Origin of the sequence: Saccharopolyspora erythraea, assembly GCF_018141105.1 — a bacterium.
In the GTDB taxonomy this organism is placed as follows: Bacteria; Actinomycetota; Actinomycetes; order Mycobacteriales; family Pseudonocardiaceae; genus Saccharopolyspora_D; species Saccharopolyspora_D erythraea_A.
The window spans coordinates 1,713,258-1,770,928 of sequence record NZ_CP054839.1 but is presented as its reverse complement, the minus strand read 5'-3'; the positions used below and the strand labels follow the sequence as shown (position 1 = coordinate 1,770,928).

The 57,671-nt window shown below is 71.0% G+C and carries 50 protein-coding genes and 2 riboswitches (2 of these 52 cut by a window edge); of the genes, 21 read left to right on the top strand and 29 right to left on the bottom strand.

Features of this window, described 5'->3' with window-relative positions; translation table 11 throughout:
• Positions 1-28, bottom strand: partial view of a DUF397 domain-containing protein gene (locus HUO13_RS08165; RefSeq protein WP_211900824.1) — the 5' portion only. The gene continues 191 nt to the left of window position 1, outside the view; only the first 28 of its 219 coding nucleotides appear in the window; the start codon lies at positions 26-28; its stop codon lies off the left edge, out of view.
• Positions 29-48: 20 nt separating this feature from the next.
• Positions 49-924 carry a helix-turn-helix domain-containing protein gene (locus tag HUO13_RS08160; protein ID WP_211900823.1) on the bottom strand — a complete coding sequence of 292 codons (876 nt, stop codon included), beginning with the start codon at positions 922-924 and terminating at the stop codon, positions 49-51.
• A 326-nt stretch (positions 925-1,250) separates the two neighbouring features.
• Here HUO13_RS08160 and HUO13_RS08155 point away from each other — a divergent pair, with 326 nt between their 5' ends.
• Positions 1,251-1,553, top strand: coding sequence for a hypothetical protein (locus tag HUO13_RS08155; protein ID WP_211900822.1), 303 nt, complete (start codon positions 1,251-1,253; stop codon positions 1,551-1,553).
• 217 nt (positions 1,554-1,770) lie between these two features.
• Here the strand turns inward: HUO13_RS08155 and HUO13_RS08150 are convergent, their stop codons facing one another.
• Positions 1,771-4,128, bottom strand: a complete 2,358-nt coding sequence (locus tag HUO13_RS08150; RefSeq protein ID WP_211900821.1) for a helicase C-terminal domain-containing protein — start codon at positions 4,126-4,128, stop codon at positions 1,771-1,773.
• 130 nt (positions 4,129-4,258) lie between these two features.
• Here HUO13_RS08150 and HUO13_RS08145 point away from each other — a divergent pair, with 130 nt between their 5' ends.
• The gene (locus HUO13_RS08145; protein ID WP_249124540.1) at positions 4,259-7,030 is read left to right on the top strand and encodes an arabinosyltransferase domain-containing protein; all 2,772 of its coding nucleotides are present in this window, start codon (positions 4,259-4,261) and stop codon (positions 7,028-7,030) included.
• Positions 7,031-7,042: 12 nt separating this feature from the next.
• Here the strand turns inward: HUO13_RS08145 and HUO13_RS08140 are convergent, their stop codons facing one another.
• The gene (locus HUO13_RS08140; RefSeq protein ID WP_211900820.1) at positions 7,043-7,951 is read right to left on the bottom strand and encodes a YceI family protein; all 909 of its coding nucleotides are present in this window, start codon (positions 7,949-7,951) and stop codon (positions 7,043-7,045) included.
• A gap of 159 nt (positions 7,952-8,110) precedes the next feature.
• On the opposite strand from HUO13_RS08140, the gene HUO13_RS08135 reads away from it, so the two are divergent.
• Entirely contained in the window at positions 8,111-9,277 is a 1,167-nt protein-coding gene (locus tag HUO13_RS08135; protein WP_211900819.1) for a glycosyltransferase, read from the top strand.
• Positions 9,278-9,327: 50 nt separating this feature from the next.
• Here HUO13_RS08135 and HUO13_RS08130 read toward each other — a convergent pair whose 3' ends face one another.
• From HUO13_RS08130 to HUO13_RS08110, 5 genes are all read right to left on the bottom strand, one after another.
• Positions 9,328-11,355 carry a glycosyltransferase gene (locus HUO13_RS08130; protein ID WP_249124539.1) on the bottom strand — a complete coding sequence of 676 codons (2,028 nt, stop codon included), beginning with the start codon at positions 11,353-11,355 and terminating at the stop codon, positions 9,328-9,330.
• Between the two features lie 51 nt (positions 11,356-11,406).
• On the bottom strand, positions 11,407-13,317 hold the full coding sequence (locus HUO13_RS08125) for a glycosyltransferase (RefSeq protein WP_249124538.1): 1,911 nt from the start codon (positions 13,315-13,317) through the stop codon (positions 11,407-11,409).
• Between the two features lie 352 nt (positions 13,318-13,669).
• The gene (locus tag HUO13_RS08120; RefSeq protein WP_211900817.1) at positions 13,670-14,443 is read right to left on the bottom strand and encodes an IclR family transcriptional regulator; all 774 of its coding nucleotides are present in this window, start codon (positions 14,441-14,443) and stop codon (positions 13,670-13,672) included.
• 36 nt (positions 14,444-14,479) lie between these two features.
• Positions 14,480-15,868 carry an IS607 family element RNA-guided endonuclease TnpB gene (gene tnpB / locus HUO13_RS08115; RefSeq protein ID WP_211900816.1) on the bottom strand — a complete coding sequence of 463 codons (1,389 nt, stop codon included), beginning with the start codon at positions 15,866-15,868 and terminating at the stop codon, positions 14,480-14,482.
• Complete coding sequence (locus tag HUO13_RS08110) at positions 15,865-16,440, bottom strand: IS607 family transposase (RefSeq protein ID WP_211900815.1); 576 nt, start codon at positions 16,438-16,440, stop codon at positions 15,865-15,867. Before HUO13_RS08110 ends, tnpB begins: the two co-directional genes overlap by 4 nt.
• A gap of 162 nt (positions 16,441-16,602) precedes the next feature.
• Between HUO13_RS08110 and HUO13_RS08105 the strand changes: the two genes are divergently transcribed.
• Positions 16,603-17,889 carry an MFS transporter gene (locus HUO13_RS08105; RefSeq protein ID WP_211900814.1) on the top strand — a complete coding sequence of 429 codons (1,287 nt, stop codon included), beginning with the start codon at positions 16,603-16,605 and terminating at the stop codon, positions 17,887-17,889.
• A 127-nt stretch (positions 17,890-18,016) separates the two neighbouring features.
• Here HUO13_RS08105 and HUO13_RS08100 read toward each other — a convergent pair whose 3' ends face one another.
• From HUO13_RS08100 to HUO13_RS08085, 4 genes are all read right to left on the bottom strand, one after another.
• Entirely contained in the window at positions 18,017-20,308 is a 2,292-nt protein-coding gene (locus HUO13_RS08100; RefSeq protein ID WP_211900813.1) for a HelD family protein, read from the bottom strand.
• 245 nt (positions 20,309-20,553) lie between these two features.
• Positions 20,554-21,270: a transglycosylase SLT domain-containing protein gene (locus HUO13_RS08095; protein WP_249124537.1), complete on the bottom strand. Its 717-nt coding sequence runs from the start codon at positions 21,268-21,270 to the stop codon at positions 20,554-20,556.
• Positions 21,271-21,508: 238 nt separating this feature from the next.
• A complete protein-coding gene (locus HUO13_RS08090; RefSeq protein WP_211900811.1) occupies positions 21,509-23,869 on the bottom strand; it encodes an ATP-binding protein in 2,361 nt (786 codons plus the stop codon).
• Between the two features lie 83 nt (positions 23,870-23,952).
• Positions 23,953-24,228: a hypothetical protein gene (locus HUO13_RS08085; protein ID WP_211900810.1), complete on the bottom strand. Its 276-nt coding sequence runs from the start codon at positions 24,226-24,228 to the stop codon at positions 23,953-23,955.
• A gap of 309 nt (positions 24,229-24,537) precedes the next feature.
• On the opposite strand from HUO13_RS08085, the gene HUO13_RS08080 reads away from it, so the two are divergent.
• On the top strand, positions 24,538-24,990 hold the full coding sequence (locus HUO13_RS08080; protein WP_211900809.1) for a L,D-transpeptidase: 453 nt from the start codon (positions 24,538-24,540) through the stop codon (positions 24,988-24,990).
• A gap of 33 nt (positions 24,991-25,023) precedes the next feature.
• Here the strand turns inward: HUO13_RS08080 and HUO13_RS08075 are convergent, their stop codons facing one another.
• On the bottom strand, positions 25,024-25,458 hold the full coding sequence (locus HUO13_RS08075) for a hypothetical protein (protein ID WP_211900808.1): 435 nt from the start codon (positions 25,456-25,458) through the stop codon (positions 25,024-25,026).
• A 187-nt stretch (positions 25,459-25,645) separates the two neighbouring features.
• On the opposite strand from HUO13_RS08075, the gene HUO13_RS08070 reads away from it, so the two are divergent.
• On the top strand, positions 25,646-26,305 hold the full coding sequence (locus tag HUO13_RS08070) for a DUF2461 domain-containing protein (RefSeq protein WP_211900807.1): 660 nt from the start codon (positions 25,646-25,648) through the stop codon (positions 26,303-26,305).
• A 442-nt stretch (positions 26,306-26,747) separates the two neighbouring features.
• Here HUO13_RS08070 and HUO13_RS08065 read toward each other — a convergent pair whose 3' ends face one another.
• The 3 genes from HUO13_RS08065 to HUO13_RS08055 are packed head-to-tail and all read right to left on the bottom strand — an operon-like array spanning position 26,748 to position 28,137.
• Entirely contained in the window at positions 26,748-27,170 is a 423-nt protein-coding gene (locus HUO13_RS08065) for an ester cyclase (protein WP_211900806.1), read from the bottom strand.
• Positions 27,171-27,212: 42 nt separating this feature from the next.
• Positions 27,213-27,833: a TetR/AcrR family transcriptional regulator gene (locus HUO13_RS08060; protein ID WP_211900805.1), complete on the bottom strand. Its 621-nt coding sequence runs from the start codon at positions 27,831-27,833 to the stop codon at positions 27,213-27,215.
• A 13-nt stretch (positions 27,834-27,846) separates the two neighbouring features.
• On the bottom strand, positions 27,847-28,137 hold the full coding sequence (locus HUO13_RS08055; protein WP_249124536.1) for a VanZ family protein: 291 nt from the start codon (positions 28,135-28,137) through the stop codon (positions 27,847-27,849).
• A gap of 126 nt (positions 28,138-28,263) precedes the next feature.
• On the opposite strand from HUO13_RS08055, the gene pyk reads away from it, so the two are divergent.
• Positions 28,264-29,685: a pyruvate kinase gene (gene pyk, locus HUO13_RS08050; protein ID WP_211900803.1), complete on the top strand. Its 1,422-nt coding sequence runs from the start codon at positions 28,264-28,266 to the stop codon at positions 29,683-29,685.
• Between the two features lie 88 nt (positions 29,686-29,773).
• Positions 29,774-30,709, top strand: coding sequence for an acyl-CoA thioesterase II (tesB, locus tag HUO13_RS08045; protein ID WP_249124535.1), 936 nt, complete (start codon positions 29,774-29,776; stop codon positions 30,707-30,709).
• A 167-nt stretch (positions 30,710-30,876) separates the two neighbouring features.
• On the opposite strand, the gene HUO13_RS08040 is transcribed toward tesB, so the two are convergent.
• A complete protein-coding gene (locus HUO13_RS08040; protein WP_211900802.1) occupies positions 30,877-31,197 on the bottom strand; it encodes a hypothetical protein in 321 nt (106 codons plus the stop codon).
• 300 nt (positions 31,198-31,497) lie between these two features.
• Positions 31,498-32,088 carry an isochorismatase family protein gene (locus tag HUO13_RS08035; protein WP_211900801.1) on the bottom strand — a complete coding sequence of 197 codons (591 nt, stop codon included), beginning with the start codon at positions 32,086-32,088 and terminating at the stop codon, positions 31,498-31,500.
• Between the two features lie 468 nt (positions 32,089-32,556).
• Here HUO13_RS08035 and HUO13_RS08030 point away from each other — a divergent pair, with 468 nt between their 5' ends.
• Entirely contained in the window at positions 32,557-34,368 is a 1,812-nt protein-coding gene (locus tag HUO13_RS08030) for an alpha-L-fucosidase (RefSeq protein WP_211900800.1), read from the top strand.
• A 54-nt stretch (positions 34,369-34,422) separates the two neighbouring features.
• Here HUO13_RS08030 and HUO13_RS08025 read toward each other — a convergent pair whose 3' ends face one another.
• Positions 34,423-34,923, bottom strand: a complete 501-nt coding sequence (locus HUO13_RS08025) for an Lrp/AsnC family transcriptional regulator (RefSeq protein ID WP_211900799.1) — start codon at positions 34,921-34,923, stop codon at positions 34,423-34,425.
• Positions 34,924-35,018: 95 nt separating this feature from the next.
• Between HUO13_RS08025 and HUO13_RS08020 the strand changes: the two genes are divergently transcribed.
• Positions 35,019-35,627, top strand: a complete 609-nt coding sequence (locus HUO13_RS08020; RefSeq protein ID WP_211900798.1) for a LysE family translocator — start codon at positions 35,019-35,021, stop codon at positions 35,625-35,627.
• Positions 35,628-35,734: 107 nt separating this feature from the next.
• On the opposite strand, the gene HUO13_RS08015 is transcribed toward HUO13_RS08020, so the two are convergent.
• Positions 35,735-35,929, bottom strand: a complete 195-nt coding sequence (locus HUO13_RS08015; RefSeq protein WP_211900797.1) for a hypothetical protein — start codon at positions 35,927-35,929, stop codon at positions 35,735-35,737.
• A 543-nt stretch (positions 35,930-36,472) separates the two neighbouring features.
• Between HUO13_RS08015 and dacB the strand changes: the two genes are divergently transcribed.
• From dacB to HUO13_RS08000, 3 genes are all read left to right on the top strand, one after another.
• Positions 36,473-38,011, top strand: coding sequence for a D-alanyl-D-alanine carboxypeptidase/D-alanyl-D-alanine endopeptidase (gene dacB / locus HUO13_RS08010; RefSeq protein ID WP_249124534.1), 1,539 nt, complete (start codon positions 36,473-36,475; stop codon positions 38,009-38,011).
• A 366-nt stretch (positions 38,012-38,377) separates the two neighbouring features.
• A complete protein-coding gene (locus tag HUO13_RS08005; protein ID WP_249124533.1) occupies positions 38,378-39,676 on the top strand; it encodes a reverse transcriptase family protein in 1,299 nt (432 codons plus the stop codon).
• Between the two features lie 202 nt (positions 39,677-39,878).
• A complete protein-coding gene (locus HUO13_RS08000) occupies positions 39,879-40,553 on the top strand; it encodes a DedA family protein (RefSeq protein WP_211900794.1) in 675 nt (224 codons plus the stop codon).
• Positions 40,554-40,603: 50 nt separating this feature from the next.
• Here the strand turns inward: HUO13_RS08000 and HUO13_RS07995 are convergent, their stop codons facing one another.
• Positions 40,604-41,494: a LysR family transcriptional regulator gene (locus tag HUO13_RS07995; RefSeq protein WP_211900793.1), complete on the bottom strand. Its 891-nt coding sequence runs from the start codon at positions 41,492-41,494 to the stop codon at positions 40,604-40,606.
• A gap of 180 nt (positions 41,495-41,674) precedes the next feature.
• Between HUO13_RS07995 and HUO13_RS07990 the strand changes: the two genes are divergently transcribed.
• Positions 41,675-42,808 carry an MFS transporter gene (locus HUO13_RS07990; RefSeq protein WP_211902736.1) on the top strand — a complete coding sequence of 378 codons (1,134 nt, stop codon included), beginning with the start codon at positions 41,675-41,677 and terminating at the stop codon, positions 42,806-42,808.
• A gap of 63 nt (positions 42,809-42,871) precedes the next feature.
• Here the strand turns inward: HUO13_RS07990 and HUO13_RS07985 are convergent, their stop codons facing one another.
• On the bottom strand, positions 42,872-43,558 hold the full coding sequence (locus HUO13_RS07985) for a FadR/GntR family transcriptional regulator (RefSeq protein ID WP_211900792.1): 687 nt from the start codon (positions 43,556-43,558) through the stop codon (positions 42,872-42,874).
• A 244-nt stretch (positions 43,559-43,802) separates the two neighbouring features.
• Between HUO13_RS07985 and HUO13_RS07980 the strand changes: the two genes are divergently transcribed.
• The gene (locus HUO13_RS07980; protein WP_249125059.1) at positions 43,803-45,479 is read left to right on the top strand and encodes a 2-isopropylmalate synthase; all 1,677 of its coding nucleotides are present in this window, start codon (positions 43,803-43,805) and stop codon (positions 45,477-45,479) included.
• A gap of 98 nt (positions 45,480-45,577) precedes the next feature.
• Here HUO13_RS07980 and HUO13_RS07975 read toward each other — a convergent pair whose 3' ends face one another.
• Positions 45,578-46,225: a DedA family protein gene (locus HUO13_RS07975; protein ID WP_211900790.1), complete on the bottom strand. Its 648-nt coding sequence runs from the start codon at positions 46,223-46,225 to the stop codon at positions 45,578-45,580.
• A 179-nt stretch (positions 46,226-46,404) separates the two neighbouring features.
• On the opposite strand from HUO13_RS07975, the gene HUO13_RS07970 reads away from it, so the two are divergent.
• The 5 genes from HUO13_RS07970 (at position 46,405) to HUO13_RS07950 (ending at position 50,355) form a co-directional block, all read left to right on the top strand.
• On the top strand, positions 46,405-47,562 hold the full coding sequence (locus HUO13_RS07970; RefSeq protein ID WP_249124531.1) for a sensor histidine kinase: 1,158 nt from the start codon (positions 46,405-46,407) through the stop codon (positions 47,560-47,562).
• Positions 47,553-48,197, top strand: coding sequence for a response regulator (locus HUO13_RS07965; RefSeq protein WP_211900789.1), 645 nt, complete (start codon positions 47,553-47,555; stop codon positions 48,195-48,197). Before HUO13_RS07970 ends, HUO13_RS07965 begins: the two co-directional genes overlap by 10 nt.
• 185 nt (positions 48,198-48,382) lie before the next feature.
• Positions 48,383-48,673 (top strand): WXG100 family type VII secretion target, encoded by a 291-nt coding sequence (locus HUO13_RS07960; RefSeq protein WP_249124530.1) that lies wholly within the window; start codon positions 48,383-48,385, stop codon positions 48,671-48,673.
• A 3-nt stretch (positions 48,674-48,676) separates the two neighbouring features.
• Positions 48,677-50,038, top strand: coding sequence for a colicin D domain-containing protein (locus HUO13_RS07955; RefSeq protein ID WP_211900787.1), 1,362 nt, complete (start codon positions 48,677-48,679; stop codon positions 50,036-50,038).
• Positions 50,039-50,079: 41 nt separating this feature from the next.
• Positions 50,080-50,355: a colicin immunity domain-containing protein gene (locus HUO13_RS07950; RefSeq protein WP_211900786.1), complete on the top strand. Its 276-nt coding sequence runs from the start codon at positions 50,080-50,082 to the stop codon at positions 50,353-50,355.
• Positions 50,356-50,363: 8 nt separating this feature from the next.
• On the opposite strand, the gene HUO13_RS07945 is transcribed toward HUO13_RS07950, so the two are convergent.
• From HUO13_RS07945 to HUO13_RS07925, 5 genes are all read right to left on the bottom strand, one after another.
• Positions 50,364-50,915 (bottom strand): PH domain-containing protein, encoded by a 552-nt coding sequence (locus tag HUO13_RS07945; protein ID WP_211900785.1) that lies wholly within the window; start codon positions 50,913-50,915, stop codon positions 50,364-50,366.
• 212 nt (positions 50,916-51,127) lie between these two features.
• Positions 51,128-52,519: an amino acid permease gene (locus tag HUO13_RS07940; protein ID WP_211900784.1), complete on the bottom strand. Its 1,392-nt coding sequence runs from the start codon at positions 52,517-52,519 to the stop codon at positions 51,128-51,130.
• A 278-nt stretch (positions 52,520-52,797) separates the two neighbouring features.
• On the bottom strand, positions 52,798-54,078 hold the full coding sequence (glyA, locus tag HUO13_RS07935; RefSeq protein WP_211900783.1) for a serine hydroxymethyltransferase: 1,281 nt from the start codon (positions 54,076-54,078) through the stop codon (positions 52,798-52,800).
• 37 nt (positions 54,079-54,115) lie between these two features.
• Positions 54,116-55,219, bottom strand: coding sequence for a glycine cleavage system aminomethyltransferase GcvT (gene gcvT, locus HUO13_RS07930; RefSeq protein ID WP_211900782.1), 1,104 nt, complete (start codon positions 55,217-55,219; stop codon positions 54,116-54,118).
• 118 nt (positions 55,220-55,337) lie between these two features.
• Positions 55,338-55,442: riboswitch (glycine riboswitch) on the bottom strand.
• A gap of 1 nt (position 55,443) precedes the next feature.
• A riboswitch (glycine riboswitch) is annotated at positions 55,444-55,536 on the bottom strand.
• Positions 55,537-55,747: 211 nt separating this feature from the next.
• Positions 55,748-56,410: a TetR/AcrR family transcriptional regulator gene (locus HUO13_RS07925; protein WP_211900781.1), complete on the bottom strand. Its 663-nt coding sequence runs from the start codon at positions 56,408-56,410 to the stop codon at positions 55,748-55,750.
• A 139-nt stretch (positions 56,411-56,549) separates the two neighbouring features.
• Between HUO13_RS07925 and HUO13_RS07920 the strand changes: the two genes are divergently transcribed.
• Positions 56,550-57,671: the 5' portion of an acyl-CoA dehydrogenase family protein gene (locus HUO13_RS07920; RefSeq protein WP_211900780.1), read on the top strand. It continues 57 nt past the right edge of the window; 1,122 of the gene's 1,179 nt are visible here — the first part of the coding sequence; its start codon is at positions 56,550-56,552; the stop codon falls past the right edge of the window.

Genomic DNA, 57,671 nt, shown 5'->3' with positions numbered 1-57,671 from the left:
CTGCCCAGTCGATGCCTGAGTTGGCCATACGGCTCAGTCCTTCCTCGCTCATCTCCCAGCGAACTGGCTTGCCAGCTCACGGATGAAGTTACGCGATTCGACCGGCCCCAAGGCAATGCCGTAAAGCCTGCTCAGCAGCTCGTTGTAGCGGCGCACCGCCGCCGCTGGCTTGTCGATGTAGATGGCATCGCCGTAGATCTCGATGTAGACGATGTCGGTGCTGGTGTCCTCGTCGAAGCGGAAGATCACGAAATCCGAGCCGACTGCGTCGTACGACAGCGTGTCGAACGGGATGACCTGGATGTTGATGTTGGTCAGCAGCGCGACCTCTGCGAGGTAGTCGAGCTGCTCGGCCATGGTCGCGGGGTCGCCGATCTGCCGCCGCAGCGCGGATTCGCTGAGCACGAACGAGAAGTGCGAGGCGTCCTCGCGAGTCAGCAGCTCCTGCCGCTCCTTGCGAATCCGGACGTGGTCCTCGACGTCCTTGCCGTTCGGGTCGTCGCCGCGACCGGCGAACATGCTGCGCGTGTACTCCTCGGTCTGCAGGATTCCGGGCAGCACTTCCGAGCCGACCATCATGACCTCGGTCGCGCTCTGCTCGAAGTCGCGGAACGCGCGGAACCACTTCGGCCCGGGGTAGAGCGTCGCCTCCTTCGGGCGACCACGCCGGCGGCGGGCGCCCTTGGCGAGTTCGCGGCACCACACCTTGTCCTTCGGACTGGCCTTGTACAGCGACAGCAGGGCTTCCAGCTCCAGGCCCGAGATGCCGACCTTGGCGGTCTCCACGCGGCTGATCTTGTTGTGCGCCTTGCCGAGGTGCTCGGAGGCCACCTCCTGGGTGATCCCGGCCGCTTCGCGGAGCTTGCGCAGCTCGTTGCCGAGCTGGCGTTGCTGCATGGTGATGGAGCTGGAGTGCGTTGACATCGTCGTCCTTCCGAACCAGAGCATCACCGGAAAGGTGTATGTACAGAATTGCCTTACGGTCTTAATCTTGGCCCTGCCGGTGAGCAAGGCCAAGAGATGCACTCGGTGTACATCCAAACCGTAGCGAATTTGGCTCTGTAAACCGGATATCCCCCGATCGGCTGGCTTCGCCGTTCTTCCTCCCCCGGCGGTGTGGCCATCCACCGGCGTGCGGTGACCCCGAGTGAGGCTCCAGCTCACTACCGCGCGCCGCGTGCCGCGCGGTCCGGTACCTCTCCCAGCGCCGGGCCGCGCGGCTCCCGTCCCCGAATCCCTGGCAGGTGTCCATGTTCCTGAAAGACCTCAACGAATCCGTGCGCCGCCGGCTCGACATGTTGGCGAGTATCGCCAGACACGGCGAGGAGCATGCGGTGTGCGAGATCGCCCGCTCGGAGATGCCGAACCTGGTCGCCGCCGTGCGGACGCTGATGGCGCAGCACGAACCGGGCGATCCCGGGGAGTGCCCGGCCTGTTCCCGGATTCTGTGGCGCTGGCAGCGGCCTTGGCGACGTCCCAAGTCGCCGTGCCGCGTCTACCTGGCCGCCCGCTGGGCGCTGCTGGACGAGCACGCCGCGTCGCCGAGGAGCTGACCCGTGGCGAACCGGCACTTCTGGCAGCCGATCCCGCACACCACCGCACCCGGCGGTGTGCGGCACGCCTTCCGGGGCTGCCGCTGGGAAGGCGAGTCGTCGGCGACGACCGTGTGCGGACAGCGGGTGCCACTGGCACGAACGTCCGAGATGGACTGGATCACTTCTCCGTCGTGCCCTGAGTGCTCCGAAATCCTGCGTCAGGAGTGCTGACTCGTCATCCGATGGCGGTCACCGACCGAATGCGCTCCAGGCGGAAGTTCCTCTCGTCGTCGCGCATGTGGCACCAGGCGACGAGCCAGCGCTGGTCGAGGTCGATCGGTGTGACCGGACGGCTGGTGCGCTTCCCGGTCTGGTCGACGTACTCGATGTGCACCGCGCTCTCGCGGGCGAGCGCGTCCGCGAGGACGTCTATCTCGCCCGGACCGAGCTGGGTCGCTTCGTGAGCCAACTCGTCGACCCTGGACGTCAGGCCGGTGATCGCGGGCTGTGGTGGCTCGGTGCCCTTCGCCAGCGCCTTGGCGATCAGGTCGAAGTCCGGCTCGGCGCGGTTCGCAACGACCGCTCGGCGCGGCCGGAGGTTTCGGCTGCCGCCGTCGCCACGCTTACCCGCGTGGCGTTCGAGCCGCACACTGCCGCTGGCGTCCTGCTGGACAGGTGAGTAGCCCGCCGCGCGAAGCTTGTCCAGTGTCTCGGACGCTGCCTTGCCCGAGGCGAGCACGGTGGGTGCGAGCACCCGAAGCTTCAGCGGCGCCAGTGCCTTGTGCCTGCTCACCTCGGCGAGCAGGGCCTCGTCCCCGACGACGCAGCACTTCACCGTGGTCACCTTCAGCTCGCCGAAGCGGCGGGCGACGTCGTCGATCAGGTAGCGCAACGGCTGCGGGAGCGTCGAGTCCGAGATCCTCTCCAGTTCGGCCACCACGTCCTCGGCCGTCCAGCCCTGGTCGAACGCCCGCCGGATCGAGGTCGGCGAGAAGCGCCAGGTGGACGCGGTGTCCCGGCGCTCCAGGTCGGCCATCAGATCGAGCGACCTGGTCAGCTTCGCGTTCGGAGTGCCGCGGACCACGGCGGTCAGATCCGCTTGCAACACGGCGGATTCCTGCGCCGTGGGAAGCATTCGTGCGGCCTCGGCACGAAGCCGGTCGCTGTCCTCGGCCAGCAGCGAGCTGCCCAACGACGACAGGGCGGCGGAGGCGGTGACGCCTGTGGCATCGCACTCCGCCCAGGTCAACTTCGCTGGGGCGCCGATGCTCTCGGCGTCGCCGTACAAGGCCGGTCGGAGCCAGGCCAGTAGCGGGTCGAGCTCATCGGTGGAGGCCACCGCGTGCCCGTCCGGAAGTTCGGCGAGCTGGCCCACCAGGTCGTGGCGGAGCATGCGGTCGATGTCGTTGGACAGGCCCGCGAGCGCCGGTCCGGGCTTTTCCTCCAGACACGTCATGGTCGGGGCGCCCGGCAGCCACCACCATGCCGAGACCAGCTCGACGTACTGGTCGGCGGGGTCGCTGGTCTGCCACTCCTCCGCGCTGTCGGCGGGCACGATGTCGCCGTCGCCGTCGATCGAGAGCAACTCGGCGCCCGCCGCCGCTTCCAGCCACAGCCTGACTTCGCGTTCGTCGGCGTGCAGGGCCTTGGCCAACTGGCTCAGGACACGAACGCCGACACCGCCGGATTTCAGCGGTGACACGGAAGCCTTCGCGCAGTGCTCCAGCAACCGCGCGGCACCCGCCACGAACCTGCCTGCCGCGACTGCGGCAGTCCTGTCCACCGCGCCGGTACCGGCTTCCGTGGTCTTCGGTGCGGCCGGTCGTTTGCGAAGTGGGGCGTGGTAGTCGGCCCCGCGCAATGCCAACGCCACCTCGCGGGGCATCTCGAAAGGACCGTTGACGTGGAACCTGTCCACCGGAACGAGCAACGCCCGCTCCAGCAGCCAGGACACCGGATCGATCGCCCGGTTCGTCGAGATCCCTTGGAAGGGATCGCAGATGGGACCTTGCCACGCCGTCTTCTCGACGATCTCGCGGCACTCGGCAGGTGCTTGCGCCAACAGGCCCGCGATCTCGGCTGGGTCGGAGAGGAATGCCTCGATCGCGTCGAGCGTTTGCTGCTTGCGCTTGCCCTTGCGGATTCCGATGCTCTCGGCGATCCAGCCGAGTTCGTCGACGGGAAACGGCTTGAGCAGAGCTTGCACGTTACGGCCGAGGCCAAGCGAGCTGCGGGCGGACCGAAGCGGACCGGCAAGGTGCAGAGTGCCGTCCGGGGCGGGCCATACCAGTGCGTTGCGCCGCAGGACCGCCAAGCCGCGATCGAGTTCCGCGGTGTTGTCGACCCCGTGCGCCCGCGCCAGCTCTTCGACCGTGCAGCCATCGCCGGACACCACCACCCCGGCGAGGACGTCGTGGCATTCTCGGTCCAGCTCGTCGAGCGCCCGCTGGATCGAGTGCGGGACGTTGAGCCGGTTGCCGAGTTCGTCCGCGGAACGTGGCGGCGGCGAGGCGCAGTCCGGCCGAGACCGCAGCAGTTCGGCGAGCTCGCCGACGTCCAGAGACCTCAGCCACTTGACGAAACCGGAAGTCATTCCGACATGTTGCCATCCCGCCTCACGAGACGGTCGCCCCACTCGTGTCGCCGCCTCCGACACGGTCGCGACGACCTCAGTCCGCGGGTTCGCACGATCGTGGATCAGGGGTGCTGGCTAGCCTGACCCGATGTCGATGCCCCCGGTTTCGTTGCCACAGCGGGAAAAGGCGCCGCCGGTGCCGCTCGGAGCGCGGCGAGAGCGGGTCCGCGGGCTCCTGTCCGGTGTGCTCGCGGGAGTCGCACTGCTGTGCGCGTTCGCCTTCCCGTTCGCGCCGGTGCACCAGCCCGTCGTCGGCTACCACTGGCCGGGTGAACCGGGCGCGTCGGCGGTCCCGCTGATGCCGTACCAGCCGGTGAGCCTGCGGGCGTCATGGTCGTGTGCGGCCATCGAGCGGCTCGGCGGCCACGGCACGGTGCTGGCGACCGCCCCGCCGTCCTCGGACGCGTTGCCCGCGCTACGCGTCGAGGTGACCGGGGGCGTCCTGCGCGCCACCAGCTACGGGACGGTCGTAGCCGAGGCACCGGTGCCCGCAGGGGAGTGCGGTTGGACGCTGACCTCCGACCCCGACCGCACCGAGCTGCGCCTCGACGGACGGCCGATGGCGGCGGTGCGGGGCGACGTGCGGCCCGCGGTTTCGGGGATCTTCACCCAGGCCCCGACGTCGGAAGGCATCAGCGTCGACCTCGTCGCCGACACCCGCTTCCAGACCACCGCGAGCGGCATCAAGATCGCGCTCGGCGCCGGATGCGTGCTCGCGCTCCTGGGCCTGCTCGTGGCGCTGCCCGGGGGCCGACGGGTGTGCAGGAGGGCGAAGTGGCGGCCGCGGTTGGTCGACTGCGTCGTGGCCGCCACGCTGGGCACGTGGGCGTTGATCGGCCCGGTCACCGTCGACGACGGCTACATCGCGGGCATCGCGCGCAGCCGGGGCGAGAACGGCTTCGTCGGCAACGCCTACCGCTGGCTCAACGCCCCGGAGGCCCCGTTCGGCTGGTTCTACGAGCTCTACCACCTGTGGGCGCAGGTCTCGGCCGCGCCGCTGTGGCTGCGGGTGCCGTCCACACTGCTCGGTCTGCTGTGCTGGATCTTGTTGTCCCGCTTGGTTATCCCACGCCTGGGGCGGTTCGCGCGGAGCCGGGTGGTGCCGTGGTCGGCCGCACTGCTGTTCTTGGCGTGGTGGCTCCCGTTCAACCTCGGGCTGCGGCCCGAACCGTGGGCCGCCGTCGGTTTGATCGCCGCCTGCTGCCTGGTGGACCGCGCCGTCGCGACGCGGGCCGCCCGGCCGTTCGCCGCCGCGCTCGTGGTCGCCGGGGCGACCACCGCGCTCACGCCCTACGGCGTGATGGCGTTCGCGCCGGTCGTGGTCGCCGCGCCCGCGCTGCTGCGCAACCTGCGCGCGGCGACGGGAGGTGCCGCGGTCGCGGTCATCGGTGCGGCGACCGCTTCCGCGCTGCTGCCGATGTTCGCCGACCAGAGCTTCGCGGCGGTGGTCGAGGCGACCCGGGTCCGCAAGCTGGTCGGCGGGGACCTGCCGTGGTTCCAGGAGTACGTTCGCTACGTCCGCCTGCTCGAACCCGGCACGTTCCAGGGCGCGCTGGCCCGCCGCGCGCCGGTGCTGCTGACCCTGCTCGGCCTGCTCGCCTGGGCGCTGCGCGGCCGTCCGCCCGGTGTCGCAGGCGCGGCGTCCGCCCGCATCACGGCGACGACCGCGCTGTGCTTCGGCGTGCTGATCTTCAGCCCCACCAAGTGGACCCAGCACTTCGGCGTCCTCGCCGGGGTCGGCACCGCCGTCCTGGTCCTGTCCGTGCACGCGTGGCGCCGGCGCGCCGGGCGCGACGTCCGGGAGCTGGTGCTGGGCCTCACCGCTGTCGCGCTCGCCGCGGGTGTGGTGCTGGCGGGGTGGAACAAGTGGCCCTGGGTCGGCGACCACGGGCTGACGTGGAACTCGATGGCGCCGGCGGTCGCGGGCGTGCACCTCGCCGACGTCGTCGTGGTCTGCGGGCTCGGACTCGCCGGCGTGCTGGCGCTGGCCGCGGCGTGGCGCTCGGGCGGCCGGGGCGGATGGCCCGGCTGGCCGCGCGGAGTACCGTCACCGGCGCTGGTGGCGGTGGTCCTGGTCGCGGCGACGGTGTCGCTGGCAGTGGGGTCGTTCGCGCGCGCGAGCCTGACCGGACGCGGCTACACGCTCGCCGCGGACAGCGCCGCCGCGCTGCGCGGCTCGACCTGCGGGCTGGCCGACGCGCTCGCGGTCGAGACCGACCCGTCGCAGGGGGTGCTTCCCGCGCTCGGCGACGGCTGGTACCGGCTGGCTGCCGAGCAGCGCGACGGCCGCCTGCCGGTGGTCTTCGGGACCACCGGCCAGGCCACGGCGGTGTTCGCGACCGCGGAACACACCGTCGTCGCCACCGAGCGCGTCGTGCCGTCGCGGAGCGCGGAGGTCCGGCTGCCGGTGCCGGCGGGCGCCGACGCCGTGCGGGTGCCGGGGGCGGTGAGCCCGCCACGTGCCCCCCGGCTCACCCCGATGACCGAGCTGCTGCCGACCGGCACCGCGGCGGTGCTCGACTGGCCGGTGGCGTTGCTGTTCCCCTGCCTGCGACCCGCGTCTTTCACCGACGGCACCGCCGAACTGCCAAGCTGGCGCGTCGCCCCACCGAGCACGGACGGCTCCGCCCACATCACCTACGACCTCGCCACAGGTGGCCCCTTCGCCACGGCGCGCACGCTCGTGCGCGAGCGGCAACTGCCGGTGTACCTCCGCGACGACCCGCTGCGGGACGTTGCCCGTCTGTACCGATGGGACGTGCTGGAACGCCCGCTGCACCCGACGGCGGAAACGCGCACCGTGATGGGCTGGCACCGCGACGGCCGCGCGAGCGTCCCCGGCCTCGATCCGGCCGGATAGGAGGTGTCCTCGTCACTGCTCCAGGACGGCCTGCACTCCGAGCTCGATCGTCACCGTCGGGCCCACCACGGCGATGCCCTTGGCCAGCGTGGCCTTCCAGTTGACCGCGTAGTCCTCCCGGCGCAGGACGGTGGTGGCCAGGCACGCGACGCGGTGGTCGCCGTCGAACCCGGGGCCCTGCCACTTGCGTTGCCCCAGGTAGGTCGTTTCGAGCTGGACCGGGCTGGTCGTGCCGCGCAGCGTCAGGCGGCCGTTGACCATCCAACGGTCGCCCCGCACGTGGGTCAGCCGGTCGCTGGTGAAGAACAGGCGGGGGAAGTTGGCGACGTCGAGGAAGTCCTCGGACCGCAGGTGGTCGTCACGCATCTTGACGCCGGTGTCGATGCTGGCCGCGTCGATCGCGATCTCGATGCGTGACCGCTCGAAGGGGCGGTCCACCCGGATCAGGCCCTCGAACTCCCGGAACTTCCCGTGGATCTTCGACATTCCGATGTGCTGGGCGATGAAGCGCACCTCGGTGTGGTACGGGTCGAACCGCCAGACGCCGGGACCAGGCAGCTCCAGTGACGCGTCCGGTTCGAGGTGCACGCTGCCCACCGAGGTCTGCCGGTTGACCTGCACCTCGACCTGCGTGCTGGCGCGCTTGTAGCCCCCGGCGGTGACCGAGACCCTGTACTTGCCTGGCGGCACGGCGGCCACGAAGTACCCGTACGCGTCCGTCTGTCCTTCAGCGATCCGCTGGTTGCGGGTCCCGTCCACGACCGCCACGGTCGCCCCGAGCAGAAGCCGTCCTTGCTCGCCCTGGACCTGGCAGCTCAGCACCCCGCTGTCCAGGGGAACCGGAGGCAGGACCGAGGCCGCGCGGTCGGGTCGCAGCGGTGCGTCTCCGGAGAAGCGGCGCCGTAGCTTGGACAAGATCATCTGATCCCTTCCCTACGTCCCCCCGACGGACGCGAATTGTTGCCGAGTCAAGTACTCCGGGGCCCATGGTAAATCGGGCAAGTCGAACTTCTTGACAGCCCTGGTCAGTCCCGGCTGGAAGCATTGCGGGGTTCGGCAACGGCAGAGGAGGACACAGCAGTGCGCATTCTCCACACCTTCACCGGCGGGAGCGGTCACCTGAACCCGCAGCTGCCACTGGCCCGCGCGGCCGAGGCGGCGGGCCACACCGTGGCTTTCGCGTGCCAGCAGGCGATGGTCGCGGCCGTGGCCGACGCGGGATTCACCGCCTTCGGCACCGGCGGCGACACGCTCGGCACCACGACGCTGGGCCCGCTGGTGGCGCTCGACTCCGAGCGGGAGGACCGCGGTCTGCGCGACGGCTTCGCCCGGCGCGTCGCGGGTGAACGCGTCCCGCGCCTGCTGGAGGTCTGCGCGGACTGGAAGCCCGACCTGATCGTCTGGGACGAGGTCGACTACGGCGCGGCGATCGCGGCCGAACGCCTGGGTCTGCCGCACGCGAGCGTCTTGGTCATCGCAGCCGGGTCGTTCAACCGCGCGGAGCTGGTCGCCGAACCGCTCGGCGAGCTGCGCGCCGAGCACTGCCTGCCGCCCGACCCCGGCATGAGCATGCTCAGCCGATACCTCGTGCTGTCGCCGGTCCCGCCGTCCTACCGCGATCCCGGCTTCCCGCTGCCCGGCACGGCGCACGCCTTCCGCCCGCCACGCGGTGACGAGAGCGCGACCGCACCTGCCTGGCTTGCCGCGCTGCCCTACCGGACGACCGCCTACGTCACCCTGGGCACGATCTTCAACGTCGAGTCCGGTGACCTGTTCCCGCGCGTTCTGGCGGGCCTGCGGGAGATGCCGGCCAACGTCGTGGTCACCGTCGGGCCACACGTCGACCCGGCGCGGTTCGGGCCACAACCCGGCAACGTCCACATCGAACAGCACATCCCGCAGTCGGTCGTGCTTCCCCGCTGCGACGTGGTGGTCTCGCACGGCGGATCCGGCAGCGTCATGGGCGCGCTGGCCCACGGGCTGCCCGCGGTGCTGGTGCCGCTCGGCGCCGACCAGCCGCACAACGCGCGGCGGTGCCGCGAGCTCGGCGTGGCGGAGGTCCTGGACGCCGTCACCGCCACCCCGCAGGACATTCGCGCCGCGGTGTCGACCGTGCTGGCGGACCCCGGCTACCGGCGGGCGGCGGAACGGCTGCGGGACGAGATCGCCGCACTCCCCGATCCGGCGCGGGCCGTTGCGCTCCTCGAACGCCTCGCGGCCGAGAAGTGCCCGATCGTGCGCTCCTGAACACGGCTGTGGCCGGGGTCCGCGGACCCCGGCCACAGCGGAAAGCGCTGCTACTGCTCGAAAACGCGCTTCCATCGCTCGACGGCGGTCAGCCGCTTGAACGACGCCAGGTAGCGGCGCTGCAACCCGGGAAAGCGCCTGGCCAGCGTGAAGTGCAGGCGCAGCGACGTCACCAGCAACTGCCAGAACTGCTCGCGGTCGCGCCGCAGCAGCCGCACGCCGCGACCGTCGGTGGACGACACCGTCACGGTGTCCAGGGCCGACAGCACCGTCCAACGGGCCTGCGCCGACGTCAGGTTGTGCTGCGGGCGCTTCTGGTTCTCCGGGTCCACGGGGAGCAGGTTGTGCACGATCCCGCGAACCAGGCCGCCGAGCTTCAGCGCAGGACTGGTGCGTCCCTGTTCCGATGACGCGGTCTGCCCCGGCTCCGCGAACCGCGCGGCCGCCGGCGGCAGGTCGCCGGCCGACCACAGCATGCGGGTGTCCTCGAACTCGCCGCCGCGCCCGCGGACCTCGGGCAGCGCGGTCTCCAGCTTGCCGAACAGCGCCTCGGGTCCGGCCAGGAAGTCGCGCACGGCCATCTCCCGCAGCGCGACGGTGGAGTACTCCATCGACAGCAGCCGGTGCAGGCTGATCCTGAGGCTCTCCAGCAGCAGCCCGGCCGGGCGCGGCGGGCCGTGCAGGGCGGCCACCACCAGCTGGTTGCGGGTGAGGAAGTACTCCTGCCAGTTCAGGCTGTCGTGCTTGTCGGCGAAGGACATGTGCCACACCGCGATGCCGGGCACCGTGACCGTCGGGAACCCGGCCGCACCCGCCCGCAGCCCGTACTCCACGTCGTCCCACTTGATGAACAGCGGCAGCGGCAGCCCGATCCCTTCGGCGACCGCCCGCGGGATCATGCACATCCACCAGGCGTTGTAGTCGACGTCGACGCGCTTGTGCAGCCACGGCGTGTGCCGCAGCGGCTGCTCGGCGAAGTCGTGGTCGGTCCTGGTGTCGGGGTGGTGCCGCCACGCGAACCCGCCGCGGTCGACGATCTCGCCCATCACGTGCAGCTGCGAGCGCGCGGGCAGGTTGAGCATCTGGCCGCCGACCAGCATCGGCTGCCGGGCGAACCGGGAGAACGCCAGCGCCCGCAGGATCGCGTCCGGTTCGAGCTGGACGTCGTCGTCCATGAACAGGATCTGCTCGCAGTCGGTCGCGGTCAGCGCCTCGTACATGATGCGCGCGTAGCCGCCGGAGCCGCCGAGGTTGGGCTGGTCGACGATCCGCAGGCGGTCGCCGAGCGCTTCCCGCACCTCGCCGAAGCCCTCCTGGTCGCAGACCTTGTCCGCACCCTGGTCCGGGATGATCAGCGCGGTCACGACCTCGCGCAGCATCTCGTCCCCGGCGATCGCGCGCAGCGTGGCGACGCAGTCGGCGGGGCGGTTGAACGTCGGCATGCCCAGTGCGATCGACGCCCGTCCGGGCGGCGGCACCAGCGCGTACCAGCCGCCGGAGTGCAGCACCACCGGGTCGTCCTCGGTGGTGATGTCGAACCAGTACCAGCCGCCGTCCTCGAACGGGCCCAGCTCCAGGATCAGGTTGAGCTCGTGCGCGCCGGGTGCGTCGAACGGCGCGCTGCGCACGTGCACCCGGCCGCCGTCGGCCCGCGACCGGTAGACGTCCACCCGGCCGGGGCCGTCCAGCATCAGGTTCAGCCGGATCGCGGTGATCGTGGTCCACCGGCGCCAGTAGCCGGCCGGGAACGCGTTGAAGTAGGCCGAGAACGACACCGTGCTGCGTTCCCGCACGCGGACCGAGCCGCGGGAGAGCGGGCGGGCGTTGCGCGCGGGCGCGCCGACCGGGCGCAGGTGCTTGCCGCGGCCACCGGGGGTCGGCGGCGGGGACTCGTCGAAGTAGAGCGCGCGGACGTCCATCGGGTCGGTGGTGCGCGGCATGACGATGCGCTGGAGCAGCGCGGGTGGCGAGATGACCGGGACCGGGTCCGGCTGGGCCCGGTGGTCGGCGAGGTTGGTGGGCATGGTCGTCGTCCAGTCCTTGGCGGGTGCGAGGAAATCAGGAGTCGGTGCGGACAACAGCGGCGGCGGAGCCGGCAGGCGGGTCGGCGTCCGCCGCGGGGACCCGGCTCAGCGAGCCGGGCCGCTGAACAGCCGCTCCCAGTTCTCGGGGCTGCTCAGCGTCGACGCGGTTTCGCGGTAGCGGCGGGCGGTCCTGGCGCCGTGGCGCAGGAACCGCCACAGCACCAGGGCGCTCCGCCTGCCCAGCCGCAGCATCAGCTCCCGGTCGAACCGGCGGACGCGGACGCCGCGCTGGGACGGGTCGGTGACGACCGCGGTGCGGAACCGCGAGACGTGCCACCACTTCTCGTCGGCGGCCTGGATCGCGGCGCTGTCGGCGGGCCGGTTGCACAGCTGCGCGACGAGGCGGGCCAGCATCGCCAGCCGCGGCCGGCGCGGGGCGGGACCGGCGGCGCACAGCGCCACCTCGCCCGGCACCTCCACGGCGGGCACGCAGTGCGTTTCCGGGAACTCGGCGCGGAGCTTGGCGACCAGCACGGCCGCCTCGATCCCGCCGTCGTCGAGACCTTCCGGCCCGCGCAGGAAGTCCTCGACCGCGCGGATGCGGGTCGCGGCCAGGCCGTAGCGCATCGACACCAGGTCCTCGACGAGCGCGCCCAGCATCCGGCGGGCCACCGTCGCCACCCCGAACCCGCCGTGCAGGCCCGCGGTGATCAGGCCGTTGCGCAGGTGGAAGTAGCCGGCGTGGTCGTCCTGGCTGCGCCAGCCGGAGTCGCCGTGCCAGACCCCGGCGCCGGGCAGCGCGATCGTGGGGTAGCCGGCGGCGCGGGCGCGCAGCCCGAACTCGACGTCGTCCCACTGCTGGAAGAACGGCAGCGGGTAGCCGATGCGGGCCGCCACCTCGGAGGGGACCAGGCAGCACCACCCGGCGTTGGACGCCGCGTCCTCCCTGCGGTCCAGCGTGCGGCGCAGCACGCTGGCCGGGGCGCCCGGTTCGTGGCCGTGCTGGGGCGGACCGCCGACCTGCGGGGCCGGGCCGCCGCCCGGTGCCGTGCCGAGACCGGTGAGGTCCGGGCCCGAGCCCGCCAGCACGGGGTCGAGCTGGTCGGGGTGCAGCTCGCACAGCAGCTGTCCGCCCACCAGCGAAGGTTCGGCGGTGCAGGCGGCGAAGGTCATCAGGCGCGACAGCGTCTCCGGTTCCAGCCGCACGTCGTCGTCGATGAGCAGGGTGCTGACCCGGCCCCGGCTGCGCACGCTCTCGGCCAGGCCGCGCGAGAAACCGCCCGCGATGCCGAGGTTCTGCTGGCGGAGGTAGTGCAGCTTCGGGCCGAGCACCCGGCTGACGAAGCCGAACCGCGGGTGGTCCTCGGCCCGGTCCTCGCCCTGGTCGACCACGTGTACCGAGTCGAGCCTGCCCAGCAGCTCGGTGTCGCGGACCAGCTCGACCAGCGCGTCGACGCAGTGGTCGGGGCGGTTGCGAGTGGAGATCACCAGCGCGGTCGGGCGCGGGGCGCGCGGGGCCTGCACCAGCCAGCGGACGTTCTCGACGGTCACCTGCTCGTCGTCGGTCTCCACGTCCAGCCACAGCGCGCCGCCGTCGACGAACCGGTCGATGCGCGCGGTCAGGCGCACCGCCTGCTCCTCCGGTCCGGCGACCACCGTGGTGGAGACGGTGCGCTGGTCGCCGGAGCTGTCGGAGGCCGCGACCGAGACCCGGCCCGCGCCGTGGACCAGCGCGGTGACCTCGACGACGCCGATCTCGGTCCAGCGCTGCCAGTGGCTGGCCGCGAACCGGCCGAAGTAGGTGTTGGTGGTGAGCCGGGTGTGCGGCTCCAGCGTGACCCGCTCGCGCTCCCGGAGCACCGCGCCGCGGCGGGCCCGCGAGTACAGCTCGTCGGGCGCCAGCGTCGACGGACCGGCGAAGAACGTGCGGTGGGCGAGCAGCACCCCACCGCTGCGAGGTCTCTGCGGCCGAAGCGGCGCAGGCGGTTCCGTCGTGGTCGGTGCGTCTTCGGCCATCTGCTGCAGCTCCTGGGGTGCGGACGGTCCCGTGCGGCTCGGCAGCGGTGGAGTCCGGAGGAACGAGGAGGCCTGCAAGCGGCGCGGGAACTGGTTTTGGCCTGGGGCGGCCGTCGCAACAGGCTGCAATGTAGGGGACGTGGTCGACGCGACCGCCGGGGAAAATCCGCTGATCACCTTGTCCGGTGAAGTATTCGCCCTGATCGGGTTCCCTGGATCGGGCGGCGGAAGTACACCGGTCCGGATGCGGCAGCGGCACAACGGTCCGGCTGCCGCCGGGCGCGCACCCGGCGGCAGCTCGTCGCGCTACCGAACGCTTTTCCGCCGCACCGCCGGAGTTTCGCCGCCGCGGCTACCGCGGCGGCAGGCCGACGGCCAGTTCCTTCGCGGCCTGGCGCAGATGCGGGAGGTACGAGCGGAGTTCCTCGACCGAGCTGCGGAAGGCGGGTGCGGCGCTGGACACGGCGGCCACCGCGATCCCGGCGGGGTCGAGCACCGGCACGCCGATGGCGAGGATTCCCTCCTCGTGCTCCTCGTCGGCGATCGCGTACCCGTCCCGGCGCACCCGCTCGACCTCCTCGCGGAAGCGCTGCCGGTCGGTGATGGTCCTGGGGCCGAGCGCGGGCAGCTCCACGGTTTCGAGCAGTTCCTCGCGGGCCTGCTCGGAGGCGAAGGCGATCAGGCACTTGCCCATCGAGGTGGCGTGCAGCGGGCCGCGCCGGCCGGGTTCGCCGGTGATCTGCACCTGCCGCGTGCCCTCGACGAAGTGGACGTAGAGCTGGCTGTGGCCGTCGAGGACGGCCATGAGCGTCGGCTCGCCGGTCTCCCGGGTGATCCGCCGCAGCACCGGGGTGGCCAGCTCGGTGAAGCCGCGCGCGTGCAGCACGCGCTGGCCCAGCTCGAACAGCCGGAGGCCGAGGTTCCAGCGGCGCTCCTCGTCGAGCACCGCGAACTCCTCGCGGGCGATCGAGGTGAGCAGCCGGTGCGTGGTGCTGACCGGGTAGCCGGCGCGTCTGGCCAGTTCGGACAGCGTCATCCCGCGCGGTGCCTCGCCGAGCAGGACCAGCAGGCGCAGCGCCTTGCTCACCATGTCGCCGCGCGGTGCGGTGTCGGGCGCTTCCGGCACGCTTCCCCAATCTGTCGTGGACCGGTGCCGCGGATGTTATCGCCGTTCAGGACAATGTGTGGAAGTGTTCCTGAGCCGTCGCCTTGCGGCGCGGCGTTGGCCTCGGCCGTCGGGCCGTGGTCTTCCCGTGGCCGTACCCACTGCGCCCGAACAGGGTGTCTGGTATGGGTTTCCATCGGGCTCGTTTTCCGTCGCCCACCAGCTGTGGGAGGACGTCTCAACCAGTGCCGCGAGGTTGCGGGCGGCGTTGAGGTCACGATCCATGCTCATTCCGCGCCGATCGCAGGTGAAGGTGCGTTCGGATAGGCGTAGTTTGGCTTTCACTCCGCCGCAGTCCGAACACGTTTTGGACGAGGGGTACCAGCGGTCGGCGATGTGGCAGTGCACCTTAGCCCACGCGGCTTTGTATTCGATCTGTCGCCGGATTTCGGCCATGCCGACACCTGCTACGTGCCGCGCGATTCGACGGTTCCGCATCATTCCGGAGACATTGAGGTCTTCGAGCACGATCGCGCCGTGGGTGCGGACTAGATGAGTGGTGAGCTTGTTCAGCTCGTCCCGCCGGGCGTTGGCAATCCGGGTGTGAAGTTTCTCGATGCGGGCTTGGGTTTTGCGCCATCGGTTCGACGGCTTCTGATTGGCGCGCCTGTCCGGGCCGACACGCCGCGACGCCTGCCGCTGCAACCTGCGCAGTTCACGCTGGGAGACTTCGAGATGCTTCGGATTCGGGACGATTTCGCCAGTAGAAAGCACCGCAAGCGACTTCACGCCGAGATCGACACCCACCGCCGTGTGTGGCTGGGCGGGTGCGGGGTCGGTGCGGGCGATCTCTACGGAAAACGACACGAACCAGCGGCCCGACTGATACGGCACGGTTGCCGAGCGGATGCGCGCGGTGCCTCGTCCGACGTGACGGGCGAGCTTCCGTGTCGATTCATGGGTGCGTACGGTGCCGATGCGGGGCAGCTTCACGTGGCGCCGGTCGCTTTCATCGAGGCCGAAGCTGCCGGTGGTGAACCGACATGACAATCCGCCGCGCTTGCCTCTGAACTTTGGGAATCCCACCTTCCGGTCCTGACGCTTACCAGACTTCGAGTCGGACCAGATCTTCAGCGCGCTCGCGAGGTTGGCCAACCCCGACGAACACGCCTCCTTGGAGTTCTCGGCCCACCACGGTGCAATCTGGTTCTTGGCCTGGTTCCAGTCCTTCCGAAGACTGTAAGCCGACCAGCCGACATGCGGTATCAACTCGTCGGCGGCAAGTCCGCAAGAAGCTTCGGCGTCCCGCTGACCAAGGTTCGACTTGACCCGGGCAAGACCCCAGTTGAACGCGAACCGCTGCGCGCCACAATGCGATCGCAACGCCGCATCTTGTGTGGTGTTCGGGTCGAGCGCGAACCGGTACGCCTGCAAAACCGTGCTCACCCGGGCACCTTGGCTGCGGTGGCGCAACGGACTCCAGCCTCGGCACGACGACGTGCCGAGCGGCGACCATAGAGCCGGGCACACATCGAGGCGAGGACTTCAACCATGTCCCGCTCAAGGTCGTCTTTCACCTCACCGGCGTTCAGCACGACGATAACGCGCCCGGTTGCGGCCAACGCGGCTTCAAGATCTTCGACACCGAACCGCGCGAGCCGATCGCGGTGCTCTACCACGATCCTCGCCACAGCTGGGTCGGAGAGCAGCTTCCGTAGCTTGGCACGGCTCCCGTCGAGCCCAGATCCGACCTCAGTCACCGTCCCGTCGAGCGCGATGCCCCGCTTGCCGCATTCCTCAGCGACACGACCGGCCTGCCGCTCCAGGTCGTCCCGCTGGTCAGCCGACGAAACCCGGCAGTACGCCACAGTCTTGCCGACATCCATGGTCGGAGTCTCCACCAGGATGGTTCCGGTCGGGAGCTGACGAGCAGGCACGGGCAGAGTTCCTGCGTGAAACCAGTTCAACGCGGTTCGATAGGAAACGCCCTGTTCACGTGCCCACTCCTTTAGTTTCATGAGTACAGTATGACACAGAATGTCACATTTTTGCTCAGATCGGTGTCCTCTGGAAGAGCTGTTGACCGACCTGGATCTTCGTCCTTAGGCTTCCACAACACAGTAAAGCTTCCCGCATCGCGGAAAACAATCGAAGCGCAAAGGCGTACAAGGGAGTCCGCCGTGACAGCACCTGCACCGACCGGCCCCGCCGAGCTGGGGCGGCAGCGGTGGTTCCGCCTGCTGCCGGTCGCGTTCGTGACCTACTCGCTGGCCTACCTCGACCGCTCCAACTTCTCGATCGGCGTCGCGGGCGGGATGAAGGAGGAGCTGGTCCTCACCGGCGCGATGTCCTCGCTGATCGGTGCGTCGTTCTTCCTCGGCTACTGCGTCTTCCAGATTCCCGGGACCCTCTACGCCGAGCGGCGCAGCGTGCGCGGGCTGATCTTCTGGTGCACCCTCGCGTGGGGGCTGCTGGCCGCCGTGCAGGGACTCCTGCACAGCGCGGTGCTGCTGATCGTGGTGCGCTTCCTGCTCGGAGCGGTCGAGGCGGCGGTGCTGCCCGCGATGGTGGTGTTCCTGGCCAGGTGGTTCACCAAGGGCGAGCGCGGTAGCGCGAACGCGATCCTGATCCTCGGCAACCCGATCACCGTGATGTGGCTCAACGCCGTCTCCGGCTACCTGGTCGAGCTCACGAGCTGGCGGGAGATGTTCATCATCGAGGGCCTGCCCGCGGTGGTGTGGGCGTTCGTGTTCCGCGCGCTGGTGTCGGACCACCCGGCCGAGGCGAAGTGGCTCGACGACGGCGAGAAGCAGCGCGTGATCGCCGCGCTGGACGCCGAGCGCGCGCAGGCCACACCCGCGAGCACCTTCGCGGCGGCCTTCCGCTCCCGGCCGGTCGTGCTGCTCAGCGTGCAGTACCTGCTGTGGAGCGTCGGCGTCTACGGCCTGGTGTTCTGGCTGCCCAGCATCGTGGCGGCGGGCACCGGCCAGGGCATCGGGATGAGCGGGCTGCTCGCGGCGATCCCGTTCGGCGTCGCCGCCCTGCTGATGGTGCTCAACTCCCGGCTCTCGGACCGCGCGGGCAGCCGCCCCCGGTTCGTGTGGCCGTGGCTGCTGTTCGGCGGCGTCGGCTTCTACCTGTCGTACCTGCTGGGACCCGACAACTTCTGGCCCGCGTTCGCGCTGCTCGTGGTGGCCGGCGGTGCGATGTACGCGCCGTACGGGCCCTACTTCGCCCACGTCGCCGAGATCCTGCCGAAGAACTTCGCCGGTGCCGGGATCGCGTGCGTGAACACGGCGGGCTCGGTCGGCGGGTTCTTCGGGACCTACCTGGTGGGCTGGCTCAACGACACCACCGGCGGCACCGCGGCGTCGTTCGTCATGATGGCCGCGACGATGGTGATGGCCGCGCTGATCATTCCGCTGGTGCGCGCGCAGCGCCCGGCGGAGGCCCCCGCGACGACCTGACACGGGCGCGACGCGGCAGTTCGCCAATCGCGACGATCCGCCTGACCCCGCCGATCGCGACAGCCTGACGACGAGGTCCGAGCACGGTGAGGCCCGGGCCGGCGAGCACGGCCCGGGCCCCGCGCGGTCAGCTCAGGGCGCCCAGCACGTCGGGCACCTCGCCGGTGTGCACGACGCCGAGCCGCTGCGTCGCGCGCGTCAGTGCGACGTAGAGGTCGTTGAGCCCCCGCTCGGACTCCTCCACGACCCCTTCTGGGTCCACGACCAGCACCGAGTCGAACTCCAGGCCCTTGGCCTGCTCCACGGTGAGCAGCACCGCGGGCGACTCCAGGCCGTCGGGGCGGGTGCCCACGGCGGTGCCCGGTACTTCGCCGGCCACCTTCTCGCCGAGCTCGGCCAGCCGCTCCGGGGGCAGCAGCACCGCGAGCCTGCCGTCGCCGACCGCGTGCAGCTCGTCGGCGACGACGCCCGGCAGCTCCGCCGCCAGCCGGTCGTCCGCGACGTGGCGCAGCCACGGCCGGTGACCGCTGCTGCGCACCGAGGTCGGCGCCTCCAGCTCGGTGTCCATCGCGTCGAGCACGTCGGCGGCGACGGCCATGATCTCGGCGGGGGTGCGGTAGTTGACCGTCAGCTCCGCGAGCTTCCACCGGTCGGCGACGTAGGGGCTGAGCACCTCGTGCCACGACCGGGCCCCGCCCGGCGCCCCGGTCTGGGCGATGTCGCCGACCAGCGTCATCGACCGGCTCGGGCAGCGGCGCATCAGCACCCGCCACGCCATCTCCGACAGCTCCTGCGCCTCGTCGACGATCACGTGGCCGAAGGTCCAGGTGCGGTCCTCGGCGGCGCGCTCGGCGGCCGTCAGGTCGCTGCGCGTCTGGTGGCGCTCGGCGAGCAGCTCGGCGTCCAGGACGTCGGAGACGCGCAGCCGCTCCTCGTCGGCGATCTCCTCGTCCTGCTCCATGATGTGCAGCACGCCCTGGGCGTAGGCCAGCTCCTCGCGGGCCTGCCTGGCCCGCTCCTCGCGCTCCTTGGCGTCGTCCACGCCGAGCAGCTCGGCCAGCTCGTCCAGCAGCGGCACGTCGGCCGGGGTCCACTCGGCACCGGGCTCGCGCAGCAGCTCCTCGCGCTCGCCGGGCTCGAGGTGCTTGCGCGCGGCGGTGGTCAGCCGCTCCGGCGAGGACAGCAGGTCGTCGAGCACTTCCTGCGGGGTCAGCTCCGGCCACAGCCCGTCCAGGGCCTCGACGACCGCCGGGTCGCCGCGCAGCTCGACGTTGATCTCGTCGAGGTCGCGGCGGTCCAGCAGGTCGCGGCCGAGCCGGTCGGCGACCTGCGTGGTCAGCGCCGAGAACATCTCCTGGAGGAAGACCCGCCGGGCCAGGTTGTGCGGCTTGCGCGAGCGGCGGGCGCGCGTGCGGGCGTGGGTGACGTCACGCCTGTGGATCCGCAGCGGCTCCCGGTCGAACTGCACCTCGATGTGGTCCTTGGGTGCCTGCTGCCGGTCGCGGACCGCGGCGGTGAGCACGTCGACCATGCTGGCCCGGCCCTTGATCTCCGCGGCGCGCACGGGCTCCGCGGCTGTGGCCGTGATGCCCGGGAACAGGCCGCCGACGGTCGAGAGCAGCACGCCGGTCTCACCGAGCGAGGGCAGCACCTGCCCGATGTAGCGCAGGAAGGTCGAGTTCGGGCCGACCACGAGCACACCGCGCTTGGTGAGCTGCTCGCGGAAGGTGTAGAGCAGGTAGGCGGCGCGGTGCAGCGCGACGGCGGTCTTGCCGGTGCCCGGCCCGCCCTGCACGACCAGCACGCCGTTCATGCCTGCGCGGATGATCTGGTCCTGCTCGGCCTGGATGGTGGCGACGATGTCGCCCATCTGCCCGGTGCGCCGGGCGTCCAGCGCGGCCAGCAGCGTGGCCTCACCGGCAAGGCCCAGGTCGCTGCCCTGCTCGGCGGCCTCGAGGTCGAGCACCTCGTCCTCGAAGTCGACCACCTCGCGCCAGCGCGTGCGCAGGTGCCTGCGGCGCCGAACGCCGTCGCGGGCGGCCGCGGTGGCCAGGTAGAACGGCCGCGCCGCCGGGGCCCGCCAGTCGATCAGCAGCGGCTCGTACTCGTCCTCCTCGTCGAACAGCCCGAGCCTGCCGACGTGGAAGACCTCGCCGCTGTCGAGGTCCAGGCGCCCGAAGCACAGCCCGTGCTCCACCGCGCTGAGCTGGGTCAGCTTGTCGGTGTACATCGTGGTGGAGATGTCGCGCTCGGTGCGCGCCTGCGGCGTCCCACCGGTCTGGCGCAGCGTCTCGGTCAGGCGCTTGGTGGTGTCGCGCCGCAGCTCGTCGAGCTTGGCGTACAGCATCGAGACGTACTGCTGTTCGGCGGTGATCTCGTCGGTCCGGTCGGCTTCCCGATCAGCTCGGGGGCTGGACAATGGCTCCACCTTCTGCGCTCACACGGCCAGGTTCCGCGGCCGCAGGCGGATGCGGCCCGACCCGCCAATATACCTGTCGCGCGGCGGCGGGCAGCCCGCTCGCGAGCGGCCGGGGCCTGCAACGCCGCGGCGGGCCGGTCGCATTCCGCACCCGGACAGAGGCAGGCGGCCGGTCCTCGGGGGAAGGGAACCGGCCGCCTGGGTTCGGGGAGCGGTATTCGGTTGTGCCGGGGGAGCGGGCTGGATCAGTAGCCGCGGTAGCTGCCGCCGGAGTCGACCTTTACCACGCCGGGCACGTCGGAGACCGAGCCGTAGCGGTCGACCGAGTACCGGACACCGGCGATGATGTTGTCCACCGGGTCCAGGATGTCGCCGTGGCCGGGCAGCGCGTAGGACTCGAAGGTCGGCTCGATGGTCTGCATCAGGCCCTTCGACGGGGTGCCCATCGCGGCGTTGGAGTCCCAGTTGTTGACGATGTCGGGGTCGCCACCGGACTCGTGCTCGATGATCGTGCGGATGTCCTCGACGTCGATCTTGTCCTTCGGGGTGCCGCTGGCCTCCAGCACGGCCACCGCCTCCTTGATCCAGCCGTCGAGCTGGTCCTTCGGCGGGTCGGCCGGCGCCGGGGCCGGGGCCGCGGGGGCGGAGCGCTGCTGCGGATCCGCCTCGGCGCCGCGCTCCTGGACGGGGGCGCGAGCGCCGGCTGGGGCGGCCTGCACCGCGGCGGCCGGAGCGGCCTCCACCGGAGCCGGGGCCGGGGCCTCGACCGGAGCCGGAGCCGGAGCCTGGAGCGGGGCGGTCTCGGCGGCCTGGGAGACGTGCGCCACGTGCTCGGGCTCGCCCGGCTGGCCGATGCCGCCGAGCACGCCGAGGACGCCCGCGGCCGCGACCACGGCGCCGACCTGCACCGAGCGCATCCGCGGGGACAGCCTGCCGTTGCCGGCGTCGTCGTGGTGCCTCAAGCCCGCTGCGGGCGCCACCCTCTCCCGGAGGCGCGCGAAGGGGCCGGCGGCGGTCGTCTGGGTTTCGGGGGTAGTCGGGGTTTCGGGGGTCTCGGGGGTTTCGGGGTTTCGGGAGGTCACGCATCCAAGAGTCCAGATACGGAGAGTGCTGCACACCGAGGTTTGCAACGGCCCGAGTACCTGGTTTACGCCCTTCGGGCGACGTCACGCCTTCACTTGGTGACAGTGCGTGAAAATATCAGGTCCCGGTGTCGGCTGGGCCACTCTGCTTCTGCCCGGCGATCCAGCCTGCGATCTGAGCCCGCGAGGTGAAGTCGAGCTTGGTCAGGATGTTCTGCACGTGGCCTTCGACGGTGCGCTGGGCGATCACCAGGCCCTCGGCGATCTCCTTGTTCGTCCGGCCCTGCGCGACCAGCTCGGCGATCTCGCGCTCCCGGCGGGTCAGCGGCATCGGGTGGACGTTGTCGCGGCGCGCGGTCGCGGCGCGGGCGTGCTTCTTGGACTCGAGGGCGAAGTCGTGCGCGGCGGCGGGCGGCATCTCGTAGCCGCGGTCGAACGCCTCCTGGAAGTCGCGGTCGCCCAGCGCCTCCCGCACCCGGGACACGTGCTCGTCGTGCCCGATCTCGAACGTCGAGTAGTAGGCGGGCGCGGCTCGCAGGGCCTCCCACATCGCGGACGCGGCGCCGAACAAGCGGGCCGCGCGCTCGTGGCGGCCCTGGATGCCCGCCGTCCACGCCAGCGTGTCCAGGGTGAAGGCCGTGGCCAGCCGGTTGGACAGCCTGCGCTGCAGCCGCAGCGCCTCCTTGGCCACCTCCTCGGCGTGGTTGACCTCGCCGCGCGAGACCTCCACGTGTGCCATCGCCCACAGCGCGTGCGAGCGCCAGAACAGCTCGCCGAGGTCGGTGCTGAGCCGCACGCAGCGCTCCAGCAGGTCCAGGCCGAGGGTGTGGTCGCCGCTGAGCCCGCGCGTCAGGCCCAGTCCGAACAGCGCGAACAGCTCGCCGCCGGGGACGTTGTGCTCCTGGAAGCCGTCCAGCGACTCGCGGAACAGCTCGCCCGCCCGGCCGAGCCTGCCGTCGAAGAACTCGGCCATCCCGCGCGTCTGCTGGAGGTAGGAGCGCTCGATCGGGCCCGCGTACTCCCCGGCCAGCGACAGCGCCTCCTCCAGCGGTGGCCGCGCCGCGTCGTGGTCGCCCTGCAGGAGGGCGAACCAGGCGGTGCTGCGCAGCGCCGACACCCGTTCGCGGCTCGGTTGCGGGGACGCCTTGAGCGCCTGGTCCAGCCAGTACCTGGCCTCCCCGGCCAGGCCCCGGATGCCCCAGAAGATCGCCATGTTCCGGGTCACGCGCAGGGCGGTGCCGTGCTCGGGCGGCTGGGCCAGCGCCGACTTCATCGCGGTGCGCAGGTTCGACTGCTCGCTGGTGAGCCGGTTCACCCACGCGACCTGCTCGGGGCCGACCCACTCCATGGCGAAGTGCTCGATCATCCGGTCGTACCAGCGCAGGTGCCGCCTGCGCACCTCCTCGAACTCGCCGGAGCCGGCCAGCTTCTCCTGCCCGTACTCGCGCAGCGCGTGCAGCAGGCGGAAGCGGACCTCGCCGCCGTCCTCCTCGCGGATCAGGATCGACTTGTCCACCAGCGAGTGCATGACCCCGACCACGTCCAGCCGGTCCAGCTCGGCGCCGCCCGCGACGAACTCGGCGGCGTCCAGGTCGAAGCTGCCGGAGAACGCCGACACCCGCGCCCAGGCGAGCTTGTCCTGGTCGGAGGCCAGCTCGTAGCTCCAGTCGATCAGCGCGCGCAGGCTCTGCTGGCGCGCCGGGGCGCCCCGCCTGCCCTCGCTCAGCAGGTCGTAGCGCTCGGCCAGCCGCTCCTCGAGCTGCTGCGGCGACAGCGAGCGCAGCCGCACCGCGGCCAGCTCGATCGCCAGCGGGTTGCCGTCGAGGTGGTAGCACAGCCGCATCAGGGAGGCGGCGTTGTGCTCGTCGACCTCGAACTCGGGCACGGCGGCCTTGGCTCGGTCGACGAACAGCCGCACCGAGGCGAACTGCTCGTAGGCGTCGGCGGGCGGCAGGTTGTCGATGTCGGGGACCTGCAACGGCGTCAGCGACAGCGTGCTCTCCCCGGCCACGCCCAGCGACTGCCTGCTGGTGGCCAGCACCCGCACCCCCGGGCACCAGCGGATCACGCTGTCGACGAGACCGGCGACGGCGTCCACGATCTGCTCGCAGTTGTCGAGCACGAGCAGCATCTCGCGGTTCTTGAGGTGCTCGACGACCGTGTCGATGTCATCGCCCGAGGACGGGCCGCCCAGTCCGAGCTGGTCGATGACGGCGTCGGTCAGCAGGCGGGGGTCGAGCACGTCCTCGAGCCCGACGCACCAGACCTTGTCGCGGAACGACCGCCGCATGTTGCCCGCCACGCGCAGCGCCAGCCGCGTCTTCCCGACGCCCCCGGGGCCGGTGATCGTCACGACCCTCGACTCGGCCAGCAGCCGCTTGGTGAGCGTGATCTCGCGCCTGCGGCCGACGAAGCTCGTGACGTCGACCGGGAGGTTGCCCGCAGGCTCGCGAACACGGGCCTGTGCAGTGGAGACCACATCCCGAGCGTAACCCGGCCGCGGCGGCGTGGCCTGCGAAGACGATCGCACCATCGATACTCGAACCCGCGTGCGCGCGGCCGCTAGCAGTGCTCGGCGGGCACGTACCCGCGCTGGCAGCCGTACTCGCGCTGCAGGTCGCCGGAGGACTTGCCGCCGCCGTAGACGTCGGCGTCGCGGGCACCGGGTCCGGTCACGGCGCCGTCGCCTTCCAGGACCGGGACGGGGCCGGTGCTCCGGCCGTTGTCGGCGGGTTCGGTGCCCTGGCCCGGCACGCTCAGCCAGGCGCACATGACGCCTGCGGTGACGAGGGTGAGGAAGAACGTGGACGCGGGGCGGTTACGTCGGGGGGAGCGCATGGGTTCCATTTCCTCCGAAGGCCGGCTCGGGGAACAGGGACTTTCGGCAGGTGTCCGGTCGCGGTGCACCTCGTTGGGTGAGGTGCCGGACACGTTGTGTCGGGTTGGTCCCTCGGCACCGTAGTGGCGTCCGCCACAGATCGCACGTCTTCGTTTCACCAGCGCAACGGCCTGATCCGGAACGAGTCCGTGCTGTTCCGGGATCGGCCCCAGGCACGGCCCGACCCGTGCGGACCTGCGGGTGTCCTCCGAACGTGTGGCACCGTCTAGGGGGGCACAGCGATGCGCACGGAGGATGTGAGGAGAGCGATGGGCACCAGGAAAGCTCCAGCGCTGACGGTCGCGGCACTGGTCGCGGGCGGCGTGCTCGCCGGTGGGGCGCTGAGCGCGCAGGCCACCGGCGGTAGCCCCAGCCCGTGCCAGGCCAGCGCGAAGGCGTGCGTGAGCCTGTCGACCAACCAGGCTTGGCTGCAGGACAACGGCAAGACCACCTACGGGCCCGTCCCCACCACCAGCGGCAAGCCCGGTTCGGAGACGCCGCAGGGCGTGCACAAGGTGCTCTGGAAGGACGCCGACCACGTCAGCACGGAGTTCAACAACGCGCCGATGCCGAACTCGGTGTTCTTCACCAAGACCGGTGTCGCCTTCCACGAGGGCAGCCTGGAGCAGCAGTCCAACGGCTGCATCCACCTGTCCACGACCGCGGCGAAGCGGTTCTTCGACACCCTCAACCCGGGTGACGAGGTCCAGGTCGTCAAGTGAGGTCCCGGCGCGTCGCCGACATCGGTGGCGCGATCAGCCGGCGATCCACATGAGCGTCGTCGCGCAGACCAGGCCGCCGCACACGGCGGTCAGCACGCCCAGCGCCCAGCGCTGACGTGCCAGGGGCTCGGCGGCGGTGCGCGCGACCGGTGCGGCGACCACCGCGGGCCACAGGAACAGCGGATCGCGTCCGAGCGCTGCCCAGAGGATCAGACCTGCCAGCGCGCCGAGCACGGCGAAAGCGGCTGCGGTGCGGCGCGGTCCCCATCCTCGGAGACGGCAGAACCGGTCCACCACGAGTGCGAGCGGCACGCCGAGAACGACCACGACGGCCGCGATGAACGGCATCGCCGCGAGCACCTGCCTCGCATGCTCCAGCGGCGAGAGGCCGGGAGCGGAGAAGGCGACCCAGGCGACGTAGAGGGTCCCGCTCGCGGCCCAGATCGAGGCCACGGCACCGCCGAACACGAGTAGCGGGTACGGAACCTCGTCCGCTCCCGCCGAGAGCCTTCTTGCCGACGGCCGTGTGTTCGCGATGTAGGCGATCCAATCGCCGTTCGGCTGCCTCGGGCAAGCATCCCGGCCACTCGTACCCGCTCGGCGTAGCCGGAGATCGGGCGGGCTGGAGCGATGGGCGCTGTTCTAGGGTTGGCCCGTGCGGTTCGAGGGTTTCGGCGATGGTGCGGTGGAGTTCTTCGAGCAACTGGAGGAGGACAACTCCAAGGCGTTCTGGACCGACAACCTGGAGCTCTACCGTGAGCACGTCCGCGGGCCGATGGAGGCGCTGATCTCCGAGCTGGAGCCGGAGTTCGGCCCGGGGTTCGGCGCGGGCAAGGTGTTCCGCCCGCACCGCGACGTGCGGTTCAGCCCCGACAAGTCGCCGTACAAGACCCACTGCGGCGGGGTGATCGAGCAGGGCCGCGGTGGCGGTGCCTACTACGTGGAGATCAGCGCGGCCGGGATGCTGGTCGCGGGCGGCTGCTACCACACCGAGTCCGACCAGCTCGCGCGGTTCCGCACCGCCGTCGACACCGAGATCCACGGCGAACGGCTGCGCGAGATCCTGGACGCGCTGCGGGGCTGGGAGATCGCGGGGGAGACGCTGAAGAGCCGTCCGCGCGGGGTGTCCGACGACCACCCGAGGCTCGACCTGCTGCGCCACCGCACCCTCTACGCCTTCCGGCGCTGGGAACCCGACGACGTCCTGCACGAGCGCAGCTGCCTGCAACGCGTGCGCCGGAGCTGGAAGCAGGTGCGCGAACTGAACCAGTGGTGCGCCGACCACATCGGACTGACGGAGAAGAAGCGCCGCTGAGGCGGAGCCGGCGGCGCTGACGCGTGGCGCGTTTCCGGGGCGGGGCCGCGAGGTCACGGGCCAGTGCGCCCGGCGAAACCCGCAGGTGGCGCAGGTCCTCGGCGGTGTCGTACATCAGCTGCGTGTGGAAGTAGTTGACGTGCTCCAGCACCGCGAACACCCCGAACCCGAGCCCCATCAGCGACCCGGATCCCGGGTTGGCCATTACCTGCCAGCCGATGAACGCCAGTCCAGCCGCGAGCACTGGGACCGAGCACTGGCACGTTGGCCGCGCGGAGGGCGGCGAAGACGTCGGCGGCGGGCAGTGGTGATCCGGGTGCGCCGAGCTGGTGGAGCTTGGCCGCCCAGTATCCGGCGCCTTCGAGCAGCAGCAACGAGAACACGCGAAGCCGACGACGTTGTCCGCCGTCGCGGGCAACCCAGCACGCCAGCCGCGTCGGCCTCAGACCAGGCCGAGCTGCTGCATCAGGGTCAGGTTGTCGCCCATCGGCCAGTACTCGGCGAAGCGGCCGTCGCGAACCCGCAACAGGTCCATGCCGTGGTAGCGGACCTCGGCGCCTGCCTTGCCGGGGAAGCCGGGCACGCCGCCGCGGAACCGCCCGGCGAAGGTCCACCGCGCCGCGACCAGGTCGCCGTCGACGATCGGCCCGTGCTCGAGCTCGACCACCACGTCGTCGAACATCTCGACGCCCTCGCGCACCTTGTCGGCGATGACCGCCGGGCCGCTGAAGTCCCTGCCCGGTCCCCAGTGCGCGACGGCGTCGGCGGTGAAGATCCCGGCCGCGATGCCGGCCATCTCCTCCGGCGGCGCGTTCCACAGCCCGGGCAGCCAGCGGCGGTACAGCTCGTGCGCGGTCGGTTCCATCCGGCGACACCCCCATGGTTTGCGTACGTGTACGCAAAAGTACTACCCGCGGGTCAGCCCGTCCAGCAACGCCTCCAGCCCGGGGCCGAAGGTCTCCGTCGACCTCGGGTGCCGCACCGCCGCCAACGCGGGGTAGCGCGCGGCGTCGACCTCGCCGAGGACCTGCCGGGACTGGGCGGGCCCGGTCCGCGCCGACTGCCGCACCACCAGCTCGCCCACGATGAACCGCCACACCACGCGGTAGGCGTCGTAGGCGGCGTCGGGATCGAGCCCGCACGCCGCGAAGCTCGCGGTGATGTCCTCGATCAGCCACAGCACCGACGGGCCGACGAGGTTGCCCGCCGCGAGCACCCGCACCGCCCAGGGGCGGGGCACCAGCTCGTCGTGCAGGAGCGTGCACAGCGCCGTCAGCCGCTCCCGCGGATCGGCGGGGAGGTCCGGCACCGCGATCTGCCGGGCGGCGCGGTCGAGCAGCAGGACCAGCAGCTCGTCCTTGCCTCCCACATGCCGGTACAGCGACATCGGCGAGGCTCCGAGCGCGACGGCCACGGAGCGCATCGTCAGCGCGTCGACCCCGTCGCGCCGGACGATCTCCTCGGCCGCCGCGACCACCGCGTCCCTCGTCAGCTTCGGCGGCCGTCCCGGCCTCCGGGTCTGGTGCATGCCGACCAGCAAATCAGCCCCGGCGCAGCACCGCGACCACCGTCCACCCGGCCACCGCGCCCAGGGTGTCGAAGCCGATGTCGATCGGGTCGAAGCTGCGCCCGATCGGCAGCAGGCCCTGCGCGACCTCGGACAACACCGCGTAGGCCAGCAGGCCCGGCAGCAGCGCGCGCCGCAGGCCCGCGATCCGGCCGGTGATCGCCAGCGCCGCGAACAGCAGCAGGTGCACGACCTTGTCGGTGCCCGGCGGCGCGACCGGGACGCCCGACTCCGGGGTGAACAGGACGACCAGACTGGCCGCCACCGCCAGACCGAACGGAAGCCTCGTGAGCTGCGCTCTGTAATGATCCAGCAACGATGTTCCCCGATTCGCCTCCGCAGCCGACGCTGCGTACTGCACGCGGCGGTCAACAGACTAGGCTGACCCAACGTGAGTCGACGAGCCAAGATCGTTTGTACCATGGGCCCCGCCACTGCCAATCCCGAGCGGATGGCGGAGCTCGTCAGCAGCGGAATGGACGTCGCCCGGCTGAACTTCAGCCACGGCAGCCACACCGATCACCAGCGGGTCTACGACATGGTCCGTGCCGCGGCCAAGGAGTCCGGCCGCGCCGTGGGCGTCCTGGGCGACCTGCAGGGACCGAAGATCCGACTCGGCAAGTTCGCCGCCGGGCCGGTCGAGTGGCGCACCGGCGACGTCGTACGAATCACGGTCGACGATGTGCAGGGCACCCACGACCGCGTGTCCACCACCTACAAGGGGCTGGCCTCCGACGCCAAGGCCGGTGACCGGCTCCTGGTCGACGACGGCAAGGTCGGCCTGGTCGTCACCGCGGTCGAGGACAACGACGTGGTGTGCGAGGTGACCGAGGGCGGTCCGGTCTCGGACAACAAGGGCCTGTCCATGCCCGGCATGGACATCTCGGTGCCCGCGCTGTCGGAGAAGGACGTCGAGGACCTGGAGTTCGCCCTCCAGCTCGGCGTGGACTTCATCGCGCTGTCGTTCGTGCGCAGCCCCGCCGACATCGACCTGGTGCACCAGGTGATGGACCGGGTCGGGCGCCGGGCGCCGGTGATCGCCAAGCTGGAGAAGCCAGAGGCGGTCGACAACCTCGAGGCCATCGTGCTGGCCTTCGACGGCATCATGGTCGCCCGCGGCGACCTGGGCGTCGAGGTCCCGCTCGAGCACGTGCCGCTGGTGCAGAAGAAGGCGATCCGCATCGCCAGGGAGAACGCCAAGCCGGTCATCGTGGCCACCCAGATGCTGGACTCGATGATCCAGAACTCGCGCCCGACCCGGGCCGAGACCTCCGACGTCGCCAACGCGGTGCTGGACGGCACCGACGCGGTGATGCTCTCCGGCGAGACCAGCGTCGGGCGCTACCCGGTGGAGACGGTGCAGACCATGGCCCGCATCGTCGAGGCGGTCGAGGCCGGTTCCACCGCGCCGCCGCCGCTGAGCCACGTCCCGCGCACCAAGCGCGGCGTGATCTCCTACGCCGCCCGCGACATCGGGGAGCGGCTCAACGCCAAGGCGCTGGTGGCGTTCACGCAGTCCGGCGACACCGTGCGCAGGCTGGCGCGGCTGCACACCCGGCTGCCGCTGCTGGCCTTCACCCCCGAGGAGTCGGTGCGCAGTCAGCTCGCTCTCACTTGGGGGACGGAGACGTTCCTCGTGCCTAAGGTGGACACGACCGACCAGATGGTACGGCAGGTGGACCAGGCGATGCTGTCGCTGGGACGCTCCCAGCGGGGCGACATGGTCGTCATCGTCGCGGGTTCGCCTCCGGGCACCGTCGGGTCGACCAACCTGATCCGTGTGCACCGGCTGGGCGAGGAAGACCACGTCTGATCCTGGCCGGGCCAGTGCCGCAGGTGGCAGTTTTCCGGCCCCGGCCCGGAAAACCGGCCACCGCGGCGCGCGACCCGAGGAGTCCGCAGTGACCGAAGCGGCCAGAGCTGCCGCCGCCGACCCGGCGGGCAGCCGCATCGACGGCTCAGTTCCGCTGGACCACGGCGTGCCGCACGGCCAGCCCGTGCTGGACAACCTGGTGGCGCTGCTGGACCTCGAGCGCATCGAGGAGAACATCTTCCGCGGTGTCAGCCCCGCGGAGTCCCCGGTGCGGGTCTTCGGAGGCCAGGTCGCGGGCCAGGCGCTGGTCGCCGCGGGCCGCACGGTGCCGGAGGACCGGTCGGTGCACTCGCTGCACGCGTACTTCATCCGGCCCGGGGACCCGAGCATCCCGATCGTCTACGAGGTGGACCGCACCCGGGACGGCCGGTCGTTCACAACCCGTCGAGTGGTCGCCGTGCAGCGTGGCAAGGCGATCTTCTCGCTCTCCGCCTCCTTCCAGCTGGAGGAGGACGGCATCGACCACCAGGAGCCGATGCCCGAGGTGCCCGACCCCGAGACGCTGCCGAGCTACGGCGAGCTCGCGGGGGAGATGCTCAAGAAGCTGGGGCGGGCGCAGCCCCGCCCGATCGACGTCCGCTACGTCACCGACCCGCCGTGGGAGCGCCGCGACAGCGACGACCGCCAGGCGCGCAGCCAGGTGTGGATGAAGGCCGACGGCTCGCTGCCCGACGACCCGCTGCTGCACGTCTGCATGGTCGCCTTCGCCTCCGACCTGACGCTGCTGGACGCCGTCCTCGCCCGGCACGGCGTGTACTGGGGTCTGGACAAGGTTTCCGGCGCGAGCCTGGACCACGCGATGTGGTTCCACCGGCGGTTCCGCGCCGACGAGTGGCTGCTCTACGACTGCGCGTCGCCGAGCGCCTCCGGCGCTCGCGGCCTGGCGACCGGGCGCTTCTTCTCCCGCGACGGCCGCCTCGTCGCGACCGTGGTGCAGGAAGGCCTGCTGCGCGTCAACCAGTGACGCCGCGCGAGCCGACGACGCCGGCGAAGCCCCGCCCGACCTTCCCGGTCCGGCGGGGTTTCCTGCTGTCGTGGCCGGTCCAGCGCCGATCTCGGGTTTCCTGCTGCGGCCGGGACCAGGCCGACGCGCCCGCCTGGCATCGGCCGGGCGGGCGCGAGGGGGTTCGGTCAGTTCGCGAAGACCACCGACCGGACGAGCACCCGCGCGGGCGCCTTGGTGTGCGGCGGAAGCACGTAATAGGTGTCGGAGGCGCAGTCGTCGTCCAGGTACACCACGGCCGTGCTGTCGGTCTGGTTGTCCACGTGGTGCGCCGGACTGCTCGGGTCGGGCAGCGGCAGCCGGACGCAGTCTCCGCCCCTCGGGTCGGCAAGCGTGTGGTTGCTGTCGTCGGACCGGTAGAGGAAGTCGCCCTGCGCCGCGGCGGCGGAACCGGCGAGGGTGAGCAGCAGTGCGGTGGTGACGGCAGGGACAGTTGCACGGAGACGCATCTTTGGCGACCTTTCCTTTGGTAGAGCGGGTAATTCGTCTCCATGATCGGGTGCAGCGCCGAATCCACCACCGGAGTCACCCGGCATTGTGGTGGCCTCCCTCCGCCAGGGGGCAGCGCGCGACCGCCAGTGACACGCCGAAGTCGCCGGCGTCGTCGGTCCACCACCGATGGAGTCCGAAGGCGGCGGTGTCGAGGTCGTCGCGGACCCGTTGGCGGCGGAACTTCGCCTTGACCTCAGCGCGGACGCCCCCGCCTTCGGCGAGCCTGGTGATGATGCCCGTGACGACCTGACGGCTGCTCAGTCGTCCACGAGCACCGGGCTGCCGGTGAGCTTCACGCCCGCCTTGCGCAGGTCCTCCAAGGCCGCGTCGGTGGTCTTCCCGGCGACGGCCGCGGTCAGGTCGAGCAGGACCTGCGTCGCGAAGCCCTCGCGGACCGCGTCCAGGGCCGTGGCCCGCACGCAGTGGTCGGTGGCGATGCCGACGACGTCCACCTGGCCGACGTCGTGCTCGCGCAGCCAGTCGGCCAGTGAGCTCCCGGCCTCGTTGATGCCGAGGAACCCGCTGTAGGCGGCTGCGTGGTGGCCCTTGTAGAAGACCTCGTCAACGGCACCCGATGCGACGACGGGCTCGAAGTTCGGGTGGAACTCGCCGCCTTCGCTCCCCTGTACGCAGTGGGAAGGCCAGGAGTGCACGTAGTCCGGGCGCTCCGAGAAGTGACCGCCCGGGTCGACGTGGTGGTCGCGCGTGGCGACGACGAAGCTGTAGTCCGTCTGCCGGTTCACGAAGTCGGCGATGGCAGCAGCCACGTCCGCGCCGCCGGACACGGGAACGCTGCCGCCCTCACAGAAGTCGATCTGCACGTCGATGATGATCAAAGCTCGGTTCAAGGGGTAACCGCCTTTTCGATGGAGGAATGGTCGGCACCGGGGCGCGGGTGAAGGGTCCGCCCACGATGCGAGGACGGGGCACGCTCGAGCCACGGCGAACGAACCCTACAACGACAACTACACAACGTACTGGGTTAGATACGGAAGGTAGCTACCTCGGCACTTGTTGGTTTCGGCGTTGGTCAGCACCGTCTCGCCGTTGACCTTGAACTCCCCGGCGGGGCGGCCGTACCGGTCGTCCCCATCCCCAGGGCCAGTCAGTACCGGCGGTGCGGTTCTCCTTCGGCCGTCTGGGATTTCTGAACCTCCGCGGGTCATCGGCCGATACATCCGATCTATTGGCCCATTCAAGCGATAAGAAGGGCGATATCGCGCCACGAGCTGGTCTCGACATCTGATGTTTCCTACGCTCGCTCCGCTTGGCCAAGCAGCACGACTCGACTTCGTCCGCTGTCCAACGGAGGACCAATGGCCATCGCAGCACGCCGCCTCTGGCGATTACTGCTCGCCGTCGGCGGCACCGTCGCCCTCACCGCGGGCGTCCCCGCCCAAGCCGAGACCGCGCCACCCGGCCCTGGCACGAACTTCGCCGTCGACGACGTCTTCACCTCGGCGCGCACCCAGTGGTGGCGCGACGCCCGGTTCGGCATGTTCATCCACCATGGCGCGTACTCCCAGCTCGAAGGCGAGTACACCCGGCCCGACGGGACGGTCTGCCGCAACGCCGAGTGGATCCAGCGCGAGTGCGCGATCCCGAAGGACGAGTACGAGCGCATCGCCGCGAAGTTCAACCCCGCCGAGTTCGACGCCGATGCCATTGCGGCGACGGCGAAAGCGGCCGGCCAGCAGTACGTGGTGATGACAGCCAAGCACCACGAGGGCTATGCGATGTGGCCGACCGAGGTCAACGACTACAACCTGCGCGACCACTCCGCCTTCGACCCCGAGCGCGACATCCTGGCCGAGCTCGAGGATGCCACCGAGCGGGAGGGCGTCAAGCTCGGCTTCTACTACTCGATCTGGGACTGGCACGACCCCGACGCGCACGACCCGGCGACCTTCCCCCGCTACAAGCAGCGGATGTTCGCCCAGCTCCGGGAGCTGGTGGAGAACTACCACCCGGCCGTGCTGTGGTTCGACGGCGAGTGGGACACCGACAACCCGTTCAACCCGTGGACCGCGCGCGACGGCGAGGAGCTCGAGGCGTTCGTCCGTGGCCTCGATCCCGACATCGTCATCAACAACCGGGTCGGCAAGCGGCGGGTGACCGACGGCGACACCGGTACGCCGGAGCAGGAGATCCCGGCCGAGGAGGTGCGCGGGCAGCTCTGGGAGTCGTGCATGACGCTCAACGACCACTGGGGTTTCGCGCGCTACGACCAGAACTGGAAGTCGCCCGCGGACCTGACCCGCAACCTCGCCGCCATCGCGGGGCGCGGCGGCAACTACCTGCTCAACGTCGGTCCGGACAGCGCGGGACGGGTGCCGCCGGAGTCGGTCGACCGGCTGCGCCAGGTCGGGGAGTGGTTGCGCACCAACGGTTCCGCGGTGCGCGGAGCGGGCGTGCCGGGCGTGGTGGCCGAACCCGCGTGGGGAGCGGTCAGCCGCACCGGGGACGAGCTGCACGCGTCGGTGTTCCAGTGGCCGGGGGCCGGGAACTCGCTGGAGCTCAAGGCGACCGCGCCGTTCGAGGTTACCGGTGCGCGCGTGCTCGGCAGCGACCAGCGCGTCGACGCGGTGCGCGACGGCGACACCGTGCGGATCACGCCGTCCGGCGACCCGGTCGGTGACGCCGCGACCGTGGTGGAGCTCGACATCCGTCCGCGGCAGCCGACGCCGGAGCCGCGCGGCACCGGGCTGACCGCGCGGTTCTGGGACAACCCGGACTTCGCCGGAGAGCCGGTCGTGACCAGGACCGATCCCGGGGTCGACTACAACTGGAAGTACTCCGGCTCGCCGGATGCGGCAGTCCCGTCCGAGGGCTTCTCGGCGCGCTGGACCGGGACGGTGGAGCCGCGCTTCAGCGAGGACTACGAGATCACGACGGTTTCCGACGACACCGTCCGGCTGTGGATCGACGACCGGCTCGTCATCGACGGCACCACCCCGCACGAAGGTGCGGTGGACTCGGCGAAGGTGCGGTTGGAGGCGGGCAGACGCCACGCCATCCGGCTGGAGCAGACCGAACGAGGTGGTGAGGCGGCGATGAAGCTGCTGTGGTCGAGCCCGAACACCTCGCAGCGGATCATCCCGGCCGGACAGCTCTTCCCGCCGGGCTGACCCCCGGCACGACGGACCTCCACCCGGCCCGACCGGGTGGGGGCCTTCGTGCGTTTATTTGCGCCGCCGCTTCGGCCGCAGGTGCGCGGGCGCCGTCAGCGCCCGGGTGTGCACCTGCTCCAGCACGATCGAGCTGGTGAAGTGCCGGACCTCCGGGCGCGACGCCAGCTTGTCGACCAGGAAGCCCTGCAGGTGCGCGGTGTCGGCCACCGCGACGTGCAGCAGGAAGTCGGCCTGCCCGCTGACGTGCAGCAGCGACCGCGTCTCGGGCTGCGCCAGCACGAACTTGCGGAACTGGTCGACGACCTCGCGGGTGTGCGGCCGGACGTTGATCGACACGATCGCCTCCAGAGCCAGCCCGGTGGCCGCCGGGTCGACGTCGATGTGCGACCCCCTGATCACGCCCTGTTCCCGCAGTCGGCGCACCCGTTGCAGGCAACTCGACGCGGCCAGCCCGACCCGCTCGGCGAGCGTGCGGTTGGGCAGGGTCGCGTCGTTCTGCAACTCCTCGAGGATCTGCCAGTCGACCGAATCGAGTTCTACGGATTCCCGCATAACCGAACATCCTACGGCGGAGGTGGCGCAACGACGAACGTACCACGCAGGATCGGCCTGCTTTTCAGACGCGTGCGTGAGGAGAAGGAGGAGTCGTGCACATCGCGTGGGGGCCGTACCTGCTCGCCCTGGTGGTGATCGTCCTGGTTCCGGGACCTGATTTCGTGATGGTGACCAGCAGCGCGGCGACCGGTGCGCGGAAGGGGTGGCTGGCCGCGGCGGGCGTCACCTGCGGGCTGCTGGTGCACGCCACCGCCGCCACGCTGGGGCTGTCGGCGCTTCTGATGACGGTCCCGGCGGCGCTGGTGGTGGTCAAGGCGATCGGCGTGGTCTACCTGGGGTACATGGGGATCCAGATCCTGCGCGGGTCCGGTGCGGCGCAGCCGCAGGCGACCACCGACGTGTCCCGTTCCGGGCGGTCGGTGTTCCTGCGCGGCCTGCTGATCGACGTGCTGAACCCGAAGGTGATGCTGACCTTCCTGACGCTGCTGCCGCAGGCGATGGACCCGGCGGGCGACCCGATGTCGCAGGCCGCCGTGCTCAGCGTGGTCGCCGTCGGTGCGTTCGGCCTGTGGTGGCTGCTGGTGGTCCCGTCGGTTCGCCGGCTGTCGGCGCTGCTGGCCGACCCGGGCCGCCGCAAGGTGTTCGAGCGCTGCTGCGGGGGCGCGCTGCTGGCGATGGCCACCTCGATCGCCTTCTCCTGACGCAATTCACCTGTCGCGACGGCCTTTCCGCGAAACCCGCGGGAAGGCCGCGGCTTTCGCGCGGGCGGCCACCGGGCTGGTCGGAACTGGGCCGGTCGGCCCGGCGGTCAGGACTGGGCGAGGGCGTCCTGGATCTTCCGGGACTGCACCTGGAGCCACATCCGGATGGGGTCCCTGCGCGGGTCGTCGTCGCTGACCGTGCCGTCGTCGCCGCCCGTGTTCCAGTAGCCCTCCTGGCGGTAGGTCCTGATGAGCGCCACGACCGTCCCGGTCCGCGTCACCACGATCGTGCCTGTGGGCATCGCGAGGGCCTGACTCTGGTCGCCCGCGGAGGGCTCGGGCTGCCGGGTGGCCCACGAGTGCTCCGCGCAGCGTCGCTTCGATCCTGCTCTGGCCGTCGAGAACCGGGCTGCCGCAGGCAGCCGCACCGGCCGGCACGAGCACCACCAGGATCACTACCGCGCGCGATCGCGTCACGACCGACAGACTATGGAAACCGCACCGGGAAAAGGCCGGAACGGCGGAGATCTTCCCAGCACACTCCGACGATCCCGCCGAAGAGACACCCATCCGCAACGTCACGGCACAGGAATGGAATCCTGCCGCGACTTCCCGTTCGGGTGTTCCGGCGTGGTCGGGAGCCGGGTCGCCGCGCAGAATGGACCCGGTGCGCGGATCACGCGGAGCCGTGCGCAGCGCCGAACGCGTTGACCGCCGCTGAAGACCGGCTCTAGGCTGCCTCATCGCTCGCGGTCGCCGACCCGTGTCCGGCGGTGACCGGTCATGTCCTGCCGAGGGGTTGCCGAATGCGTCGTCGTTGGGGTGTTTCCACAGGTCTGGTTTCGGTGCTTGGTGTTTCGATCGCGGTGGCCGCTCCGACCACCGCCGCTCCCGCGGGGCCCGACGCGTTGCGCGTCGACCTCGACAAGATCCTCGCCGATCCGAGGCTCGACGGTTCGCACGCCGGGGTCGTGGTCCGCGATCCCGAGACCGACGAGGTGCTCTACAGCAGCCAGGCCGACGCGCGCGCCACGCCCGCCTCGAACGCGAAGCTGCTCACCTCGGCGGCCGCGTTGGAGGCGCTGGGCCCGGACTACCGGTTCCGCACCGACGTCCTCGCCGATGGCCGGCAGCGGGGCCCGGTCCTGCACGGCGACCTCTTCCTGCGCGGTACGGGCGATCCGACGATGCTGGCCGCCGACTACGACCGGCTCGCCGCGCAGGTCGCCGAAAGCGGTGTGCGCGAGGTGAAGGGGAAGCTGCGCACCGATGCCGGCGCGTTCGATGACGTGCCACTGGGTTCGGGCTGGGCCTGGGACGACGAGCCCTACTACTACGCGGCGCCGATCTCGGCGCTCACTGTCGCGCCGAACACCGACTTCGACGCGGGAACCGCCCTGGTGCGCGCGACGCCGGGTGCCGAGGGCGAGCCGGCGAAAGTCGCCCTGGAACCGGCTACGGGCGTCCTGGAGATCGACAACCGGACCACGACCTCGGCGCCGGGCAGCGCGCCTGCGCTGGCGGTCGAGCGCGAGCACGGCGGAAACCGGGTCGTGGTCAGCGGGTCGGTGCCGGCGGGCGGCCCTGTCGTCGAGGATTTCAGCACCGTGCCCGATCCCGCCGCCTACGCCGGTGACGTCTTCGCCCGCGCGCTCGCGGCCCACGGCGTGAAGGTGGGCGGGGTCGCACCGGGCAGGACGCCGGAGGGTGCGCGGTCGCTGGCCGGTCGCGACTCGATGCCGTTGCGGGAGCTGCTCGTGCCGTTCATGAAGCTCAGCAACAACGGCCACGCCGAGGTGCTGGTCAAGGCGATGGGCAGGCAGGCCACCGGCACCGGCACGTGGGGCGCCGGCATCGAGGTGCTCAACGAGAAGCTCAACGGCCTGGGCCTGGACTCCAAGATGATGCGCATGGTCGACGGCTCCGGTCTGTCCACGATGGACGCGGTGACGCCCCGGCAGCTCAGCCTGCTGCTCGACAACGCGCGGCAGCGCCCGTGGTTCCAGGTCTGGTACGACTCCCTGCCGGTCGCGGGCAACGCCGATCGGATGGTCGGCGGCACGTTGCGTTCGCGGATGGCCGGAACTCCGGCGCAGGACAACGTCCACGCCAAGACCGGTTCGCTGACCGGGGTCACCTCGCTCTCCGGTTACGTCACGGCCGCCAACGGCCAGCCGCTGGTGTTCTCGGTGGTGTTCAACGACTTCGTGTCGTCCTCACCGAGGGACCTGGAGGACGCCATCGCCGTCCGGCTCGCCGAGTACGACGGCGCGGCCGATGCGCCGTCAACGCCGCGAGTGCGGCGCGCGCCGCTGCCCGCCGACGATCCGGCCACCCGCGTCGACGAGTCCGCGCTGGAGTGCTCGTGGGTCAAGGCGTGCTGACCGCCTGAGCAAACCCCGCAACGGCCGGTCCTCCCGCGCACAGCGGAGAAGACCGGCCGTTCGTGTGCCGGCGGGGCGGCCGGGAACTCGATGTCCGCCGTTGTGCCACCGCGGTCTTGCGCAGGCAGGTAGCCTGTCGGGCCAGTGCGGTGGTGCGGGCGGCGAGCGGGTGCGGGTCCGCTGCCGGACGCCGAGGCGTCCGGTGCCGGGCGGGCATCGCTCCGAGGCAACCTCGGGGAGTACCACCACAGTCGAGCACGGCGTCCGACGCGCCACTGGGAGACGCTGCCGCGTCTGTCCGCGCGCCGGGGAACGCAGATCGGGTCGCCGCCGCGCCACCGCACTCCGGACGGCGATGGAGAAGTGGTGATCTGGCAGGACGTGGCGCTGCGTGCGCTCGCCGAGACCGCCGTCGACGCCGACGCCTGGTCGCAGCCGCAGCTCGCCGCGGCGCTCCTGCGGCACTTCCGCCGCGACGACGGGGCATCGGACGCCTTCGCGTGGACGCTGCTCGCCCACGTGCCCGAACCGCCGGAGTCGGCAGAGGAGCTTCTGGCGCTCCTCCTGGCGGTGCCGGAACTGACCGCCGCGCTGCCGAAGACGCCGAGTCCCGCGTTGGAGGTCGAACTCTCCCCGGGGTGGCGGTGGCCGGTCGCCCGCTGGCACACCGCCGAACAGCTCGCCCACGGCCTCGACCTCGACGTCGGCGAGCTGATGTGGTTCGCCGACCGCGGCGGATGGCTGCGCCACTCGCACCCGCCGCTGCGCCACTACCGTTGCCGCTGGATGCACACCCGCAGCGGTGGAATCCGCCTGGTCGAACAGCCGAAAGCGCGCCTGGCCGAACTGCAGCGCCGCATCACCCGCCACGTCGTCGAGGCGATGCCGGTGCACGAGGCCGCCCACGGTTTCCGTCGCGGTCGTTCGGCCGCCACCTGCGCCGCCGAGCACGCCGGGCGGCACTTCCTGGTGCGGGTGGACGTGGAGGGCTTCTTCGCTTCGTTGACGTTCACGCGGATCAGCCGCGCGATGCGCGCCGCCGGATATCCCGACGCGGTCGCGGGGGCCATCGCCGGCCTGCTGACCACGGCCACCCCGCAGGACGTGCTGGCCGCCGCGCCGCGTGTCCCGGGGTCCGAAGTGGACGCCCGGCGCCGGCTGCTCGGCAGGCTCGCCGCCGCGCACGTCCCGCAGGGCGCGCCGAGCTCACCCGCGCTGGCCAACGCGCTCATGCACCGGCTCGACCGCAGGATCGAGGCGTACGCGAGCACGCTCGGCGCGACCTACACCCGCTACGCCGACGACCTCGCTTTCTCCGGCGACCGGCGACTTCCGGTGGCGGCTTTGCTGCGCGGTGTCACCGCGATCGTGCGCGCGGAGGGTCTGCGGCTGCGCCAGAGCAAGACCCGCGTGCTCGCGCCGCACCAGCGCCAGCGCATCGCCGGGCTGGTCGTCAACGACGGGCGCGCGGTGGCGCCGCGCGCCGAGTACGACGCGCTGCGGGCGCTGCTGCACAACTGCGCCCGGACCGGGCCGCAGGCCCAGAACCACGAGGCGCACCCGGACTTCCGGTCGCACCTGCTCGGCCGCATCGCGTGGGTGGGGATCAACCACCCGGGCCGAGCGCGCAAGCTCACGGAGCTGTTCGACCGCATCCGCTGGTGAGCGACACTCTTCGCGTTGAACGGCAAATACGGGAATACATCGGCAAAACCGCGGTCCCGCTCCGCTGCTTTCCGGGTAAGGGCCATCCCCCAGCTCCCCGGTCCGGGTTCCAGGGTCGGAGCAAGGGGCGTTCCGGACCTGCGGGCGCGCCGGGGTCGGTAGCGTGACGCCCGTTGCCGATCAGCGCGTAGGAGAGAGACCAGTGACCTTCATCAGCGACTTCCTGGCGGCTGTCGCCGGGTTGCCACGACCGCTCCTGGTGCTGGTCACCGGTGCCCTTGTGCTCGGCGAGTGCACGCTGGGCCTGGGATTCCTGGTGCCGGGCGAGAGCGGGCTGCTCATCGCCTCGGCCGCGGTGACCGACCTGCCGTTCTTCCTCACCCTGTCGGCGACGGTCGCGCTGTGCGCGGCGACCGGCGACAGCATCGGCTACTGGCTCGGTCGCCGCTACGGCTTCCGGATCCGCGAGACCAAGGCCATCCGCAAGCTCGGGCAGCACCGCTGGGACCGGGCCAGCGGACTGGTCCGCAAGTACGGCGTCGGCGCGGTGCTCGTCGGCCGCTTCCTGCCTTTCGCCCGCACCATGACCCCGGCCGCCGCCGGGGTCAGCGGGCTCGGCTACGGGCGTTTCCTGGTCACGTCGCTGATCGGTGCCGCCGCGTGGTCGTTCATGCACGTGGGCATCGGCTGGGGTGCGGGGGCGTCGGCCAAGTACATCGAGCAGGTGCTCGGCCGCGCCAGTGGGATCGTGCTCGGCGCGCTGGTCCTGGCCGGGGTGGGCGTGTGGCTGTGGAGGCGTTCGCGCGCCCGCAAGCTCGAGGCCGCCGCCCAGCAGCAGCCGCCGGGCGAGCCGGAGGACGTCGAGGCGGTGGCCTGACCGGGCGTCGGCCTGCTCCGTCTCAGCTTGACCGGGGCGTCGGACGGGCCTCACGCCGCGGCGTCGGTGAGGGCCCGGGCGAACGCCCGGCTCCGCGCGGTCTCGTGGTCGCGGTGCCAGACCAGCCCCAGCCGCGACGCGGGCAGCCCGGTCACCGGCACGAACCGGATGTTGCTGCGGTTGTAGGAGGACGCGGTCGGGCGGCACAGGAGCATCGCACCGCGACCGGCGGCCACCAGGGTCAGCCCTTCCTGCAGCGAGCGGACGGCCGGCCCGGCGGGTACCGGCCGCCCACCGGGCGTGGACACGGGAGCCTGCGCACGCCGCCAGTACTCGGGAGCCGGCCCACCGAACCCGATCAGCGGCAGCTCGGCGAGGTCCTCGGCGCACAGGGTGGCGCGGTCCGACATCGGGTGGCGGGCCGGGATCGCGAGGGTCTGCTGGTGCGCGGAGAACACCGTCCCGAGCACGAGTCCGGGTTCGTCGACGGGCAGCAGTACCACCGCGACGTCGACCTCCGCGCTTCGCACCGGCCCGAACGGGTCGCACAGCGGGATCTCCACGATCTCGGTGACGCAACCCGGATGCCTTCGCTGGAACAGGTCGATGGCGTCGGTGACCCGCTCGTCGGCGGTGCCCTGGAAACCGATGCGCAGCTCGCCCTCGAAGCCGCGCGCGTCGGCCACCGCGTCGGCCACCGCGTCGGACAGCTCGCGGTAGGCGGGGCGGAGACCGGTCAGGAAGCGTTCGCCGAGCGGGGTCAGCCGCACCCGGCGACTGCTGCGTTCGACCAGACCGCCCCCGATCCGCCTCTCCAGTGAGCGCAGGAGCTGGCTCACCCGGCCCTGCGAGACGTAGAGCCGCTCACCGGTGCGGCCGAAGTGCAGTTCCTCGGCGAGCACGAGGAAGCACTCCAGCTCGCGGATCTCCAGGCGTTCCAAGGGTCTTCTCCTCCAGTGGTGCGGGCCGACGCATCGATCAGTCCGCCTAATGCAAGGTTCAGCGATCCGCTGTTGTTCCCGCGCACCGCGAGGGGTTGCCTTGCGGGCATGGGGAAACTTGCGGAAACAGCAGGCGGGGCACCGGCACGGCGACCTTCGGTGGCGCGGGGATGGCTGGGCGTGGTCGCCGTCGCGCTCGGGACGTTCACGGTCGTCACCTCCGAGATGCTGCCGGTCGGCCTGCTCACGCCGATCGGGGCCGCGCTGGGCGTCAGCGAGGGGACCGCGGGGCTGACGCTGACGATCACGGGCCTGGTCGCCGCGGTGTCCGCGCCACTGCTGACGCCGGTGCTCGGCCGGTTCGACCGCCGGGCGGTGCTCGTGGCGCTGATGTCGTTGCTGGCGGCGGCGAACCTGCTCGCCGCCTGGTCGCCGGGCTTCGCGGTCATGGTCGTGGCGCGCGTGCTGGTCGGCGTCGGCATGGGGGCGGTGTGGGCCATCGCGGCCGGGATCGCGGTGCGGCTGGTGCCCTCCCGATCGGTGGGAGCTGCGACGTCGCTGGTGTTCAGCGGCATCGCGGTGGCGTCGGTGCTCGGTGTGCCCGCCGGTACCTACGCGGGGGACCTCGCCGGCTGGCGGGCCGCGTTCGTCGTCATCGGTGCGCTGGCGTCGGTCGTCGTGGTCGCGATGCTGGTGCTGCTGCCGAAGCTGCCCGCGGAGCAGGCGATGGCGCTGCGGGGTGTGCTGGCGCTGGTCCGCAACCCGCGGATGCGTACCGGACTGGTGCTGGTCGGGCTGGTCGTCACCGCGCACTTCGCCGCCTACACCTACGTGCGGCCGGCGCTGGAGGAGCTGTCCGGTGTCGGCGCCGGCATGATCGGCACCCTGCTGCTGGCGTACGGCATCGCCGGTGTGCTGGGCAACTTCGCCGCGGGCGCGGGTTCGGCGCGTTCTCCGCGTACGACGCTGGTGGTCATCAGCGCGGTGCTGGCGGTGACCCTGCTGCTGGTCCCGCTGATCGGCACATCGGCCCTGGCCGCCGGTGGACTGCTGGTCGTGTGGGGCCTCGCCTACGGTGGCGTGTCCGTCAGCACGCAGACCTGGGTACTGGCCTCGGTGCCCGAGGCGCGGGAGGCGGGGTCGGCGTTGTTCGTCGGCGTCTTCAACGCGGTCATCGCGCTCGGTGCGCTGGTGGGCGGACAGGTCATGGACACTGCGGGAGTCGGCGCGGTGATGCACGTCGGCGGCGCACTGGCGCTCGCAGCCCTCGCCGTCGCGGCGCTGGGAAAGGCTCCAGCGTCCGGGAAGTTCTGAAGCACCCAGGCGGCTGGCCTCGACCCGGCGGGCGGAAAACCCTTGCTCTGCAAGGGAAACTGGTCAGTGCGGCTCGTCCAGGTAGCCGAGCACCTTTCCGAGGTGTCCGCGGGTGACGCGTGCGGCACGGTCGGCGTCGCGGTCTGCGATGGCGTTGACGATCGCCTGGTGCTCGGTGCGGTCGACCGGGCGCGGCTCGCCGGAGTCCTCGACCACCGCCACCACGTCGAGCATCGCCTCCCGCACGCGCGGGGTCAGCGAGACGAACAGACCGGTGATCACGGAGTTCCGGGCGGCCTCGACGACGGCGCGGTGGAAGGCGATGTCGGCGTCGACGAAGGCCTCCGACGAGCCGTCGCCCGCGGCCTGGCGGGCACCGTTGGCGGCCTCGATGGCGCGCATGTCGTCGGCGGTGTGCTTGGCGGCGGCGAGGCGGGCGGCCTCGGCCTCGACCGCGATGCGGCCCTCCACGACCTCGCGGATCTCGGCCCTGCGCACGAGCAGCGACCACTCCTCGACGGGTTCGGTCCCCACGACGAAGACCCCGGAGCCCTGCCGGGCCTCCAGCAGCCCGCGCACCGCCAGCTCGCGCAGTGCTTCCCGCACCGTCGAGCGGCCGATGCCGAACTCGGCGGCCAGCGCGGTCTCGCTGGGAATCTTGCGGCCCAGCGGCCACTGACCGCCCGTGATCAGTTCCATCATCGCCTGGGTGGCCTGGCCCGAGAGCGGGTTGCGACGCAGGGGCGGCACGTTGTTCCTCCGGTTACTAGGTTGTCTGAGGACCTGAGTTGTTATAGGTTGATCGCCATGCGGATGACGACCTGGTGGCTGATGCGGGGCGAGCTTACTCGCCGCGGCAGGGGCTGACGGGCCGGCGACCTGCTGCGGGGAGGTCGCGCACGCCGGTCCGTCGTCCGGCTCTCTCCCGAAAGGTCACCCCGTGAAGTCCCCGCAGCACGCGACTCCCGCGTGGAACCCGCAGCGCCCCTCCGGCATGCCGCACCAGCGCTACCGCGATGTTTTCGACCGCGTGCCAGTGCCCGCGGTCGAACGGACCTGGCCCGCCAACCGCATCACCGAAGCCCCGCTGTGGGTGCCGGTCGACCTGCGTGACGGCAACCAGGCGCTGCCCGAACCGATGGACCCCGCCCGCAAGCGCCGCTTCTTCGAGATGCTCGTGCGCATCGGGTACAAGGAGATCGAGGTCGGTTACCCGTCGGCTTCGCAGACCGACTTCGACTTCGTCCGCATGCTCGCGAACTCCGACCTGGTGCCCGACGACGTGACCGTCTCGGTGTTCACCCCTGCGCGTCGCGACCTGATCGAGCGCACCTTCGAGGCCATCGAGGGCCTCGACCGCGTCATCGTGCACATGTACACGGCGACCGCGCCGGTCTGGCGCGACGTCGTCCTGCGCTCCGGCCGCGATGAGCTCCGCGACATGATCCGCACCGCCGCGCAGGACGTGTTGAGGTGCGCCGACGGGCGGGAAGGAGTGCGCTTCGAGTTCTCACCCGAGGTGTTCAACCAGACCGAGCCGGAGTTCGCCATCGAGGTCTGCGACTCGGTCACCGAGCTGTGGCAGGCCGGGCCGGGGCGCCCGGTCATCGTCAACCTCCCGGCGACCGTCGAGGTCGCCACGCCCAACGTCTACGCCGACCAGATCGAGCACATGCACCGCCACCTCGCGCGGCGCGAGCACGTGATCCTGTCCGTGCATCCGCACAACGACCGCGGCACCGGCGTCGCGTGCGCGGAGCTGGCGGTGCTGGCCGGCGCGCAGCGGGTCGAGGGGTGCCTGTTCGGCAACGGCGAGCGGACCGGCAACGTCGACCTGGTCACGCTGGCGCTGAACCTGTACGCGCAGGGCGTGGACCCGATGATCGACTTCTCCGGCATCGACGCGGTGCGCGGGACCGTCGAGCACTGCAACCGCATCGGGATCCACGAGCGCCACCCCTACGTCGGCGAGTACGTGCACACCGCGTTCTCGGGCACCCACCAGGACGCGATCCGCAAGGGATTCCAGCGCCACGCCGAGTCCGCCGCGCGAGCAGGAGTCCCGGAGCGGCAGGCTCCGTGGGAGGTGCCGTACCTGCCGATCGACCCGAAGGACATCGGCCGCGACTACGAGGCCGTCATCCGCGTCAACAGCCAGTCCGGCAAGGGCGGGATCGCCCACGTCATGCAGTCCGAGCACCAGCTCGACCTGCCGCGCGGGCTCCAGCGCGACTTCTCGCGCGTTGTGCAGCGCCACACCGACGAAACCGGCACCGAGGCCGACGCGGCGACGCTCTGGGAGCTGTTCGCCGCGGAGTACCTGGCTCCCGGCGCGGTGGGGCTCGAGGAGTGGTCGATCGAGCACGGCCCGGACGGTGACCGGCTGTGCGCCACCCTGGAGGTCGACGGCGAGCCGGCCGCCCACGAGGTGATCGCCGACGGCGCGGTGTCGGCTCTGGTGCGGATGCTCGCCGAACACGGACGGGACGTGCAGATCGTCAACCTGGTCCAGCAGTCCGTCGGCACGGGAGACCGGGCGCGCGCCGCGACCTACCTGGAGCACCGCATGGGCACCACCACGAGGTGGGCGGTCGGCATCGACGACTCGGTGATCGCCGCCAGCCTCGCCGCGGTGCTCGGCGCGGCGAACTCGGCGACCATCGCGCGTTGAGCCCAGTGGGGCCGGGACGCGCCCACCGTGTCCCGGCCCCACGGGCTTCACCCGGGAATGCACCGTTCATGTGCGTGACCGACGGCTCCGAGCGACGGTCACGTGCGCACCCGCCGGCCCCTGCGCAGCCGGGCCGCGACGAACCAGACGACCGCCACCACCGCGGCGACGATCACGACCTTCTGGAACACCCCGACGTAGCCCTCGACGATCCACCAGCTCCGCCCGAGCAGGTAGCCCGCCAGCACCAGCGCGGTGTTCCAGACCAGGCTGCCGAGCGCGGTGAACGCCAGGAACACCGGCATGGACATCCGCTCCACCCCGGCGGGCAGCGAGATGAAGCTGCGCACGATCGGGACCATCCGGCCGGCGAACACCGCCTTGACGCCGTGCCGGGCGAACCACGCCTCGGCCTTGTCGATGTCGCCGGTCTTGACCAGCGGCAGTTTCGCGGCGATGGCTCGCGTGCGGTCCCGGCCGAGCAGCGCGCCGAGGTAGTACAGGACTACGGCACCGACCAGGGAACCCAGCGTGGTCCACAGGATCGCGCCGACCAGGTTCATGCTGCCCTGGCTCGCGGCGAAGCCCGCCAGTGGCAGCACCAGTTCGCTGGGGATCGGCGGGAACAGGTTCTCCAGCGCGACCACCAGGCCGGCGCCTGGGCCGCCCAGCGCGGCCATGACGTCGGCGATCCAGCCGGCGAGGCCACCCGCTGGTTCGGCGGCGGCCTGGGTCGGGAAAATCATCTTCGAGAACTCCGAATACGTCGGGCGACCATGGAAAAGGCCGCGACACCGGGACGTTTTCGAAACTAGGAATGGCGAGGCCCGCGAACCATGCGGCTTTCCACGGAATTGCGCGGAGGTCTTCCGCAGGCCGCGGGGTGTGAAAAACCGCAGGGCGGCTCGGCTTGTAATCTCGCGTCGTGCGCCAGATCCGGGAATGGGCGGCGAGCCTGCCGAGGGTCGCGGCCGGACTCCTGATCGGAGCGCTGACCGCCTCCGCCGAGTTCGGTTACGTGCTGTGCGCGACGGTCCTGCGACCGGTGCTGCGGTTGTGGCGCCGATCCCGGCACCGCGGTCCCGCCGTGCTGGACGCCCTGGCGCTTCGCCTCGTCGAGGTGGAGCGGTGGCGGCTGCTGCGGTTCTCCGCGACCGCCACCGGCTCCGAGACCGACCCGCCCCGCGCGGTGGAATACCTCGTCATGCGCTCCCTGGTGGGAATGCTGGGCGGGTTCGTGCTCGCGCTGGTGCTCTACGGGTTCGTCGGCAGCCCGGTCATCCTCGTCGAGCTGTGGACCCACGACTTCTCCACGCGCGGCAAGCTGCTGCGCACCGCCTGGCTGGTGGTCTTCGGGACGGTGATGCTGTTCCTCGGGCTGGCCGGGTTGTGGGGAGTCGCCGCGATCGACCGGGCGGTCGCGCAGCACTTCCTCGGTTCGGACCGGGAGGAGCTGTTGCGGCGCAGGGTCGCGGAGCTCGCGACCTCGCGGGCCGATGTCGTCGCCGAGATCGACGCCGAACGCAGGCGCATCGAGCGGGACCTGCACGACGGGGTGCAGCAGCGGATGGTCGCGCTGGGCATGCTGATCGGGCGGGCGCGCCGGGCCGGGGATGGCCCGCGGGCGGCCGAGCTGCTGCGGCAGGCGCACGAGGAGTCGCAGCAGGTGCTGCACGACCTGCGCGAGGTGAGCTGGCGGGTCTACCCGTCGGCGCTGGACGCCGAGGGGTTGCACGCGGCGCTGGAGACCGTCGCCGCGCGTGCCGCGGTGCCGGTCGAGCTGCGCTACCGCCTGCACCTGCGGCCGCCCGCCGCGGTCGAGGCGGCGGCGTACTTCGTGGTGTCGGAATCGGTGACCAACGCGGCCAAGCATTCCGGTGCGGCCACGGTCGTGGTCGAACTGGAGCGGGAGGACGGTGGCATCGTGGTGCGCGTGACCGACGACGGCATGGGCGGTGCGCTCCCGGACGGCGCGGGTCTGTCCGGACTCGCCCGCCGGGTCGCCGGGCTCGACGGGCGGTTCGCCGTGCGCAGCCCGTCAGGCGGGCCCACCACCATCACCGCGGAGCTGCCATGCGCGTGATCCTGGCCGACGACTCGACGCTGCTGCGCGAGGGCCTGCTGCGGCTGCTCACCGAGGAAGGCCACGACGTCGTCGCCGCCGTCGGCGACGGCACGGCTCTGCTGGAGGCGGTGGCCGAGCACGAGCCGGACGTGGCGGTGGTCGACGTGCGCATGCCGCCGACGCACACCGACGAAGGACTGCGGGCCGCGCTGGAGATCCGGCGGCGCTGGAACCGGATCGGCGTGCTGGTGCTGTCGCAGTACGTGGAGAAGCGCTACGCGGTGGAACTGCTCGGCGACGGCTCGGAGTCGGTCGGCTACCTGCTCAAGGACCGGGTGCTGCAGGTCGACGACTTCCTGGAGGCGCTGGAGCGGGTCGCGACCGGAGGAGCGGCGTTCGACCCGGAGGTGGTGCGCCAGCTCGTGGCCCGCAGCGCCCGCGAGGACCCCCTCGGCAGGCTCACCGCGCGGGAGCGCGACGTGCTCGACCACATGGCGCAGGGCCGCACCAACGCCGGCATCGCCCAGCACCTGCACGTGTCGCAGAGCGCGGTGGAGAAGCACGTGAACTCGATCTTCGACAAGCTCGGCCTGGCGCACCTGACCGGCTACAGCCGCCGCGTCCTGGCCGTGCTGCGCTACCTGGAGGGTTGAGCAGCCGTCCCGGAAGCCCTTCGCCGAGTACCCGTTGTGCCCGAAACGCCCGGAGCGCGTTGGTGCTCCCGGGTGGCTTCGCATGTGACCTCCGCGGAAGCGGTTGTGGATACAGCCGGAGTGTGTGAGATTTCGGCGGCCGGTCGGCCATGCCGTACTGCGGCGGTGTACTGGGGAGTGAACGGGTGGATCAGATCGCGGTGGACTTCCGCGCTCTGGAAGAAGGAGAAGACTCGCTTCGGCGGATGGTCGACGAGATCGACACCAACCTGAACGAACTCGAAGGCTACGTCGCGCGGCTGCTCGGCAACTGGAGTGGCGAGGCTGCCGACGCGTACCGCGCGGCGCAGGACGAGTGGGACGCGGCGGTGGCCGGGATGCGCGAGAACGTGCGCGAGATGCACCGGCTGCTGGTGACCGCGCACGGGAACCAGGCCTCGGCGGTCCGCGCCAACTCGAAGATCTGGCAGGTCTGAGCCATGAGCCCGACCTCGCTGGCACCGCCGCCCGATCCCGGCCCGGCGATGCCGGTCGACGTGCGCCCGGAGGACTACTACGAGGTTGCCCGGACCTTCGCCGACGGGCAGAACCGCGTCATGCGGGCCTACCAGGCGCTCACTCAGGCCCTAGGCGACCTCAGCGGTGCGGCGGGCAACGACGAGCCGGCGCAGAGGTTCGCTGAAACCTACACCCCGGCCGCCCGAAGCGTGGTGGACGGCATGGTCCGCCTGCACGGCGTGCTCGGCGGTATCGCGCGCGGACTGGCCGAGTCCGCGGAGAACCACCGCCGGGCCGACGCGGACGCGGCAGGCCACGCACCGGGCGGGGAGTTCCCACCGCTGTGGCCGGACACTTGTCCCGCCGCCGCCGAACCGGCTCCGATCCTGGGCGACGGGGACGGGAACCTGCTGGCGGTGATCTCGGACTGGGTGAACCCGTACTACCCCAACGGTCACGTCGACAAGATGCACGACACCGCGGGAGCGTTCGCCGGAGCACGGGACGCACTGGTGGAGATCGGTGACGACCTGCACGCCAAGCTGCTGTCGCTTGCGAGCAACAACATCGCCGAAGACCTCGACGCGCTGGAGGACTTCTGGAAGCGCGTCGCGGGTGGCGACGGAACGCTGCTGGCCGCGTTGCCGCGCGTGTGCGACGCGTTGGCGCAGGGTTGCGGCGACTACGCCATCGAGGTCGAGCACACCCGGAACAAGATCGGCGACATCGTCGAGGAAACCAGTCTGGAACTGGCCGCGGTCGCCGGGATCGCCCTCGTCGGTTCCCTGTTGACCACGCCTGCCGGCGGTGGCACCGTCGGCGGCGCAGCCGGAGCCGCCGTGCTCGACGCGGCCGCTGCGCGGATGGCGGTGGTGGTCGGACAAGCCGTCATCGCCATTGGCGGAGCTGTCGGTGTCGTAGCCGCAGCAGAAGCCGCCGGCGCGCTCACGGCCGCCATCAACAACACCCCTGATCCCAACGTGTCCCAGGCGGAGGCGACCGGTGTCGGCAACACGACCGGCACCGGGCAGTCGAAACCACCCGAGCTGAAGCACGATCGGACGCAGACCGAGAAGAAGTACGACCGGCATGCGCCCGACTTCGGAGTCGACAAGCCTCGCGGCAAGGAAGCTTTCGACGAGTTCGAAAAGGCGGTCCGCGACTTCACACAGCGGCCCGACCTTGAACGCATGGCCGGCACGTACCGCGGCCAACCGGTGTTCTTCCAGGTGGACAGGAACACAGGACTGTTCGTGATGCAGAAGCCCGGGGGCGAGTTCCTGAGCGGCTGGCGTCTCAACCCCGATCAGCTGACCAATGTGTTGAGCAGGGGCAAGTTATGATGCTGCCGTCGTCGGTAGCGCGCGGCTCGCGGGAGTGGAGCATGAGCAATGATGTCGCCGACTACGTCGGGCTCATCCATGCGTTCAAGGTTGGCGCGCTCTCGGCGCCCCGCTTCCAGGCGCAGTACATGTCGATGTTCAAGTCCGCGACTCGCCACTTCCCAGAACCTGTGTACGAGATCCTCAACGAGTTGTTCCTGGATTGCGACGAATACGTCGCCGATCCAAGTCTTCGCGACGACGAAGATCTCGACGACGACCAGCTCCACCAGCGCGCCGCCCAGGCTCTGACACGGCTTGAGGCTGGCGCGACCTGAACCCCGCCTCAGCTGCGCACCTGCACGGCGCCGTCGCTGAGGTAGTACACCGACCGCCAGACCTGGCCGGTGTCCACGCCGCTGCCGGGCAGCGGCAGGGCGAGCCTGCCCACGCGGCCGAGGCGGTTGAGCCTGCCGACCTCGGCGGCCGGGCCTCCCCAGTCCAGGGCGTCGACCACCACGAAGGCGGTGCCCAGGTGGCGGCGGAAGCGGATCTCGCGCACCGCGGACCAGGGTGCGAAGAAGGTTCCCGCGCACGAGCGGTAGGCCACGCCCTTGGAGGTGAGCGCAAGCTGGAGGTTGCGCATCGCGCGGTTGAGCCTGCGCATCCGGATCTCGGTCCACGTCACGTAGAGGCCGAGCACCGAGGCCAAAAGCGGGAGAAACGCGAAAAGACCGGGAATTCCCACGATGGTCCCGATCAGCCAGCCCACCGTCAACGTGGCGCACAGCGCCGAGCTCAGCAGCAGGCACATGATGCTGATCAGCGACGACCGCTGCACACGCCGCTCTTCGGCCGCACTGCGGGTGATGACCAGCATGTCGGTGTGCGGCGGCATGAAGGGGATTCTCCCGCAGGACGGAGGTGGTGACCAGATTGTTGTCGTCACTTTTCGTCCGCGAGATATCCGGCAAAGCTGTCAGCCCGCGACCGGACCGGCTGTCCTCAGAGGACAGCCGGTCCGCAGTGGACGCTTCGGGCCGAATCGGCGCCAAGGCCCGTGAGTCCTTCGGGTTGCCACAGCGACCCGAAGGACTCGCTGCACCCGGGTTACCTGGTCACCTGGTCAGCCGGTGCGGGGGACTGCTGCTTGTTGCGGGCCACCAGGTAGCCCACGACCATCGCCACGGCCAGCACCGGGGTGATGTAGAGGGCGATGCGGGTTTCGGCGTCGAAGGCGAGCAGGACGACGACCAGGGCGAGGAAGGCCAGGACGACGTAGTTGGAGTAGGGGGCCAGGGGCATGCGGAAGGTGCCCGCGGGCAGGGTGCCGGTGGCGACCTTGCGGCGGTAGCCGAGGTGGGCGATGAGGATCATGCCCCAGGTGAAGATCGCTCCCACGGTGGAGGCGCTGGTGATGTAGGTGAAGGCCTGCTCGGGCACGAAGTAGTTGAGCACGACGCCGATGAGCATGGCCACGAAGGTGACCGCGATCGCTCGTGCGGGTACGGCGCGGGAGCTGAGCTTGGAGACCGCTCGCGGGGCCTGGCCGTCCTGGGACAGGGTGCGCAGCATCCGTCCGGTCGAGTAGATGCCGGAGTTGCACGAGGACAGCGCGGCTGTGGTGACCACGAAGTTGACCACGCCGGCCGCGGCGGGGATGCCGATCAGGGTGAAGGCGTGCACGAACGGGCTGCCGTCGGCGGGGAACTGGTTCCATGGCACCAGCGCGCACAGCGCGGCCAGCGCGCCGACGTAGAAGATCAGGATGCGCAACATGATGGAGTTGACCGCGCGGGGCAGCACCTTCTTCGGGTTCGCGCTTTCGCTGGCGGTCTGGCCGACCATCTCCACGCCGATGAAGGCGAACATCACGATCTGGAACGACAGCAGTGCCTGGGTCGAGCCGTTGGGGAACATCCCGCCGTGGGCCCACAGGTTCGACACCGCCGCGGTGTCGCCGACGTCGGAGAACCCGAAGACCAGGATGGCCGCGGCCAGCACGATCAGTCCGACGATGGCCACGACCTTGACCAGGGCGAACCAGAACTCGAACTCGCCGAAGAGCTTGACCGCGATCAGGTTGACCCCCGAGAGCACGATCAGCGCGCCCAGCGCGGGAATCCACTGCGGGACCTGGGGGAACCAGAACTGGAAGTACTCGCCCACCGCGGTGATCTCGGCCATGCCGGTCACGATCCACACCAGCCAGTAGCCCCAGCCGGTGGCGAACCGCGCCCACGGTCCGACGAACTCCCCGGCGTACTCGGCGAACGAGCCGGACACCGGCCGGTACATCAGCAGCTCGCCCAGCGCCCGCATCACGAAGAAGATCATCAGGCCCGCGACGGCGTAGATGAGGATCAGACCGGGCCCGACCTGGTTGAGCGCCTTGCCCGAACCGAGGAACAACCCGACACCGATCGCACCACCGATCGCGATCATGTTGATGTGCCGGGTACTCAGATCCTTCCGGTACTCCTCGGCCACTGGCTCCGACATTGAAACGAACTCCTTCGAACCGAGCTTCTCGTGGAAGCCGTTGCTGTTCTCCAGCGCGGTCGGTGCGGCGCGCGGGCGGTTCACCGGCACGCGGCACGTCCCGGGACGCGCCGGGCTTGCGGAGATATTGGGCTATCGCGCTGGGGCCCGCAAGGGAGGAATGCGTTTTCGGGTAAGCCTTTTTCGAAATGTGGCCGAAAGGGGGACGCCACTGTGGACGGCACGAAGCCGCATTTCGTCCGGAATCGGACGGAATGCGGCTTCGTGTGGTCGTGCGTTTACAGGTTGGGGTAGAGGGGGAAGCCGGCGGCCAGCGCCTCGACCCGGGCGCGCAGCTTGGCGCTGGTGGCCTCGTCGAACTCCGGCGAGAGTGCTTCGGCGATGATGTCGGCGACCTCGGTGAACTCGGTCTTGCCGAAGCCGCGGGTGGCCAGTGCCGGGGTGCCGATGCGCAGGCCGGAGGTCACCATCGGCGGGCGCGGGTCGTTGGGCACGGCGTTGCGGTTGACCGTGATCCCGATCTCGTGCAGCCGGTCCTCGGCCTGCTTGCCGTCCAGCTCGGAGTCCCGCAGGTCCACCAGCACCAGGTGCACGTCGGTGCCACCGGAGACCAGCCGGACCCCGGCCTTGGCCGCGTCGTCGGCCAGCAGCCGCTCGGCCAGGATCTTCGCGCCTTCCAGGGTGCGCCGCTGCCGGTCGCGGAACTCCTCACCGGCGGCGAGCTTGAACAGCACCGCCTTGCCCGCGATCACGTGCTCCAGCGGACCGCCCTGCTGGCCGGGGAACACCGCCGAGTTGAACTTCTTGGTGAACTCCTCGTCGCCGGACAGGATGACCCCGCCGCGCGGGCCGCCGAGGGTCTTGTGCGTGGTGGTGGTGACCACGTGCGCGTGCGGCACCGGGTTCGGGTGCAGCCCCGCGGCCACCAGCCCGGCGAAGTGGGCCATGTCGACCATCAGGTAGGCCCCGACCTCGTCGGCGATCTCGCGGAACCGTGCGAAGTCCAGCTGACGCGGGTAGGCCGACCAGCCCGCGATGATCATCCGCGGCTGGTGCTCGCGGGCCAGCCGGGCGACCTCGTCCATGTCGACGCGGTGGTCGTCGTCGCGGACGTGGTAGGGCACCACGTTGTAGAGCTTGCCGGAGAAGTTGATCCGCATCCCGTGCGTGAGGTGCCCGCCGTGGGCCAGGTCCAGGCCCATGATCGTGTCACCGGGCTTGAGCAGCGCGAACATCGCCGCGGCGTTGGCCTGCGCACCCGAGTGCGGCTGCACGTTGGCGAACGAGGCGCCGAACAGCTCCTTGACCCGGTCGATGGCCAGCTGCTCGACGACATCGACGTGCTCGCAGCCACCGTAGTAGCGCTTGCCCGGATACCCCTCGGCGTACTTGTTGGTCAGAACCGACCCCTGCGCCTGCAACACCGCCTGCGGCGCGAAGTTCTCCGAAGCGATCATCTCCAGCGTCGTCTGCTGACGACCCAGCTCGGCACCCACCGCCGCAGCCACCTCGGGGTCCACGACGGAGAGCTCGCTGTTGAACTGTCCGGGTGTCGACATGTTTTGCCTCCTGTTGGATCTCGGCTTCGGTGGCTGGTCAGGCGTTGCGGCGGTAGAAGGGCAGTGCGACGACCTCTACCGGGACGGCCGTGCCGCGGATGTCGACCTGCAGGGCGGTGCCGGGCTCGGCGTGCTCCCGGTCGACGTAGGCCATCGCGATCGGGTGGCCCAGGGTCGGGGAGGGCGCGCCGCTGGTGACGACGCCGATCTCGGCTCCGCCGGCGTCGAGCACCCGGTAGCCGTGGCGGGGGGAGCGGCGCTGGTCGCACCGCAGGCCGACCAGGGTCCGCTCGGTGGGCTTCTCGGCGGCCGCGGCCAGCGGCGCCTTGCCCACGAAGTCGCCGGGCTTGTCGAGCTTGACGACCCGGCCGAGGTTGGCGTGGAACGGCGTCAGCTCCGCCGACAGCTCGTTGCCGTACAGCGGCATGCCCGCCTCAAGCCGCAGCGTGTCGCGGCAGGACAGCCCGGCCGGGCGCAGCCCGTGCTCGGCGCCGGAGTCGGCCAGCGCCTGCCACACGGCGGGGGCGTCGTCGGGGGAGGTGAACAGCTCGAAGCCGTCCTCGCCGGTGTAGCCGGTGCGGGCGAGCATGACGTCCGCGCCCGCGACCTCGCTGCGGTAGCCGGCGTAGTACTTGACCGTGCTCAGGTCCGTGCTGGTCAGCGGCGCGAGGATGTCCACCGCCTTCGGGCCCTGCACGGCGATGAGCGCGTAGTCGTCGGAGACGTCCTCGTGGCTCGCCTCGAACCGGGCGACCCGCTCGGCCAGCTCGGCCGAGACCACCGCGGCGTTGGCGGCGTTGGCCACCACCAGGTATTCCTGCTCGCCCAGCCGGTAGACGATCAGGTCGTCGAGGACGCCGCCCTCGGCGTTGCAGATCATGGTGTAGCGGGCCCGGCCGACGGTGATGGCCGACGCGTTGGCCACCAGCGCGTAGTCCAGGGCCTCTGGCGCCTGCGGACCGCTGATGCGGATTTCGCCCATGTGGGTCAGGTCGAACAGGCCGGCGGCGGTGCGCACCGCGTTGTGCTCGGCCGCGTCGCCCGAGTAGCGCAGCGGCATCCGCCAGCCGGCGAACTCGGTGAAGGTGGCGCCGAGCGCTTCGTGGATCTCGTGCAGGGGTGTCAGCCGGGGCGACGACATGGTGCGGAACTCCTCCTGGTGGGCGCCGGTCGGCAGTCGAGTGCCGGGCCGCTCACTTCGGCCTCAACCTTATCCGGGCCCGCTCGACTGCGACCCGCGCGGGCATGCGCTGGTCGGCGGTCTCCCCGGAGTCATTGGCCTGAGAGTTTCACCGCGCCGGAACGCGCGGCTTGCACCTTGGGCGAGAGGCGCTCGCGCGCCCCTGCTTTTCTCCGTGTTCAGCCTGGTGCCGCGCGGTGACTGGGCCTGAGAGTTTGGCGGGGAGTATTGCTCCTTCGGCGCCTCACCCCTGGTGAGGACTCTCCCGCACGACGTCGTCGGCTGCGGTTTTCGGTTGTCGTTCTGGCCGAGGACGCTACGTAGACGGGGTGTCCCAGTCAACCGGACGCCGGAGTGATCTCGGTGCCGGGAACGTTCTCGGCACCACCCTGACCCCGCGTCCGGCCCAGCTCTCGGACCGTCATGTGGCCCTGCTGATCGACCGCCATCTGGTCCAGCTCACGAGCCGTCTCGGCTACGCCGTCCGGCTCAGCCTTCCGTCCGGTCCCGCTCCCGCGGGCCGTCCGCGCCGACGAGGTCGTGGTACAGGCGGTGCAGCCCGTCGATGAGGGCCGCCAGGGCCAGCTCGAAGCTGTCGTTGTCGATCTCGGCGGCGTGCCCGCGCAGCAGGTGCGCGCGGTCCAGGTGCGGGAAGCGCTCGTCGTAGACCTCGGCGTCGTCGACGAACCCGGCCGAGAACGACCCCATCGCCGAGCCCACGACCAGGTACTTCGTCGACGCGCCGATCATTGTCGCGTAGCGCTGCGGCCATCCCGCCCTGGTCAGCCCGCCGTGCACGGCGTCGGCGCGGCGCAGCGCCGCCTCGCGCCGCGCGGGACCGTAGGCGATGTAGGGCACCAGGTTCGGGTGCGCGGTCAGAGCGGCGCGGTAGGAGCGGGCCCAGGTCCGGATGCCGGTCGGCCAGCCGGCCTCGAAACCGGAGACGTCGACCGAGGCGGTGACGTCGTCGGCGATCTCCTGGAGCAGCTGCTCCTTGGCGGGCACGTGGTTGTAGAGCGAGGACGCCTTGACCCCGAGCTCGTCGGCGAGCCCGCGCATCGACAGGCCCTCCAGTCCCCGCGCGTCGATGATCTCCAGCCCGGCCCGGCGGATCCGGTCGGCGGAAAGCAGGGGATTGCTGGGTCTGGGCACGGTCGGTCTCCAAGGGTCGCCTCTTGCGGCCGTCGCCGGGGCGGTCTTAGGCTGCCACAAAACTAACGTCGTTAGTTACGGCCCCGCCAGTCGGGGCGGGCGCCAGGCAGGCACCCCGTTCCCGGGAAAGGAAGCCCAGATGGTCGACTTCGCCCTCTCCGACACCGAACGCGACATCCGCGACTGGGTGCGCAACTTCGTGCAGCGGGAGCTGATGCCGCTGGAGCAGGAGGTCCTGCGTCGCGAACGCGCCGGTGAAGCGGGGCTGACCACGACCGAGCTCGGCGAGCTCCAGCAGAAGGCGAAGCAGGCCGGGTTCTGGGGCGTGCAGACGCCGGAGGAGTACGGCGGCATGGGCCTGTCGGCGGTCATGACGGCCCTGATCGAGGTCGAGCTCGGCCGCACCTTCGTGCCGTTCCGCTTCGGCGGCTACGCCGACAACATCCTCTACCACGCCAACGAGGAGCAGAAGCAGCGCTACCTGCTGCCGACCATCTCCGGCGAGCGCAAGTCCTGCTTCGCGATCACCGAGCCGGGTGCCGGGTCCGACGCCAGGAACATCCGCGCCACCGCCCACAAGGACGGCGACGAGTGGGTGATCAACGGCGAGAAGACGTTCATCACCGGCGGCATCGACGCCGACTTCGCGATGGTCTTCGCCGTCACCGACAAGGAGAAGGGCGCCGCGGGCGGGGTCACCTGCTTCCTGGTGGACCGCGACATGGGCTGGAAGTCCGAGCCGATCGCGATCATGGGCGAGCGGGAGCGCCAGCCCGCCGCGCTGGTGTTCGACGGCGTGCGGGTGCCCGACGCCAACATCCTCGGCGAGCGGGGAAAGGGCTTCGCGCTCGCGATGCAGTGGATCGGCCGGGGCCGCTACCTGCTGCCCGCGCGGGCGCTCGGCAACTGCGAGCGGCTGCTGGAGATGGGCATGGACTACGCCAGGTCCAGGGAGACCTTCGGCGAGCCGATCGCCGAGCGGCAGGCCATCCAGTGGATGATCGCCGACTCGGCGGTGGAGATCGAGGCGCTGCGCTGGCTGGTGCTGCAGGCCGCCTGGCAGGTCGACCAGGGCATGGACTCCCGGCACGCGCAGTCCATCGCCAAGCTCTACGGCGGGGTGCGGGCCAACGAGATCGTCGACCGGGTCATGCAGATCCACGGCGGCATGGGCTACACCAGGGAGCTGCCGGTCGAGCGCTGGTACCGGGACCTGCGGCTGCTGCGGATCTTCGAGGGCACCGACGAGATCCAGCGCCGC

Coding starts and splice junctions, on each gene's coding strand:
- HUO13_RS08140 (WP_211900820.1), bottom strand. CDS start 7,951: ATGATCTTGTCCAAGCTACGGCGCCGCTTCTCCGGAGACGCACCGCTG.
- HUO13_RS07945 (WP_211900785.1), bottom strand. CDS start 50,915: ATGCCGCCGCACACCGACATGCTGGTCATCACCCGCAGTGCGGCCGAA.
- HUO13_RS08030 (WP_211900800.1), top strand. CDS start 32,557: ATGGCCATCGCAGCACGCCGCCTCTGGCGATTACTGCTCGCCGTCGGC.
- HUO13_RS07950 (WP_211900786.1), top strand. CDS start 50,080: ATGAGCAATGATGTCGCCGACTACGTCGGGCTCATCCATGCGTTCAAG.
- HUO13_RS08085 (WP_211900810.1), bottom strand. CDS start 24,228: ATGCGCTCCCCCCGACGTAACCGCCCCGCGTCCACGTTCTTCCTCACC.
- HUO13_RS08060 (WP_211900805.1), bottom strand. CDS start 27,833: ATGCACCAGACCCGGAGGCCGGGACGGCCGCCGAAGCTGACGAGGGAC.
- HUO13_RS08065 (WP_211900806.1), bottom strand. CDS start 27,170: ATGGAACCGACCGCGCACGAGCTGTACCGCCGCTGGCTGCCCGGGCTG.
- HUO13_RS07940 (WP_211900784.1), bottom strand. CDS start 52,519: ATGTCGGAGCCAGTGGCCGAGGAGTACCGGAAGGATCTGAGTACCCGG.
- glyA (WP_211900783.1), bottom strand. CDS start 54,078: ATGTCGACACCCGGACAGTTCAACAGCGAGCTCTCCGTCGTGGACCCC.
- HUO13_RS07965 (WP_211900789.1), top strand. CDS start 47,553: ATGCGCGTGATCCTGGCCGACGACTCGACGCTGCTGCGCGAGGGCCTG.
- HUO13_RS07980 (WP_249125059.1), top strand. CDS start 43,803: ATGCCGCACCAGCGCTACCGCGATGTTTTCGACCGCGTGCCAGTGCCC.
- HUO13_RS08125 (WP_249124538.1), bottom strand. CDS start 13,317: ATGGCCGAAGACGCACCGACCACGACGGAACCGCCTGCGCCGCTTCGG.
- HUO13_RS08025 (WP_211900799.1), bottom strand. CDS start 34,923: ATGCGGGAATCCGTAGAACTCGATTCGGTCGACTGGCAGATCCTCGAG.
- HUO13_RS08155 (WP_211900822.1), top strand. CDS start 1,251: ATGTTCCTGAAAGACCTCAACGAATCCGTGCGCCGCCGGCTCGACATG.
- HUO13_RS08040 (WP_211900802.1), bottom strand. CDS start 31,197: ATGCGTCTCCGTGCAACTGTCCCTGCCGTCACCACCGCACTGCTGCTC.
- HUO13_RS08110 (WP_211900815.1), bottom strand. CDS start 16,440: ATGAAACTAAAGGAGTGGGCACGTGAACAGGGCGTTTCCTATCGAACC.
- HUO13_RS08160 (WP_211900823.1), bottom strand. CDS start 924: ATGTCAACGCACTCCAGCTCCATCACCATGCAGCAACGCCAGCTCGGC.
- HUO13_RS08080 (WP_211900809.1), top strand. CDS start 24,538: ATGGGCACCAGGAAAGCTCCAGCGCTGACGGTCGCGGCACTGGTCGCG.
- gcvT (WP_211900782.1), bottom strand. CDS start 55,219: ATGTCGTCGCCCCGGCTGACACCCCTGCACGAGATCCACGAAGCGCTC.
- HUO13_RS07955 (WP_211900787.1), top strand. CDS start 48,677: ATGAGCCCGACCTCGCTGGCACCGCCGCCCGATCCCGGCCCGGCGATG.
- HUO13_RS08150 (WP_211900821.1), bottom strand. CDS start 4,128: ATGACTTCCGGTTTCGTCAAGTGGCTGAGGTCTCTGGACGTCGGCGAG.
- HUO13_RS08015 (WP_211900797.1), bottom strand. CDS start 35,929: ATGCCCACAGGCACGATCGTGGTGACGCGGACCGGGACGGTCGTGGCG.
- HUO13_RS07975 (WP_211900790.1), bottom strand. CDS start 46,225: ATGATTTTCCCGACCCAGGCCGCCGCCGAACCAGCGGGTGGCCTCGCC.
- HUO13_RS08145 (WP_249124540.1), top strand. CDS start 4,259: ATGTCGATGCCCCCGGTTTCGTTGCCACAGCGGGAAAAGGCGCCGCCG.